Source organism: Vibrio penaeicida (genome assembly GCF_002933855.1).
Lineage (GTDB): Bacteria > Pseudomonadota > Gammaproteobacteria > Enterobacterales > Vibrionaceae > Vibrio > Vibrio penaeicida_A.
Map to the genome: position 1 here is coordinate 171,587 of NZ_BFAQ01000012.1, position 57,671 is coordinate 229,257.

The 57,671-nt window shown below is 44.9% G+C and carries 44 protein-coding genes (2 of these 44 running past the window's edge); 15 read left to right on the forward strand and 29 right to left on the reverse strand.

The genetic code is table 11. The features are described 5' to 3' along the window. The 3 genes from VPNCDNU1_RS06330 to VPNCDNU1_RS06340 form a co-directional block, all read right to left on the reverse strand. Nucleotides 1-1,837, reverse strand: partial view of a condensation domain-containing protein gene (locus tag VPNCDNU1_RS06330; protein WP_104399582.1) — the 5' portion only. Its footprint begins 3,929 nt before the window's first position; only the first 1,837 of its 5,766 coding nucleotides appear in the window; its start codon is at nucleotides 1,835-1,837; its stop codon lies off the left edge, out of view. Continuing rightward, the gene (locus tag VPNCDNU1_RS06335) at nucleotides 1,834-2,670 is read right to left on the reverse strand and encodes an HAD family hydrolase (RefSeq protein WP_104399649.1); all 837 of its coding nucleotides are present in this window, start codon (nucleotides 2,668-2,670) and stop codon (nucleotides 1,834-1,836) included. The genes VPNCDNU1_RS06330 and VPNCDNU1_RS06335 overlap by 4 nt, the downstream gene beginning before the upstream one ends. A 908-nt stretch (nucleotides 2,671-3,578) precedes the next feature. Further along, the gene (locus tag VPNCDNU1_RS06340) at nucleotides 3,579-4,856 is read right to left on the reverse strand and encodes a dicarboxylate/amino acid:cation symporter (protein WP_104399583.1); all 1,278 of its coding nucleotides are present in this window, start codon (nucleotides 4,854-4,856) and stop codon (nucleotides 3,579-3,581) included. 474 nt (nucleotides 4,857-5,330) lie between these two features. On the opposite strand from VPNCDNU1_RS06340, the gene VPNCDNU1_RS06345 reads away from it, so the two are divergent. Next, nucleotides 5,331-5,651 (forward strand): DOPA 4,5-dioxygenase family protein, encoded by a 321-nt coding sequence (locus VPNCDNU1_RS06345; protein ID WP_104399584.1) that lies wholly within the window; start codon nucleotides 5,331-5,333, stop codon nucleotides 5,649-5,651. A gap of 46 nt (nucleotides 5,652-5,697) precedes the next feature. Here VPNCDNU1_RS06345 and VPNCDNU1_RS06350 read toward each other — a convergent pair whose 3' ends face one another. Next, a complete protein-coding gene (locus tag VPNCDNU1_RS06350; RefSeq protein WP_104399585.1) occupies nucleotides 5,698-7,164 on the reverse strand; it encodes a sulfatase family protein in 1,467 nt (488 codons plus the stop codon). Further along, entirely contained in the window at nucleotides 7,157-8,650 is a 1,494-nt protein-coding gene (locus VPNCDNU1_RS06355; RefSeq protein WP_104399650.1) for a sulfatase family protein, read from the reverse strand. Before VPNCDNU1_RS06355 ends, VPNCDNU1_RS06350 begins: the two co-directional genes overlap by 8 nt. A 228-nt stretch (nucleotides 8,651-8,878) precedes the next feature. Between VPNCDNU1_RS06355 and VPNCDNU1_RS06360 the strand changes: the two genes are divergently transcribed. The 4 genes from VPNCDNU1_RS06360 to VPNCDNU1_RS06375 all read left to right on the forward strand — a co-directional run bounded on the left by VPNCDNU1_RS06360 (nucleotide 8,879) and on the right by VPNCDNU1_RS06375 (nucleotide 15,532). Continuing rightward, a complete protein-coding gene (locus tag VPNCDNU1_RS06360; RefSeq protein WP_104399586.1) occupies nucleotides 8,879-10,126 on the forward strand; it encodes an anaerobic sulfatase maturase in 1,248 nt (415 codons plus the stop codon). Nucleotides 10,127-10,311: 185 nt separating this feature from the next. Next, a complete protein-coding gene (locus VPNCDNU1_RS06365; protein ID WP_104399587.1) occupies nucleotides 10,312-12,051 on the forward strand; it encodes a DUF2264 domain-containing protein in 1,740 nt (579 codons plus the stop codon). A 69-nt stretch (nucleotides 12,052-12,120) separates the two neighbouring features. Next, on the forward strand, nucleotides 12,121-14,034 hold the full coding sequence (locus VPNCDNU1_RS06370) for an ABC transporter substrate-binding protein (RefSeq protein WP_104399588.1): 1,914 nt from the start codon (nucleotides 12,121-12,123) through the stop codon (nucleotides 14,032-14,034). 454 nt (nucleotides 14,035-14,488) lie between these two features. Next, a complete protein-coding gene (locus VPNCDNU1_RS06375) occupies nucleotides 14,489-15,532 on the forward strand; it encodes a GGDEF domain-containing protein (RefSeq protein ID WP_104399589.1) in 1,044 nt (347 codons plus the stop codon). Here VPNCDNU1_RS06375 and VPNCDNU1_RS06380 read toward each other — a convergent pair. Both VPNCDNU1_RS06380 and VPNCDNU1_RS06390 read right to left on the reverse strand, forming a co-directional pair. Then, complete coding sequence (locus VPNCDNU1_RS06380) at nucleotides 15,520-16,041, reverse strand: hypothetical protein (RefSeq protein ID WP_104399590.1); 522 nt, start codon at nucleotides 16,039-16,041, stop codon at nucleotides 15,520-15,522. The two genes, VPNCDNU1_RS06375 and VPNCDNU1_RS06380, sit on opposite strands and share 13 nt — an antisense overlap. 499 nt (nucleotides 16,042-16,540) lie before the next feature. After that, a complete protein-coding gene (locus tag VPNCDNU1_RS06390) occupies nucleotides 16,541-18,154 on the reverse strand; it encodes an ATP-binding cassette domain-containing protein (protein ID WP_104399591.1) in 1,614 nt (537 codons plus the stop codon). A 423-nt stretch (nucleotides 18,155-18,577) separates the two neighbouring features. Here VPNCDNU1_RS06390 and VPNCDNU1_RS06395 point away from each other — a divergent pair, with 423 nt between their 5' ends. From VPNCDNU1_RS06395 to VPNCDNU1_RS06410, 4 genes are all read left to right on the forward strand, one after another. After that, a complete protein-coding gene (locus tag VPNCDNU1_RS06395) occupies nucleotides 18,578-18,904 on the forward strand; it encodes a hypothetical protein (protein WP_104399592.1) in 327 nt (108 codons plus the stop codon). Between the two features lie 222 nt (nucleotides 18,905-19,126). Then, on the forward strand, nucleotides 19,127-22,918 hold the full coding sequence (locus tag VPNCDNU1_RS06400) for a DUF6701 domain-containing protein (protein ID WP_104399593.1): 3,792 nt from the start codon (nucleotides 19,127-19,129) through the stop codon (nucleotides 22,916-22,918). Nucleotides 22,919-23,100: 182 nt separating this feature from the next. After that, nucleotides 23,101-23,889, forward strand: a complete 789-nt coding sequence (locus VPNCDNU1_RS06405; protein WP_104399651.1) for a PhzF family phenazine biosynthesis protein — start codon at nucleotides 23,101-23,103, stop codon at nucleotides 23,887-23,889. Between the two features lie 252 nt (nucleotides 23,890-24,141). Next, the gene (locus VPNCDNU1_RS06410) at nucleotides 24,142-25,107 is read left to right on the forward strand and encodes an NAD(P)-dependent alcohol dehydrogenase (RefSeq protein ID WP_167404735.1); all 966 of its coding nucleotides are present in this window, start codon (nucleotides 24,142-24,144) and stop codon (nucleotides 25,105-25,107) included. 35 nt (nucleotides 25,108-25,142) lie between these two features. On the opposite strand, the gene VPNCDNU1_RS06415 is transcribed toward VPNCDNU1_RS06410, so the two are convergent. Together VPNCDNU1_RS06415 and VPNCDNU1_RS06420 are read right to left on the reverse strand one after the other, a co-directional pair. Beyond that, nucleotides 25,143-27,887, reverse strand: a complete 2,745-nt coding sequence (locus tag VPNCDNU1_RS06415) for a zinc dependent phospholipase C family protein (protein ID WP_145959441.1) — start codon at nucleotides 27,885-27,887, stop codon at nucleotides 25,143-25,145. Between the two features lie 14 nt (nucleotides 27,888-27,901). Next, nucleotides 27,902-29,482 carry a lipase family protein gene (locus tag VPNCDNU1_RS06420; protein WP_104399596.1) on the reverse strand — a complete coding sequence of 527 codons (1,581 nt, stop codon included), beginning with the start codon at nucleotides 29,480-29,482 and terminating at the stop codon, nucleotides 27,902-27,904. A 524-nt stretch (nucleotides 29,483-30,006) separates the two neighbouring features. Here VPNCDNU1_RS06420 and VPNCDNU1_RS06425 point away from each other — a divergent pair. From VPNCDNU1_RS06425 to VPNCDNU1_RS06440, 4 genes are all read left to right on the forward strand, one after another. After that, the gene (locus tag VPNCDNU1_RS06425; RefSeq protein ID WP_104399597.1) at nucleotides 30,007-30,543 is read left to right on the forward strand and encodes a hypothetical protein; all 537 of its coding nucleotides are present in this window, start codon (nucleotides 30,007-30,009) and stop codon (nucleotides 30,541-30,543) included. 151 nt (nucleotides 30,544-30,694) lie between these two features. Then, nucleotides 30,695-31,681, forward strand: coding sequence for a hypothetical protein (locus tag VPNCDNU1_RS06430; RefSeq protein WP_104399598.1), 987 nt, complete (start codon nucleotides 30,695-30,697; stop codon nucleotides 31,679-31,681). 79 nt (nucleotides 31,682-31,760) lie between these two features. Beyond that, entirely contained in the window at nucleotides 31,761-32,243 is a 483-nt protein-coding gene (locus VPNCDNU1_RS06435; protein WP_104399599.1) for a hypothetical protein, read from the forward strand. A 361-nt stretch (nucleotides 32,244-32,604) separates the two neighbouring features. Then, entirely contained in the window at nucleotides 32,605-32,967 is a 363-nt protein-coding gene (locus VPNCDNU1_RS06440; RefSeq protein ID WP_104399600.1) for a VOC family protein, read from the forward strand. 78 nt (nucleotides 32,968-33,045) lie between these two features. Here VPNCDNU1_RS06440 and gabT read toward each other — a convergent pair whose 3' ends face one another. Genes gabT through torT form a run of 10 tightly spaced genes read right to left on the reverse strand, consistent with a single transcriptional unit; the run spans nucleotide 33,046 to nucleotide 43,899 of the window. Beyond that, a complete protein-coding gene (gene gabT, locus VPNCDNU1_RS06445) occupies nucleotides 33,046-34,332 on the reverse strand; it encodes a 4-aminobutyrate--2-oxoglutarate transaminase (protein ID WP_104399601.1) in 1,287 nt (428 codons plus the stop codon). Between the two features lie 19 nt (nucleotides 34,333-34,351). After that, entirely contained in the window at nucleotides 34,352-35,794 is a 1,443-nt protein-coding gene (locus tag VPNCDNU1_RS06450; protein ID WP_104399602.1) for an NAD-dependent succinate-semialdehyde dehydrogenase, read from the reverse strand. Beyond that, nucleotides 35,791-36,822, reverse strand: a complete 1,032-nt coding sequence (locus VPNCDNU1_RS06455; protein WP_104399603.1) for a biotin-dependent carboxyltransferase family protein — start codon at nucleotides 36,820-36,822, stop codon at nucleotides 35,791-35,793. The genes VPNCDNU1_RS06450 and VPNCDNU1_RS06455 overlap by 4 nt, the downstream gene beginning before the upstream one ends. After that, nucleotides 36,812-37,687, reverse strand: a complete 876-nt coding sequence (locus tag VPNCDNU1_RS06460) for a 5-oxoprolinase subunit B family protein (RefSeq protein ID WP_104399604.1) — start codon at nucleotides 37,685-37,687, stop codon at nucleotides 36,812-36,814. The genes VPNCDNU1_RS06455 and VPNCDNU1_RS06460 overlap by 11 nt, the downstream gene beginning before the upstream one ends. A gap of 9 nt (nucleotides 37,688-37,696) precedes the next feature. Beyond that, the gene (locus tag VPNCDNU1_RS06465; RefSeq protein ID WP_104399605.1) at nucleotides 37,697-39,088 is read right to left on the reverse strand and encodes an acetyl-CoA carboxylase biotin carboxylase subunit; all 1,392 of its coding nucleotides are present in this window, start codon (nucleotides 39,086-39,088) and stop codon (nucleotides 37,697-37,699) included. A gap of 27 nt (nucleotides 39,089-39,115) precedes the next feature. Further along, nucleotides 39,116-39,355: an acetyl-CoA carboxylase gene (locus tag VPNCDNU1_RS06470; protein ID WP_101109852.1), complete on the reverse strand. Its 240-nt coding sequence runs from the start codon at nucleotides 39,353-39,355 to the stop codon at nucleotides 39,116-39,118. Between the two features lie 3 nt (nucleotides 39,356-39,358). Then, a complete protein-coding gene (pxpA, locus tag VPNCDNU1_RS06475; RefSeq protein WP_237324095.1) occupies nucleotides 39,359-40,165 on the reverse strand; it encodes a 5-oxoprolinase subunit PxpA in 807 nt (268 codons plus the stop codon). A gap of 29 nt (nucleotides 40,166-40,194) precedes the next feature. Then, nucleotides 40,195-41,283, reverse strand: a complete 1,089-nt coding sequence (locus VPNCDNU1_RS06480) for an ABC transporter permease (RefSeq protein ID WP_104399606.1) — start codon at nucleotides 41,281-41,283, stop codon at nucleotides 40,195-40,197. After that, nucleotides 41,273-42,814 carry a sugar ABC transporter ATP-binding protein gene (locus VPNCDNU1_RS06485; protein WP_237324096.1) on the reverse strand — a complete coding sequence of 514 codons (1,542 nt, stop codon included), beginning with the start codon at nucleotides 42,812-42,814 and terminating at the stop codon, nucleotides 41,273-41,275. The genes VPNCDNU1_RS06480 and VPNCDNU1_RS06485 overlap by 11 nt, the downstream gene beginning before the upstream one ends. Beyond that, entirely contained in the window at nucleotides 42,811-43,899 is a 1,089-nt protein-coding gene (gene torT / locus VPNCDNU1_RS06490) for a TMAO reductase system periplasmic protein TorT (protein WP_104399607.1), read from the reverse strand. The genes VPNCDNU1_RS06485 and torT overlap by 4 nt, the downstream gene beginning before the upstream one ends. Before the next feature lie 300 nt (nucleotides 43,900-44,199). Here torT and VPNCDNU1_RS06495 point away from each other — a divergent pair, with 300 nt between their 5' ends. Next, a complete protein-coding gene (locus VPNCDNU1_RS06495; protein WP_104399608.1) occupies nucleotides 44,200-45,123 on the forward strand; it encodes a LysR family transcriptional regulator in 924 nt (307 codons plus the stop codon). 60 nt (nucleotides 45,124-45,183) lie between these two features. On the opposite strand, the gene ppsR is transcribed toward VPNCDNU1_RS06495, so the two are convergent. Then, a complete protein-coding gene (ppsR, locus tag VPNCDNU1_RS06500; protein ID WP_104399609.1) occupies nucleotides 45,184-46,017 on the reverse strand; it encodes a posphoenolpyruvate synthetase regulatory kinase/phosphorylase PpsR in 834 nt (277 codons plus the stop codon). A 191-nt stretch (nucleotides 46,018-46,208) separates the two neighbouring features. On the opposite strand from ppsR, the gene ppsA reads away from it, so the two are divergent. Continuing rightward, the gene (gene ppsA, locus VPNCDNU1_RS06505; protein WP_104399610.1) at nucleotides 46,209-48,569 is read left to right on the forward strand and encodes a phosphoenolpyruvate synthase; all 2,361 of its coding nucleotides are present in this window, start codon (nucleotides 46,209-46,211) and stop codon (nucleotides 48,567-48,569) included. A gap of 64 nt (nucleotides 48,570-48,633) precedes the next feature. Here ppsA and VPNCDNU1_RS06510 read toward each other — a convergent pair whose 3' ends face one another. The 9 genes from VPNCDNU1_RS06510 to VPNCDNU1_RS06550 all read right to left on the reverse strand — a co-directional run. Then, on the reverse strand, nucleotides 48,634-49,665 hold the full coding sequence (locus tag VPNCDNU1_RS06510) for a hypothetical protein (RefSeq protein ID WP_104399611.1): 1,032 nt from the start codon (nucleotides 49,663-49,665) through the stop codon (nucleotides 48,634-48,636). Beyond that, nucleotides 49,662-50,576: an SMP-30/gluconolactonase/LRE family protein gene (locus VPNCDNU1_RS06515; protein WP_104399612.1), complete on the reverse strand. Its 915-nt coding sequence runs from the start codon at nucleotides 50,574-50,576 to the stop codon at nucleotides 49,662-49,664. Before VPNCDNU1_RS06515 ends, VPNCDNU1_RS06510 begins: the two co-directional genes overlap by 4 nt. A gap of 40 nt (nucleotides 50,577-50,616) precedes the next feature. Then, nucleotides 50,617-51,942, reverse strand: coding sequence for a TRAP transporter large permease (locus tag VPNCDNU1_RS06520; RefSeq protein WP_104399613.1), 1,326 nt, complete (start codon nucleotides 51,940-51,942; stop codon nucleotides 50,617-50,619). Next, nucleotides 51,935-52,462 carry a TRAP transporter small permease subunit gene (locus VPNCDNU1_RS06525; protein WP_104399614.1) on the reverse strand — a complete coding sequence of 176 codons (528 nt, stop codon included), beginning with the start codon at nucleotides 52,460-52,462 and terminating at the stop codon, nucleotides 51,935-51,937. The genes VPNCDNU1_RS06520 and VPNCDNU1_RS06525 overlap by 8 nt, the downstream gene beginning before the upstream one ends. A gap of 140 nt (nucleotides 52,463-52,602) precedes the next feature. Beyond that, nucleotides 52,603-53,625, reverse strand: a complete 1,023-nt coding sequence (locus VPNCDNU1_RS06530) for a TRAP transporter substrate-binding protein (protein ID WP_104399615.1) — start codon at nucleotides 53,623-53,625, stop codon at nucleotides 52,603-52,605. 174 nt (nucleotides 53,626-53,799) lie between these two features. Further along, complete coding sequence (locus tag VPNCDNU1_RS06535) at nucleotides 53,800-55,038, reverse strand: CaiB/BaiF CoA transferase family protein (RefSeq protein ID WP_104399616.1); 1,239 nt, start codon at nucleotides 55,036-55,038, stop codon at nucleotides 53,800-53,802. Further along, complete coding sequence (locus VPNCDNU1_RS06540; protein ID WP_104399617.1) at nucleotides 55,039-55,821, reverse strand: enoyl-CoA hydratase/isomerase family protein; 783 nt, start codon at nucleotides 55,819-55,821, stop codon at nucleotides 55,039-55,041. It abuts the gene before it with no gap. A gap of 78 nt (nucleotides 55,822-55,899) precedes the next feature. After that, on the reverse strand, nucleotides 55,900-56,943 hold the full coding sequence (locus VPNCDNU1_RS06545) for an ABC transporter permease (protein ID WP_104399618.1): 1,044 nt from the start codon (nucleotides 56,941-56,943) through the stop codon (nucleotides 55,900-55,902). Between the two features lie 24 nt (nucleotides 56,944-56,967). Then, nucleotides 56,968-57,671, reverse strand: the final stretch of a protein-coding gene (locus VPNCDNU1_RS06550; RefSeq protein ID WP_167404736.1) for a sugar ABC transporter ATP-binding protein. Its footprint extends 802 nt past the window's final position; only the last 704 of its 1,506 coding nucleotides appear in the window; the start codon falls outside the window, past its right edge; its stop codon occupies nucleotides 56,968-56,970.

Below are 57,671 nucleotides of genomic sequence, written 5' to 3' on the forward strand. Positions count from 1 at the left end.
GAGCGATACCTGTTGGTGAATCTATTACGCCAGAAGTAAAAATAAATTGGCTTACATTACTTGTAGGGAATGAATCGGGTAAGGGCAGGATGACCGCCTCTAGATCGTCTTCAATCGGAGAAATCCAAGCTTGAGTTTTGTTGTGCTTATCAAGGTGTACGCTGTTTTTCCCAAGAATCGTCATTGGACATAGCAGCTCGACGATAGCTCGTTTGCGCTCGTCCGACTCTTCCCTATCGAGGCACGTATAAGGTAGCCCGACATATTGAGTGGCGACGATTGCAATCACCGTTTCAGATAAGCTATCTAAGTCAATCGCAACGGGTCTTCCCCAATGGTTGAGCGGTCGAAATTGGTTAAAGTATCGAACATATGCGGCAATACTTTGGTGGAGTTCTCTGTAGGTGTACTTGCGCTGGGAAGTATCATCAATAAGAGCAACATTGTTTGGTGTTTCTGTTATCCACCTGTGTACGTGCTTAGCCAATGAAACGCTAGAAACGGATTGTTCCGTCTTGTTCTGTTGTTTGAAGAATTGATGTTCGTGTTCTAGCAAGATGGATACGCTGCCGACTGATTTGTCCATTGAAATCATGATCTGATGGAGTAGATATTCAAAGCGCTGCAAAAAGTTTTCAAATACCCCACTTTCAAACTGAGCTTTTACGTAGTCGAATCGGAAGCTGAAACGCGAATCGTTGGAATCACAAAAGAGCAATTGAATACTGGTGTTAAGCTCCATTAACTCGTAGTTGAAGGCGAGAGTGACTCTGTCTGCAAGTTCAAAATTATCATTGATGCCCATTGTTGAGCCGAAGGCTACGTTGGTGGGTTCTTTTACATCTGTTTCAGAAGACTCATTCAGCTTATTGATCAGATCTCGGTAGGGGAGCGCTTTATAGGATTGAACTGCTTGGTTAAACGATTTTACATCATCAAAATACGCTTCAAGGGATTGGCTTTCTTCGAGATCATAAATATCGAGACGAGTATTAACAAAACAACCGAGGGTTTGCCTCGATTCTTCGCCTCTCATATCCATAGGTGAAGTCACACCAATGAGGTTCTGATCCGCTAGCCGACCAATTAGCAAGGCGTATGCCGCTTTGAAAAATAGGTGAGGTGTTAAGGCGTTTTCTCTACAAAACGATTTAATTTCGTCGCTGAACTCAGAAGGTAAGGAAAGAATACTGGTTTGAGTTAACCGGCTGGTCGTTCTTGATAAGACAGGGAAATTAGCTGTGAGCGAACGAGAGAGGACTTTTTGCTCCCAAATTTTGCAGGCATCGTCCTTTTTATCTTCTGATAGGTGAAGGTATTGGCATGAGCAGCTAGCGTCTAATTCAACATCGCAGTCGATACAGTTAGTTTTGGTTTGCCTTTGGTACTCGTTTTTAATGATGTCGAGAAACAGCGCGAAACCTGTACCATCTAGCGCTATTTGATGGCACATGGTGATAACTTTGAAAGTCTCATCGGCTAACTTCAGTACACAGGCTTTATATAGCCTTCCTTCACATGGGTCGATTTTATTGAAGTAGTAGTGATCCAATACGATTCGGTATTCTGCATTAGGATCCCGTTTATTGGTGAAGTCGTAAAACTCAATGCTGACTGGTGAAGATATTTGAGTTTTATAGAGCTTGTTGTTTTTGAGCTGATAATGGCAATGGAAGTTTTCAGCTTGGAAAGCCGTACGTATCGATTCAATCAAAGCTTGTTGGTCTACGTCGCCTTGCAAATCGAACGTAACAAACGAATTGGATAGCATGTTGCTTGGTTCGTTTTGTGCCTCAATGAAGACATTCAGCTCGTATGGCGTTGCAATCGATTTCATGCGTAGCTCCCCCTAAGTGACAAATTGAAGAACTTGATGAGAAACTTCGCGACGCCATCGTTTGCGTTGCTTTGCGTAAATAAAGGATTAGGGAGTCGACGAGGCAAATCTGACATGGCATTTTGCATTACAATACCAAGCGCTGCGGTTTTTAATATGGACTCATCACTCATACCGTCACCAAATGCTATCGCTTCTTTTTCTAGGTCGATGCCCTTCAAGGATAAATGCCGATCAGCGGCGGTGGCTTTCGTTACGTATTTTGGGCTGATTTCAAGAGAGTGATCAGCCGAAAGGGTGATTTCACATTCATTTTCGAAAAGGCTTCTTAGTTTTCTTTCTACCTCTATTGAGTCATGAGAGGTGGATACAAGAAGCTTATTTGCTTTTAAAGAAAGAAGATGCTTTGGTCGGTGAAGAAAATAAGGGAATTGAAATTTAGAAGAATAGGCACTGACGTTGTGATTGACTTCACTGACGTGCCAGCCATCAGTATCAAATACACTAACATGAGTATTTGGACCGGACAGAAACCTTAAGAGTTGTTGATATGTCGAATGAGGAAAGGTAATGTTTTGTGCGTAAGCCAATTCATTCGTTTGTGCTTCTAATGCACCATTGCAGCCTAATATTGTTGGTGAAAAATCAAGTGGCTTTAGCGGCTTGAAAGCGTCTCTTGGATGCCTCCCCGTTGTTAATATAACTTCAATACCACTGACGTAAAGCCTAGTTAAAATACAGCTTGTATAGTCTGTAATTTCCCCCGTTGGGTCTAGTAATGTGCCATCTAGATCCGTAACTATCGCTTTAATTGTGTTGCCGTTAACGATCATAATAATAAACCTGTAGATATAGTTATCCTTCGCCAGTTGCAATGTACGCTTAGCGGTGGTGGTCATTGACCTTATAATTTTGCAATCCCAATTAGGATTAAATTAATACGTGGCTTGTTATTTAACTCGTGAACCAAATCGGAAATTATTCGAGCTACAAAATAAATATTTGTAATTATATGATTTAATAAGGTTTTTTATGCACTTAATTTCGTAGCGCTTTTTATTTCAGGAGATAGTAATCATATTTTTTGCTGAAAAAAATCCCTAAATAGCACTCTGTATAACTTGGCTCAATAATGGGAATAATGAACATGTAATTCCAATATTTGAGTATTTAAAATTATTGTCATTAAAGAGATTGTTTATACAGTCTTGCATTCAGCATTTGATAGTGCTCTTATAAAGCTATAATTATTTGACCTATATCTTGAAAGTTATTTCTTATTTAGCTCGATTTCATTCTCTTAATGTTTTCCTACAGTGAACAGCTCATTAATTTTAAATTCGACACCATATAATGAACGATATTATGTAATGCGTTGATTTTTATTTTAATTATCCAATTATACTCGCAAGTTAAATATGAATTAATGCGCTAACTTATTGTGAATAAAGCGTGTGCCGTTTTTTTCTTTGAAAAATCAATAATAATTTATGATATTAGACTCATATTATCTCCTAAATAAAGAAATGCATGGTGGGTTTTAAGAAATTGGAACAGATGCACGTAATGTTTTTTCCCATATTCAATTTGACATTAAATCGGTTGAAGCGAAGTCATAATGATTTTGAGGAAGCAAAAAAAAGACACCTTTTCGGCGTCTTTCGATATTTTTTATAGGTTAAGTAACCTAAAAGCGTAGGAGTTATGCCCAAGCTAGCTGCTTGGACATGTCACTTAAAAGCTAGGCTTGGGAAGCTTCTGAGGAAATATCCGCTTTGGCTGTTTGGTTGTATACCTTTTCATCTAACTCGCCTTCGCTTTTACCGACAAGCGTCGAGACCATTAGGTCACCACACACGTTTACGCTTGTGCGAGCCATATCTAGGATACGGTCGATGCCTGCAACAATGGCTAAGCCTTCAAGCGGTAGACCTACGGTTGTTAGAACGAGTGAAAGCATAATCAATCCAGCACCAGGGACACCTGCCGTACCAATAGATGCCAGAGTTGAGGTTAGGATGATCAACAGGTAATCGGAGGTTTCAAGTGTGACACCAAATGCCTGAGCAATAAATAAAGCACAAACACCTTGGTAGAGTGCTGTACCATCCATGTTGATTGTGGCACCTAAAGGCAATACAAAACTGGATACGCTCTTTGAAATGCCAAGCTCTTCCTGCGCAGACTTAATTGTGGCTGGTAAAGTGCCGGAGCTACTAGTGGTGGTGAATGCCACGGTTGCTGGGTTAACAATGCCTTTCAGGTATTGAATAGGGCTTAATCTGCCTACAACGGTAATCAAACCACTGTAGAACACAACCACGTGAATAATACAGCCGATGTATACGGCCAATATGACTTTTCCTAACGGCAGTAACACATCTAACCCATATTTCCCCGCAACCCATGCCATAAGGCCAAAAATGCCAAAAGGAGCAAGTTTCATAACCAATGAAGTGAGCTTATACATGCCTTCGGCTAAACTTTCGAATACTCGAATGGCAGGCTCACCTTTTTCACCTATCAAAGTAAGAGAGACACCAAGCCCAATGGCAAAGGTAATAATTTGCAGAATATTGCCAGAGGCCAGCGCATCGACTGGGTTTTTGGGAATAATGTTAAGCAGCGTTTGAACCAATGACGGCGAATCTTTTGCCGCACTTACTGCCTCGGTTGCGGTGATATTGATACCAGCACCCGGAGTTAGAAGGGTAGCAAGCGCCAACCCGATCGAGATTGCAATTGCGGTCGTCGAGAGATAGAGGATAACGGCCTTTCCGCCAATTCGACCCATCTTTTTTGTGTCTTTCATTGATGTAATACCTACAATCAATGAACAGAATACAAGTGGCACGATCAGCATTTTGATCAAATTAATGAATAGTGTACCGATAGGCTTTAGAACCTCGGCACTTGGTCCAAAAATTGCGCCAACTGCAACTCCGGCAACCATTCCAATCACAATTTGTTTCCACAGGTTTAATCCTGATGAGCCGTTGTTTGTCGTTGTATTCGACATGTTTATTCCTTGTCCTAAAAAATTTGTTTTATATCGTTATATACCCAAGTATTTTGAGATTACTTAGGTATTTGGGTAGAAACCCATTACTCACAGTGGCGAGCTCAAAGTGTGAGCTCAATAGCATATGAGTAAATCATAATGCAAATGAGATGCAGTGATATCTGTACCATAATTTATAATTCACGTATTTATGTATTTAGTGGAAACATGCTGTGAATCTAATAATTTATAAAGATTCATTGCATTAGAAATAAGTGAAATAAATGGCTTAAAAACAACCAGACTGGGTTTATTAGAAAAATTTGAACATATCCTTCGGAGTGTATGGGTATACATAATAGATAAGGTCAATCAAAATAGTATCAGTGACCTCAAGGTGTAATACTCAATGATTTTGACTAGAGCACGAAGTAGTTAGGTCACTAGGTAATTAAGATGTTGGGTAGTCGGCTAGGTAGTTAGGAGATTCATATGTTTCACGCGCACGTTTATTTTGGTTTGAACAACCTTGCGAAAGCCGACGCTTTACGCAAGAAAATACGAAAGGAACGCCAAGACGTAGTTGCCGTTTTTGAGTTGGTAGAGAAGCTCGTCGGCCCTCATAAGATGCCAATGTTCGAAATCCATTTTAAAGATGATAGCGATGGGATTATCAATTGGCTTGATAAAGAACGCGGAGACATGTCGGTTCTGATTCATCCTGTTAGTAACGAACACTTACTTGACCATACTGAACGAGCCATATGGTTAGGAAGAGAGCTTGGTGTTTTTGAAGAAACACTATCGCATTAGAAGCTCGGCGATTACCGAGCCTACCTTGATACTTTGAGCTATCGATCTATCTTGAGCGGTTTTTTTTGATGACGTTAGCCAATTTCAAAGCCAACTCATCGACTTTGTCAGGCATGCTAGCTGCTAGGTTTTTGAGCTGCCCTATATCATCATGCAAATCGTATAGTTGTGGCTCAGGCGTATTCCCTTTTTCGTTGCCAGTGTATTGGCAAATAAAGTCGTCATCATGCGGGGGAATATAGGCGTATTGTTTGTCTCGGTACACTTTCTTATATTGCATACCTTCTAACACCATATCGTTACGTCCTTCTTGCGTTTTGCCTCTTAGCGCATCAAGTAAGTTATGGCTGTCTGGAGCTTCCGCCTCTGAAAGCGACTGCCCTGTGAGGGCGGCAAAGGTGGCGTATAAGTCGACTTGGTTGATCAGCGCCTCGGAATCACCCTTTTGAATGCCATTTGGCCAGCGAACAATAAAGGGGACTCGTGTACCGCCTTCAAACAAGCTGTACTTCCCGCCACGCAGAGGACCGACCATTTTATGGTGACCATTCAAAGTCACGGCTTCATCCTTGTAACCGTCATTCAATACCGGTCCGTTATCGCTGGAGAAGATAACTATGGTGTCGTCTTTTAAATTCAATTCGTCTAACTTATCTAGAACCTGTCCGATGCACCAATCCATTTCGACTATTACATCACCGCGGACACCATGCGGGGTAGTGCCTCGAAATTGTGGGTTTGGAATGCGTGGAACATGTGGCTGGTGTAGGGCGTAGAACAAGAAAAAAGGCTCATTTTGGTTTTTTTCAATAAAGGAAATGGCTTTGTTTGCGAACACTTCACCCATTGTTTCGTCATTCCAAATGGCAGATTGCCCGCCCTTCATATGACCGATACGGCTGACACCATTGATAATCGTGCCATCGTGTCCGTGATCGTACATCACATCCAAAAGTTCAGGGTTCTCTCTTCCTGTCGGAATACCCTCATACGCTTTATCCCAATCGTAAGTGACTTCAATAGGGTCGTTAGGATCCAAATTTTCGACTTCTCGGTTATCGATATACACGCAGGGTACACGGTCGTTGGTAGCGGCCATAATGTAGGATTCATCAAACCCCACATCGTTTGGCGTGCCCTCAATCGGCTGGTTAAAGTTCAAGTCTCCATTCCCCAAACCTAAATGCCATTTCCCGACGATACCGGTTTGATAACCCGCCTTTTGGAACATTCTTGGCATGGTATCGTCTAGCTTACCAATGATTTGTGGCGCGTCTCCGGGGAGAACGGCCGCATCTGGGTTCCTCCATGGGTAAGATCCGGTAAGCAAACTGTAGCGCGAGGGAGTACAGGTTGCGGCAGTGGCGTAACCTTGATGAAACTTTAAACCTTCTTCAGCCAGCTTATCGAGGTTAGGTGTTGGGATCTCATTTGCGCCGTAGCAACTAATGTCGCCAAATCCGAGGTCGTCGGCGTACATGATAATGACGTTGGGGGTGGCTTTCTCAGTCATGGTTGGTCCTGCAAGTATTAGAGGTAAGGGACGGGTAGTTCAGAAGATCTGGCAAAATACAAAGCTCCGCCCATGGGTCTTGAATGCGCTCAAGCTCAAATGCCATCAGCGTGAGCAGTTTCTTTTCTCTTGTTTCTTCCGGCATAAAAGAAAGGGGGTGAAGTTGATAGGGATCGTTACGGTTATCGAAAAATTGAATGCTCTCTAATTGATGGTTACGGTTAATGGTTAAGGTGACGCTGTAGTAGTCTGTTTTTATGCCACGAGCGATGGGGAAGTAGCTGGTGACATTGCCTTCTGTGTTTGTATCCCCATCGACATTTTTGATGTAGAGAGCGTGGCGATAGGGTTGAGATTCCTGTTGGGTAAGGTACGGAGCGAGGTTATGCCCGTGCAGTAATTTTGGAATGTTGGTTTCAAGCCCTAACAGATCCAGTACTGTTGGCATAATATCGGGGCTACTCAAAAACACATCACTGATTTGAGTGTCTGATTGGAAAGGGCGCTTTATTAAAAAGGGAACATTAAACGCTTCGTTGTAGAGCGTGTTTTTCGCGTCGTTTAACCCATGTGAACAAAGCGTTTCCCCATGATCAGAAGTAAATACGATGAGCGTATTCTCCCACTCTCCGCTGTCTTTTAATGCCGTCAAAATTCGCCCAAATTCTCTATCTACACCCGTTACGTTCGCAAAGTAAAAGGGGGCAGCGGCGGATTTTGGCATTTTATCATCGGCGTTAACTCGCACCAGTAGCGTGTCGTTAGGGCTTGATGCGTAGAGGCTTAAGTCTTCGCTTGTACAATCATCAAGTGAAGAGTAGGGACTATGCGGCGGATTCATTGATACAAATAATGCGAAGGGTTTTTGTTCGTCGCGTTGATTTTCGCTGTTGTTCAAATAAGCGATCGCTTTGTCGGCTTCATGCTTGGCGGACCATTCTTTGGGTTCATGGCGCTTTCCCTGATTATCGTAATAATGAGGGTTTTTGTGCTCATCGAACGTACCATAGCCATACCAATAGTCGATGCCATGTCGTCTTTCCGTTTCAGTGTAAGAGTCCCAAGCAGGGCGGTTCGGGTCTACAAATTGTCCGTTATTCTCTGGATCGTTAGGTGTCGGAAAATCCAAATGCCATTTGCCGATGTACCCCACGTTATATCCAGAGTGAGCCAGCACATCCGTAAAGCAGACTTTATCTTTAGGTAGATCTGAATTTAACCGGCCAGAGTGGCAATTAAGCGGTACGCCACTTTTGTTGGGGTACATACCCGTTAGCAGGCTACCTCGATGCGGGCTGCACAATGGGCAATTACTTACCGCGTTAGAGACTATGGTGGCTTGTTTGACGAAATTGTCGATATTGGGTGTAAATACTGGGTCAGCCACACCGGGTAAAAATGATCGAAAAGGTTCTTGTTGCCAAAACCCCATAGCCATCTGGCGAAATTGATCAGGGAAAACATAAAGAAGATTAGGACGACGCACAATTACCTCGCGGTATACAAATAAATCGGTGCCCAAACATGTCATCACAAACAAGCGAGCACAAAAATTTACCGAGATGATAATTTGAAATGCCGTTTTAAAAATTTACAAAGATCACATTTATTGACAAATCAAAAAGGCGTTTCAAAAAATATATTGTATTTTGTTAGGCAATTAATCGTTGAATAACTGATTTTGGGTATATGCCTAATCAAACCAGAGAAAACAATGAATGCACTGATCACAGCCCTAAAGAGCCCACACCCGCTGCGAATAGAAACACACAAACCTAAAGCAGCCAGGCCTTTTCATGTGCTGAGCAAGCCTATAGGACCGCTGTGCAATCTCGATTGTGAGTACTGCTTCTATTTAGACAAAACGGAATACTATCCAGGTCAAAATCGCTTTGATATGACGGATGCGGCATTAGAAGTACACGTCAGAAATTACATCGACAGCCAGCCTTTAGGCTGTAAAGAAGTGGTGTTCGGCTGGCAAGGTGGAGAACCAACCATGCGAGGCATTGAGTTTTTTGAACGTGCGGTAGCGTTTCAAAAAAAGCATTCGCGCAAGGGAATGATCATCAGTAATACGATACAAACGAATGGTGTGCTTATTGATGAACGCTGGGCGTGTTTCTTAAAAGAAAATGATTTCTTGGTAGGGGTCAGTTTGGATGGCGATGAAGCGCTTCATGACCATTTCAGGAAAACACGCAGTGGCAAAGGATCATATAAACAAGTGGTTTGCGGGTTAAACACCCTTCTTAAATACGGTGTTGAAACCAATGTACTCACCGTTGTTCAAAGCGATAATGCGCAGCACCCACAGCGGGTATACGAACACATAACCAGCCTCGGCGTTCAGTTCATTCAATTCATACCTGTGGTTGAAGCCGAAAAAGGCAAAGGGATTTCTCATCGCAGCGTCAGCGCCGAACAATTTGGACGCTTTATGATTGAAGTGTTTGAAGTTTGGCGAAAGCGGGATTTAGGGCGAGTGTTCATTAGCCACTTCGATAATGCACTCGGAATGGTATTAGGCATGCCGTCCACTAACTGTGTGCATTCCCCTCAATGTGGTGAAAACTTGGTTATGGAGCACAATGGGGATGTTTACAGCTGCGATCATTTTGTCTATCCAGAATTTAAACTCGGGAATTTGAATCGGCGTGATTATCCCGACTTGATTGAAACCCCAGTCCAACAATCATTTGCTAAAAGAAAGCCCGTTGGTGCGGCGCTGCACTGCGTAAACTGTTCCCAAAGAGATTTATGCCATGGTGCATGCCCCGCTCAACGTATTGATGAAGTTGGTGAGCTATCGATTACTGCTAAACATCGATTATGTGAAGGTTACTTCGCGTTTTTTTCCCATGTTCGGCCGTATTTGAAAGCCATGGGAGCGTGCCTAAAGCGCGGTTGGAGCCCAAACCATTACCTAAGATTTTTGCCGTCAGATAAGCACATTGGTTAATGATGCCTCTATCAAAAATGTGAACCTATCCAGCTATCAGATATAAAAATGAAACGTAGTTTTGATCTGAATAGCATAAAAATGAAAAAGCGTTTTAAAAATGATTTTAAATGGGTTTTAATCTGACTTAAAGATGAGATACACCCGTTGCATAGCGCTGTAAATAGTGCAGTAAGAGGATGAACATGAGCATTCAGTTAGCACAATGGCTACCGGAAGATTCGACATTTACTAGCAGAGATAACACATTGAATGTGGTTAAGTTCTTGCTCGGTAAACAGTCTATTCTGAATGCGACAAACAGCGAGTGTAACCCACAACAAGATTGCGCCGCACATTATAACGATGAAGCAGTTTCTGTAGAGCACATTGCCCGATTAATGTGGGGTTCGGTTCCTGCAAACAATGAGCTCAAACACGAAAATGAAGCGCTAAGGCAAGCGCTCTTAAATGGCATTTCAGACAAATATAAAAACGCTTGGTCAAATCTAGTGAACTACGATCAGAAAACTGTCGAGATGAGTTCGTTCGCTGTTGCGATTGTCGACGCACCTGACACGTATTGGAATCCTCTTTCTGATGCAGAAAAGCAAGCGCTAATAGATTGGATGATGCCAGTTCAAGAACTGGATATTCCACCTAACAATTGGCGCTGGTTTCGGGTACTGATTGTGTTTGCGTTAGAGCGAATGGGTGCTGAAATTCAACACGACAAGCTAAAACAAGATTTGGATTTTATTGATAGTCACTATATGGGGCAAGGCTGGTATCAAGATGGTGAAGCCGCCGTCATGGACTATTACAACCCATTTGCATTTCATCTCTATGGTCTTGTGTACGCTCGTTGGATCCGTGATTCCCGCTTAGATGAAAGCGAGAAATACGTCAATAGAGCGGTCGAGTTTGCTCGAAGCTACCAATATTGGTTTGGCGAAAATGGCGCTCAGCTGTGTTACGGGCGCTCACTAAATTATCGATTTGCCGGAGCGGGCTTTTGGTCTGAGTTAGCATGGTTTGAACCTAAAGGGATCGCCATGTCCTCACTTAAATCACACTGGGTGTCCTCTATGCGCTGGTGGGCTGAGCGACCAATATGGGGTCAAGATGGGCATCTATTATCTGGTTTTGGCTACCCAAACTTATTAGCCAGTGAGTTTTACACCAGCCCAGTTTCTCCTTTATTGGCGTTCAAAGCCTTTTCAGCGCTCAGATTAAGTGAAGATCACGCATTTTGGCAGACAGAGAGCCAACCTTTAGAAACGACCCTGAAGCCAACTTGGGTATGTGACCAACATTTTCTTTGGCGTGATAGAGGAAGTTATTTGCTGACGAATGCGCCGCCAAGTGGCGAGTTGAGACATTGCTACGACAAGTATTCAAAATTTGCGTACAGTTCGGATCACGGCTTATGCGTCGAGAGTGAACAATGGATAGAGCAGGGTTTTGCAGGCGACAATATGCTGGCATTTCAGCACCCAGAAACCCAATCGTGGCACGCTAGAACCAAGAACGAAGAAGCGTGGCGCGAAGGCGAAAAGCTAGTGTCTGTCTGGTCGCCTTTTAAAGGTATTCGAGTCATTACGACTCAGTGGTTGAACGAAGCCGGTATTGAAGTTCGTGAGCATGACATTCAGTGCGACTCCGATTTTAACTATTTGATGACTGGGCACGCTATTGATGTTTGGACACCTTGGTTCAGCCACTTAGAACAAAAGCCTGCACGAGTCGAATCCGAACGCTTGTTCAGTGAAATTATTCTGGAATATGGGGCAGGCGAGAGCGCTGTTTACCCCTGTGCTCCAAATACCAACTTGTTGTATGCCCATGCCAGTGTTCCCGCTGTATCCGGGAAAGTAAGAAAAGGCAGCTCCACCCTCAAAGCGCTTATTTTGGCTGGGCGTACAACATCCATCTCTGAATTTTGATGTTCAGGGGCGTGCGTCTTCGGGAAAAGACGACAAATTTAATAAATAGAAAACATCAGGGAGTGACTGATGAAACACAAAATGAACTTACCTCTATTCGGCAAAGTGGCGGTTGCAATTGCAGCAGCGGTATCGATGTCGGCTTACGCAGAATCCTACAACGAAGCGCCAGCACTTGCAGAACTGGTCAAGCAAGGAAAACTACCAGCGGTAGAAGAACGTCTTCCAACCGAACCGTTAGTCGTGACACCATTTGAATCCGTGGGCAAGTACGGCGGGACGTTGAATTTGGTCGGCAAAGTTGTGGATAATGGGCACCGTATTCGTACTATCGCCTACGATAACCTGTTCAATTTTGATGTAACGTATTCGAAAGTCATCCCTAACTTGGCGACTGGCTTTACATCGAACAAAGAAAACACCGAATTTACCATTACCCTGCGTAAAGGGGTGAAATGGTCGGATGGTCATCCTTTCACAGCCGATGACGTTGCGTTTTACATCAACGATGTATTGGGTGACGAAAAACATGCAGGCAACCGCCCATTAATTTTCCCATCGTTTGATTCGGCTAGCGCAGAAGTCCTTAATCCTCATACTGTAAAAATTACGCTGAAACAGCCAAATGGTATGTTTATTCGCCATCTCGCAACGGTGGACAGCGAAAGCTTCACAGCGTACCCCAAGCATTACTGTTCTAAGTTCATGCCTGTGTTTAACGACAAAGCGGAAGCAAACGCGAAAGCAGCGGGCTTTGATTCTTGGCGACAATTCTCAAACACAAAATGTAATGCGCATTACTTTATTGAGCATTACAACAATGTAGATCGCCCAGTACTGACCGCATGGAAAGTGAAGTCAGCTCCTGGCCCTAACGCGAGCTTTGCAGAGTACGTACGTAACCCGTATTACTGGCAAGTGGATACGGAAGGTAACCAATTACCTTATCTAGATAGCGTTCGCTGGCGTTACAGTGAAGATTTGGAAGAGATGGTGTTGCGTGCAGCGAACGGTGAAGCGGACTATCAATACCGCCATATCGGCACTCCTACGCACCGACCTCTTCTTATCGACAACGAAAAGAAAAGTGGCTACACCTATGAATTCCGTCCGAGTACGTTGAGTTCAGAAATGGTGATAGCGCTAAACCAGACAGCAAAAGACCCAGTTAAGCGTGCTCTGTTCGCAAACAAAGACTTCCGTGTTGCTCTTTCTCACGCCATTGATCGCGATGAAATCAGTGAAACGGTTTATTCGGGCGCAGTCGGTCCATACCAAGCTGCACCTTTGGAAATGTCGCCTTTCTATGATGAAGAAATGGCGTATCAATACACAGAATTCGATCAGAAAAAAGCAAATAGCATTTTAGATTCTCTTGGGTTAACCCAGCGAGACAAAGAAGGCTACCGTTTAATGGAAAACGGGAAACGTCTGCGTATTGAAGCGGTATCGAAAGTCAGCGATAAAGGTGTAATTGCGGATTCATTGGAATTAGTGAAAAACCAGTGGAAAGACGTAGGTGTGTTCTTAGATATCCGTGTGATGGAGATTAACCACGTCATCAACCTGCGCCTAACAAACGACTACGATATGATCCCAATTATTGGTGACGGCGGTGTAGGTGTGTTGGATGAAGCGCGCCACTACCTTCCTTTTAGCCCTGAGTCGACATGGGGTTTGGGATACTACAATTGGGCGAAAGGTCGTGACAATGCGGTTGAACCACCAGCGCATGTGAAAAAGCAGGTCGCTCTGTGGAAGCAACTTGAGAAAACATCGTCACAAGATGAGCAAGTAGCCTTGATGCGTCAAATTATGGAAATCGCCAAAGAGAACTTCTATGTGATTGGCACAGTGGAATCTCTCCCAGTGGGAGTTGTGGTTAACAACAAGCTGAGAAATGTACCAGAAAACATGCCTCAATCTTGGACGTTCCCGACCCCAGGGCCAATGCGCATGAGCCAATTATGGAAAGCTCAATAATGCAGGCTTAAGTTTGAAAGACCTTAAAAATAAAGCAGAGCCTTTGGCTCTGCTTTCGTTTTTATGTTTGAAACTGCATCGAGAAAAGCATTTAACCGTACGGTGAACTTTCATAATTTAGATCCTCGTTCCACTGAGTGCAATGAAAAAAACAAAACTTTATCTGTATTAAATTTGAGCTAATTTATATGCGTTTGGGTGAATTTAAAAAATTGCTCCGGATTCGTCAAATCCCAACATATTGTGTTTATTAAGTAATTTAAGCTTTCTATATAGTATTTTTGAGTGATCTATTTATAGCTCTGTTTGTTTTCTTATTGGCTCATTTGAATGTCCGAGATATGTCATTATCAAACCTGGATCAATTTATTGACAGTAAGAAACTGTTTATGGTTGAGTGATAATTGTTAATCCTACAAAATGCCGCTGGGTACACAGTAATTCTTCAGGGATAATGATGGTACAGATGGATGCGGGCATCGAGTGGCTGAACCGATCACAGTCATTTCGAAGCAATATGTTAAAAGGGGTGTCCCTCATAACCCTCGTTGCCGGTCTTATCTATGGATTTCTAAACCTATTCGTATTTGAGCAAAAGTGGTTAGGCGCTGTTGAGCTGTTTTTTGCTATCTATTCTGCTTACCTTTTTTGCTATTCAACCACTCAAAAGTACCTTCTTCTTCAATCTTCCGTTTACGTATCTTCACTTTTTCTCATTGTTTTTATGGGCATCTTTGTAACTAATACCCAAAGTTCGCTATTTGTCTGGTTATTTCTGTGCCCTATCGTAGGTTACCTGTTGCTTGGGAAATCGGCGGGGTTAAAAATCAATCTTGTCTTTGTTCCTATTGGCGCGGTGTTGTATTACTGGAAGTCGACTGTTCCTGAGGCCGGATTGCTCACGCATTCGCTGATCAATGTTTTGGCTTGCTTAGGGGCTATTTGGGGAATGGCGCATGTTTACGAGTACAACCGAGAAAAAACCGAAGAACAACTGACATCACTCGCCTTGCTTGATCCGCTCACAAAAATAGATAACCGTCTGAGTTTGGCTTTCAGTTTCGAAAAAATGGTCACCATGCACCGACGTAAGTCTGATTTATTTAGCATGCTGGTGGTGGATTTGGACTTCTTTAAAGCCATAAATGACCAACATGGGCATGATGTTGGTGACGAAGTACTTAGGCAAGTCGCTAAGCTTGTTAAAGATTCGGTTCGAAGATCGGATACGGTTTATAGGGTAGGGGGAGAAGAGTTTTGTGTTCTTTTACCTTACACAGAAAGAAAAGTGGCTTGTGCTGTCGCGGAACATATACGTAAGGTACTTTGCCGCAATACATTTCGAGTTGAAGACAATCGAGTGAACATCTCCGCCAGTATTGGTGTTTCTGTGTATGGCGAAGATGGTGCACAGTTAGATGACATGTTCAAAGTGGCTGATGATCACCTCTATCATGCGAAAGGTTCCGGCAGAAACCAAGTCGTTTACGGCGTTTGATTTTCGAGTTTGTTTTGAACCAAGATATTCTTAATACGCGCTTTTATTGATGGTGCTTCCTTTCTAAGTGCGATCTTAAAAAGCCTTTTCACATCCGGCAAATATTCTGGGTACTGCTGGCTTAACACAAACAGCGCATTGTACGCCCAAGCTCGAAGAAATTTGTTTCTATCTCCAAGGCAATGACGAACAAACGATTCCACATTAGGCTTATTTTGTTCGGAAATGGGCATGTAAGGCATAGCCTGAAGAAGATGGAGGCGTGCTTCCCAGCCTTCTATATTGTTCAGCTTGCTATAAATAGCGTCTATTTCTGAATCGGTGAGTTGTTCTTCTTGCTCAAAATGGTTCTTAAGCAGCCAAGTCGATCCAGAAGCGAACTCTTCTTCGTCCATTAAATCTATGATTTGAGAGATAAAGTAAGGTTCAAAATGGTGCTCCTGATAAATCAGGGAGATGGCGTCGGTGTCTTTGCCGTCCCATTGTTCGAGCTCTGTCTTCAATTCCACTATGGTGCCCTTAGTTTCCGCATTTCCTCAATTGAGCATAAGTCATTCGGCAAAGTTTTCCATTCGATTTGATTAAGATTTAATCGAATCCATTTGTTTTGGTCAAAGCTCAATGAAAAAGAACGCTATCCCATCGTTTTATCCGGTTACTTTAGATGTTATTGGAGCTCCATTGAGAAAGAAAAACTACCCAAGCCAAGTTATTAGGGTCTGTTGACCTTTCGAGATGATTTTTGCAGCAATTTGTGGGGGATTTATACAAGGCAGAGCTTATTCGGTGTAGTCGCTCTACATCAATGAGCGATAACGCAGTAGAAATAAGCCACAAATGCTGCCCAAAGGGTTCGTTTCTATGCCTTTTACTCATTGTTGCAAGGTATTTACTTAGAATGACTAGGCGTCACACCTTGCGCCGCGATTAAAAGACATAGAACTCGAACAAAATTTAACCGCGAAAGGTCAACAGACCCTAGAATAACGTGGCTTGAGTAGCCTCAAATTATAGGGTCAAGCTGGATTCAACACCGCTTTCTCGCGCGAAGTATGAGTCGTGCGTAACCAAAACAAACCCTGCGGAATAGTCACGTAGAGTGTTCGCGAATATTCTTTTGCTGTTGAGGTCTAGATGGTTATCAGGCTCATCTAACAGCAGTAAGCAGGGTTCTGCTTGATGACTGGCAATAAGCAGTGCCAATTTCATTTTTTCCCCTCCACTGAGTTGGTGGCTAATTCTGAACACAGAGTCGCGTTTGAAGCCAATGGCAGCAAGCAGATTTCGAATTTCACCGTGTTCTAAGTGGGGCAAATGTACGCTAACGAGATCCAGTAAAGGGCGGGCTTCGCCTAGTAATGAAAAGTGTTGGTCTACATATAGGCTTTTCTTAGCGCTGCACTGACCAGAAGTGAACGTTAGCTCGCCAAATATGCACTTAAGCAGCGTTGATTTTCCCTTGCCATTGTCGCCTTCAATCCGCCATTTATCGCCTAGGAACACTTCCAAATTGATTGGTTCGTCAGTGCCATAGGGCAGTGCGCATTGCTGGAGATGCAATAACCTTTGATTTTTCTGTAGGTGCGATTCAAACGATAAGGTGAGAGCATGAGAATTCGATTGCTGTGATTGGAGATGTTTTTTTAACGCGCTCAGTTCAGCCTGCCTCTGTTGGTGCATTTCCCGCTTTGCAGAACTCGACTTCTGTGCGCTGTTTTTTGCAGCATCGAGAATCAGTTTGTTTTGGCTGCCAGACTTTCTTAGCTTGTTGCCTTGCGCCGCACGTTTTTGCGCTTTCTCATGATCCGATTGCGCTTTTTTAGCGGCTATCTTCTGTTGTTTTTCGGTTTCTTCCAGTTTTCGAGCAATTGAGGCTTGTTCTCTATCTCGAATTTGAACATAAGCATCGTAGTTGCCGCTATAAAATTGGATTCCTAATGAAGACAGCTCGAAAACGCCGTCAACCGTATTAAGCAATTCTCGGTCGTGGCTCACAACGAGCGCTTTGCCTTGGTATCGAGTTAACTGATTACAGAGCCAACGTTTTCCGTTGGCATCAAGGTGATTGCTTGGTTCATCCAAAATAAGAATATCCGGGTTTTCGAGGAACAAGACCCACAACCTTAGCCGCGTTAGTTCACCACCGCTCAATGTTTGAATGCTGCTACATGGATCGGGTGGTAACCTAAGTTCGGTCAACTCTTTTGATAGCTCATTTCTCAAATCCCACCGGTCGTTGACGAGATCAAAATCGGTTTGCTCAACACTTCCTTTTTCTATTCGTTCAAGCGCAAGAAGCGCGGATTCCAAACCTAAGTACTGAGCAATAGACTGGTCGATTGTGTTCGAATCGTGTTGTTGATCTAACCAACCGACTCGCCCTTGGATTTCGATGTTTCCCAAAGTAGGGGAGTTTTGCTTTAACAGCAACGAACACAGCAGGCTCTTGCCGCTTCCATTGTCGCCCACTAAACCGTATACGCCTTGCGCAAGAGAGAACTGAAGCGATTTAAACTGCCAGTCCCCATCTGGGTGTTGGTAAGAAAGGCGATTAGCTCTTAAATAAGTGCTGTTTTGATAGCTATTGTTTTTAAAAGAATTATTTTGATGAAATGTGATCATAAAGACTCCGACATAGTCAGGGTCTGAGGCGTGATAAATCTGAATTCATTAGATCGCGAAAAGCGATATGCAAAAAGCGATTAAAGCAAGTTTTGACGAAGACACGCCTACTAACCCTGTATTCCAAAATTAAGGTGTTCAATTGGACATAAGGGATTAGTTGTTCATTTAGGCGTATTCTCCTGCAGAAGTGATGGCGAGATTCTATACGTATTCTCATTCAAGGTGCAATATCGTTTTTATTTTTTATGAGCTTGATCGCGCATGCTTCGTTGGCTTCTTAGTGAACTAATCCTCTTTTAAAGTTCATTGGCTTCTTTTGCAGCTTATCTGCTCACGTTTTTCCCACGTTGTTACATCGCTCTTGTAATAATAGTCGTATAGTTTTTAATAACTGATTGAAAAACATACAAGGTGAATGTTGTGGATGAAGATATCAAAAACGCGTGTATCGCTTTTTCTTGTGGGGATGTAAATGAGATTATCCCGTTCTTAAACGAGAAGACTCGCTGGACGAATGTGGGCAAAGAAGACATTGTTGGGACGGACAATATCCGCTCGATTTGTTTTCAAATGGAATCAGAATCGGTGTCTCTAAATGTAACTCAAGCACTTGAAGCCACGGATCACCTTGTTGTTCAAGGGCACGGTGATGCGCAGCAAACTTTTTATTTCTGTGACATTTTCCAAATTGAGTCAAGCTCCATTAAACAGATAACCTCTTATCTTGTTGCTGGTCAGAAAGAATAACGACGTTTTTGGGTGGGATTGTTTGTGGATGAGAAAGTTTGTGGATGAGAAAGTCTGTGGATATAGCCCAACACACCGAGATTAAGTGTGAGCTGGATTATAAAATAATCACTTAAGAAGTTTTTTTTAGCAAAGTATTAAAAATGAAGCAATTAAAGGTGAAACTTTGTACTAAAGTTTGAACGGGAAAGGTTTTTTGTTCAACCTGATTTGGGCTCAAAAATGAAACTTTTAAGATTTGCTCTAATTCTGATGTTGGTTTTAGTAGGAGCGAGTGCAAAAGCGCTTGAGCTTGAGTACGGCCGTTACAACGTTAATGCCTACGCGCACCCAGACTGTATCGATACGGTCTGCCAAGTTAATTTCGAAAAAACGTATGACACCGTTCCTCTCGTATTCTTCATGAGTACGATTTCATTTCTCAACGAGCAAGACTCTCCTTCTGCAATAAAGGTTCTGGAAGTAACGAAAACATACGTTAAGTTTAAACAGAAAATTGCGCCCGCATATCGTGCACCCGCAGGCATGGAAGATGTACCGATGAAGGTGATCGATTATGTCGTTATGGAGAAAGGGGTTCATGACTTTAATGGCGTGAAGATCATTGTTGACGAAGTTTCGACTCAAAAATACATGTATCGATTGAGCACTCACAGCAGCGGAAACGGCAATCGGAACAAAAAAGAACGGATTTATTTCAATAGCTACAATGGACAAGGCTTTACTTCATTTAGTGGAACTCCCGGAATCATTCACCAAGTACAAAGTATAAATAACGGCGAGGACTTCTGGCTGACCTCAGCAGTGACTGCTGTTAATTCGTCTTATATGGATATCTCTCTGGAGCGGCATGAAATCGACGGATACAAATCAAAAAATTCCCGGCAATTCCCTACGCAGCAAGAGCGAATCGGCTTTATTGCAGCCTACGGCAGCGGTGAACGAGATGACATAAAGTTTGCGGTGAAAAACCAGATGACCATTAACTCGTATGATACTGGTGACCCTGTGTCTACGGGTTGTGAGACCTACGCTGATTACGACGAAAGCTACGATGTCGTACCTATTATTGTGGCGTCAAAAAACACGCGTTACGGTAATAACGGAGGCTGGTTACGCCGATGCCGTTTGGAAACGGGCAAATCCAGCTTTATGGTGGAAGAAGATCAAGACACCGACTCCGAACGTAAGCACATTGTGGAGCGGTTGGGTTACATCATTTTTGAGGTCCCATTCAATGTGGAGCAATGTACTCAGTTTACTGGTCCTGCTCAAACTTGGGATACGTCCGGTAGTATAGAAATTAAAGGCAGCGCCAAAATATCAGGTGCGGTTAGTGGTACTCAACTTGGTTATTTTGGTGTAGATGCCCATACCAATAACAGCTGTACGGTTGGGAATTGTGTCGCTGATAGCAGCCTTTTAGTTCCTCTGTTCAATTTCGCAAGTTTTACTCCAGGGCCTAATGACATCAGCTTTAACAACGGAACTCATACGGTGTCTCCGGGACAATACGACGAAATTAACATCTTTGGCGACGCAGTGGTCACATTCACGGCAGGGGACTACTTTGCGGATGAAGTTAATATCTACGGTGATGCAGAAATTAAGGTCAGTGGGCAGGTTTACATTCACAGTAATGGGACTGAAATAAAAGGCTCAGGTAAGGTTAATTTAACGGGTGTTCCTAATGATGTTTACTTTGTCGTGCATGGAAGCAACGCTGAATTTTCTATAAAAGGGGCTGCACGAGCAACCGCGTTTGTAATCTCAGAAAACAATATCGAGTTAAAAGAGAGTGGTGTTTTAGACGGCGCTATTGCCTCGCTGACTGCTGAAATGAAAGGTGATGCGAGGCTGAATGGCGACATTTCTAGCTGTAATCAACCTGTGTATCAACTGCAAATTACACCATCCTCTGCTACTGAATTGATTGAGCACTCAATCCCCATCACGTTTAATATTATTAATAGTGCAGGCAATGTAGATACTGACTACATCGGTAACTTAAATATTACGCCGTCTGGTAATGCAAACACTTGTTGGAAATCGACAGCAAGCATTAACGCAGATTGTATCAACGATACGAGTACTATGCAGATTCAAGGGGGGACAGCGACCTATTATTTGTACAGTAGTGTAGTAGTAGAAGTTGCGACGGTAACGGCTTACGTTGTAGGTTTCCCTTCCATCAATGCCTCTGCAGGCCCTTATACATTCAATAATTCTGGTTTTGTTTTTGAACCATCTCCACTCAAAATCATCGCGGGTAAGCAAACCGATGTCACTATAAAGGCAACGCGAGAAACTGCGAGTGGAACAGAAGTCATGGATGGCTACGATGGAACCAAAACACTGGCGATCACATTAACCTCTTATATCATCCCAAGTACTGGAACAATTCAGCCTTCGTTGGTGAACAGTAACGTCACGTTTGTGGATGGAGTCGGCACACTGAGTTTGCAATATAACGATGCGGGTCAAATCAATGTAACAGTCAGGGATAATGCGAATGATATTGAAGGAGTCATGGTGGTGGAGGCTCGGCCGGACAAACTCGCACTGTGTGATATTTCGGTTCAAAACTCAGTAAAAGCCCACAATGGCACATCGTCTGGCGGTCCTGCATTCGCTCGATCTGGAGAAACCTTCACTGTACGAATTAAACCCATTATTTATAACATCTCTGAAAGTAATCAATGTAATCGTGCGACCACGCCTAACTTTTATTCAACCACTGGTCATTTCGCTTTAGCCGAGCTCAACTATACGCTTCATTCCCCAAGTGGGGGGAGTTCCGGTACTTTGACACAAGAAGGCAACACTTATACACCTAACAATATTTACAACTTCACGACAACATCGTTAGCCGCGAGCGGCATTGTGGCATCCATGAATTGGAACGAAGTAGGAAGCATTAACTTAACGGCATCTAACAGTAAATATGATTATGGCGAGGCTACTGGGATTGATAGCGACACTGCCACGATAGGGCGTTTTTACCCATATCAATTTGAACTGACAAACAACTACGTTCAAGAAGGGCAGGCTGTGAGCTTTACCTACATGGATCAAAATTTTAAATCTGAATTTGTTGTAACGGCTCAAAGCGTGGACAAGGATAGCACCATCACGACAACAACGAACTACGGAAACTTTGCTGCATCACTGTTAATGCACTTAAATTTAGTTGCTGTGGATGATGACAAGAATCCGGCTACAGAATCAAATGATTTAACGAGCCGTTTGATAACGGGCAATATTGCGAATACAGATTGGTATAGAGAATGGACGGGTGGAACGGCATCATTGCCTTCTACCGTGTTTAGGTTTTCTCGTGTAATTCAGCAAACAACCCCAACCAGAATCACCACTCAAGATGGTCCTTATGAAGTTAGGCTTGGTCTTGAAGTGAACACCAACAGCGTCAATTGCTCGGTTGATGGGTGCACTGATTTTGTAAACGCCATTGCGCTAAGAAATGACGGGTCCAGTACATACAATGGGCGAAAATTTACCGCGGCCCTTGATATGCGTTATGGTCGTTTAACGTTAGATGATGTCGGCACAAACAGTGGTATGGACGTGACGGTTCCAGTAAGAGCAGAATACTGGAATGGCTCGCAGTTTGTGACCAATACCGATGACATTGAAACCGACTTTGATGGTACAAATTATTGTCGTGAACTGATTTGGCCAAGCCCTGGCTCTAGCAGTGCCGATTTAACGGGGTCGCATACCAATATAACTAGTGGTACAAGCAGCAATTTAACCGCAAGGCAAAATAGCTCAACTGCAGGTGCTCAAGAACAAGTCAGGCTGAAGCTTCGAATTGGTGTTCCTCCAGCTGGAGAAACAGGGTTAACGTGCTCAGGCAATACCAGCGGCGGGTTTGAACACCTTCACTACAACTGGTTTGGCAATGGGGATGATAACCCTTCTGCTTTGGTAACATTCGGTGTTTATCGAGGTAATGATCGCGTTATCTTCAGGGGAGAGCCAAGAATTTACTAGAGATTTTTTCTACTGCTGTCTGAAGGCTATTATCAAAAAGCTCTTAATTAACAAAGCTCTCAATTTACATTGAGGGCTTTTTTATTATCCTGAGAATGCTTGGGTATATCTTGCAAGCGCTACAAAACAATGGTGTATTGTTCGAAAGTCGATATTTCCCAAAGGAATGGAGAGAAACAGAAATGAAATTGCATATGCGCGTACTGGATGCATTTACCAGTGAACAATTCAAAGGCAATTCTGCTGCGGTGATCATTACCGATGAATGGCTAAACGACCGTTTGATGCAGAATATCGCGATTGAAAATAACCTGTCTGAAACAGCATTTCTTGTACGAATAAAAGACAATAAATATGCAATTCGTTGGTTTTCCCCTATCACTGAAATCGATTTTTGTGGGCACGCGACATTAGCGTCTGCCAGCGCGTTGTTTTCCGATTTTCCTTCACTGAATGAGCTTGAGCTTTCAACTTTGGAAGTGGGCAATCTCGTCATTAAAAAAAGAAGTAATGGCATGATTGAAATGCAGTTTCCTATTCTTGCTCCCGTTCCCGTTGAAGCTCCGCAGGCGCTCATCGAAGGCTTATCCATTACGCCAAAACTCATTTTACGTAGCCAACAAGCGTACTTTGCTATTTATGAATCTCAAGACGACGTATTTCAGGTGCAACAAAACCAAGAACAACTAAAAACTCTAGCACCATACGATGTGGTCGTCACGGCGAAAGGGGAGCAATTTGATTTTGTTTCTCGTTATTTTTGGCCCGCTAACGGTGGCGACGAAGATCCGGTAACTGGTTCAATTCACGCTGGTTTAGCGCCGTACTGGGCAAGTGAATTAGGGAAGAGTGAATTGTTAGCACTTCAAGCGTCTCAGAGAAGTGGTGAACTGCATTGCAGAGTAACCGATACTCACGTTTTTGTTTCAGGTAAAGCTGTTAAATACCTCGAAGGGGAGATATGGGTGTAACCCCGTTTATCCGTAGCACCACTTTCATATAAATATTGAAAATAATTATATAAGTATCACTATTAATACAAATGTCATTTGCTATGGTCTGTTGCCATTGGTAAGGTGTCCCGATTAAAAGAAGATTCCTCTATATCGTCTTGTTAGCGTTACTAATCGACTAACAAATAGCGGGAATTCTACGTGGCTAGAGAAATAGGATAGGTTTCTTTGTGTGTTATGCACAGCCACCGCTATCGGAGAGCATCAGTCATGAAAGCAATGGTATATACACCCTTCGGGGATAACGATATATTGCATTTTTCAGAAGTTGACAAGCCAGTGCCAGCCGACGATGACGTATTAATTCGAGTGAAAGCCACAACCGTTACGAAAAGTCATTTACGTCACCAATTTCCCAAAATACTTCGGCTCCCTTCCCGTTTAACACTGGGTGCTCTCTTACCAAAAGAAGAAATTCTAGGTACCGAGTTTGCTGGTGTAGTAGAAGCAGTGGGCAAAAATGTTCGACTTTTTAAGCCTAATGACCGAGTTTTCGGGATTGTAGGAGTAGAAAGTGGCACCTACGCAGAATACATCACAGTACAAGACGACAGTGTCTTGAGTCTAATGCCTGAGAACACCAATTTCGAAGAAGCAGCTTCTATTCCATATGGCGCGTTGATCGCTCTGCAAATGTTGCGTGACAAAGCCAAAGTTCAGGTCGGGCAGAAGGTTCTGATCAATGGCGCTTCAGGTCCTGTAGGATCAGCGGCTGTGCAAATTGCTAAATGGCTTGGTGCGAGGGTGACGGGTATTTGTAGTACCGATGAATTGAAGTTTGTGCAGGCTCTTGGCGCTGATCGCGTCGTAGATTATTCAATTCACGATTTCACCGTTGCAGAAAGACAATATGACGTAGTCTTTGATATTGCTAATACAGCGTGCTTCGAGTCTTGTTGTGATGTGCTAAAACCTCAAGGTATATGTTTAAAGCTTGAAGCTGGCCTTGCGGAATACTATCAAATGATGTCTTCAATTTTTGTCGGAAAACATCGTCTTGCGTGTCGATACCATGTAGACACGAGTGTCGATTTGGTTTTACTTAAAGACTTGATTGAATTAGGGTTTTTAAGACCAAGAATTGATCGTCAATACACCTTCACCCAGCTAGAAGAAGCCCATCAATACGCCCACGCAAAGCGCCGAAAGGGCAGCGTCGTTATTCAGGTCAGTTAACCTCAATCCTCCTTTTTAGTTACCTTGAATTGCTCTCAACGTCGGTGGGAGCGACGAATATTATTTTGATGCTTGTGTAATATCGACAATAAATTGGTGTCGACGTAGTTATTTCCCACGCACCCAAGGCCAATATACGTTGTGTAATACGATGGCTGATAAGACTCGGGCTCCGAGCGTTTGTCCTTTAAGTGATGACACATACCTAGCGAGAGCGGTCCCTTAAATATCTTGCTAAACACTTTTTCTCTGGCTAAGCGAGATTGCCAAAGTCGAAAACCACCGGGTGTATATTCCGTATTATTGGCTCGATAGCGAAACAAAGCCGTGTTCTGGCAATCACGATTAAACTCCGAATGAGTTCGGATACGTTCGGGTTTCAAGGGTTTAGTTGGAATGTACTGTGAGTGGATCGGGTAGCCAAAACGTCGACACGCTTCTTCTGTCCCGCGTAGGTCATTCCCAATTTTCGGTTTTCTCGGAAGCGGCGGGGCGACCGCTAACCATTGGTGGTTCCCATCGATACTTCTTAAGGCACCGATCAGAATATCTCCCGCCGGACCATTTGCTCGGTATAGCGGGTTGCTGTCTGGATAGGGAGAGGAAGTCACGCCTTTTTCGCGTACCCAATCGTTCAGTTCATCGTTATTTACTAAAGCGAGCTTAGAGAGCTGCATGGCGTTACGAATTGGGGTAAAACGCATCATGTCATCAAGCTTCAACGTCTTATGGTGCTTCTCGTATTTCTCAATGTCTAAACCATCAGCTTGTAACATCGCAATGATTTCTTGCCCTTGAGCACGAAAGGTTAATAGATTTTGCTCCGAAGAATCAGAAGCATATAAGTCAACAAGATCCTTTTTTGTTACATGATGATCCCATAAGCGAGCAAGAAATTCTGCACTACCTGGTGCCGCGACCGATTGGTCTGTAAACGGAATGGCTTGCCGAATTAGCCGCCCAATTTGGGGGAGCGCCGACACCTTGATTTCAGCGTTGGCTTCATCAAACTCAATGATGGCATCCCTCAAGCGGCGGTCTTGAATCAAGGTATTCAGCTTGAACTGGCGGACGGTTTCATTGAAATCAGTGTAAGACTCAATCCCTACCTGACATGTGCGCGAGAGCATTTGGCTATTCGGCACCGGGGAGCTGAAAATAGGCGCCCAACATATCGCCCAATTCTTTAACGCCTGCACCGCGCTTTTCTGTTCTTCGAATCGGTTGCCGTGCGGTCGGAGCAATTCGCGCCCTGTCTCTTCGTAAGCGTGAATATAGGCATCGACAGACGCTTCAATGTTTCGTGTCCAACCGGAAAGGCTACGTTCAATGGCAGTCAGCCCAACATCGCGCATCGTCGATAACGCTGACAGCACCGATTTTTCCAAATTCATCTTGGTAAGCGCTTCTGCAAGTGCGGTAAGTCTTCTCTCTCGAATCATGAGCTGGTTGTTATAGTGGTTTCTTGCAAACTCCAAATCCAAGCGCACACGAGACAAACGATTCTTAGCGGTGCGATATTGTTGCTGAATCCAACTCGGAAGCAGACTAAGCACGCGCTCAATGACTCGGTCTGCGGTCGAAAATACATTCTTTAAGGCGATATTGGATTCAATATGCTCAATTACGTTGTTGGTCGCGTCTTCCAAGTTTTGTGTGGCAGCAACCAAATTTTCCTCGTGTTCTTTCAGTGTTTCGTAGGCATCGCTAGCCCCTTGAATGGCGATATTTTTGGCGTCTTCTGCTGCTTGCCAAAGTTGCTCTGCGTCGCTGACTTTTTGAATTTGTTCATTCAATACGCGCCGAAGTTCGATTTGGATGGGCTCAAATCTTTGATTGAGTTGTTTGGAAATGTTCCACGATGCCCACATTGCCCAAATATGGACAGCCCCACTTTCTCTGGCGTATTGCCAAGCGGTGGTATCGTTTAAGACTAATGTTCTCCGAACAAACTCGGTCGGTGCTTTGAGCGATTGATAGCTGTCTTGTGCTTGTACTTGAGTTTTTCTTCGCGTACTTACTCTTAGAATGGATAGGGGATCGTCCTCATACGAATCATGGAGCGAATTTATGTACCCTTCTAACGCGGTATGGCGAGCCGGTACGGTTTGGTTTTTCGATAAAGAGAAGAGATCCCCCGTGTACACATTCACATAGCTGTGCGCCCACGTGTCCATTGCCGCATGGAGGAGATAACCGTAAGCAAAAGCCACTTCGCTCGAGCCACGGTTTCCCGATGTTTGTAACGCAGCGTCTCTAACATGCCTCAACCAATCGTCGGTTTGCCAGCCCCAAGAATGACCACTCAGATACAAATTAGCCGCTTTCATTACAGGCAAGATGAGGGGAGAGACGCCATAGTTATCGGGCGAAGCTAAGTCGATATCTTTCGGGTGGCAATATCGGCTATAGGGCTGCAATTGACCTTTTGAGTCGACATTTATTTTCTCGCCACAGCGGTTGAGTGGCTGAAAGGGAAGGCCAGGGTGCGTAGTCATTTGACCAGCCACCAGATCGGGATATATGTCAGCCCCGAGTACACCAAAAAGAAACGCTTTGGGGAATCGCTTAATGGAACGGGCAACAATCGGGTCAACGGTGAGCGTGTCGGTTTGCCCTGATTCATCGAAATAAATCGAGACTTTGTTGTCTTCAACGACGTCTTCTGCCACTTTCGCCGCGAGCCAAACATGGGTGCCAATTTTGAAGGCGTTAGCCGGAGTTGAAAGCAATAAACCAGTACAGATAGCCAAGTGCAACAATTTATAATGGAAGTTCACTCGCGTCGTCTCCGTTAAGGCAGAACACATTCTTGAACAGGGTATCCATTGGTATCCGCTAACAAAGTGCCTTTTATCTCGTCTCCGTACCAATCGATTTGGGTAAGGTTCCGGTGAGGCTGCCCATCCAAACACAGCCACTGCTTTTGATAATCAGGCTGCAAATTCTCGCTATTTCTGTCCAATTGGTTTTGCTGAATTTCATTGTATAAAAACGCGAGATAGAAATTCATGACATGAAAATGCCATTCTTTGAATTTCTGAGTCGCAGAAATAATGAGTGGAGTGGGCGACCCTTGGTCTTCAGAAATACGGGCAAAAATATCACTGTCTCTGGTGGTGTTAGGAAAATCAGTCGGTTGATGGTTTTTATTGAAATAAAGGACATGATCCGCCGCATAATATTGCGGAACAAAGTTCAAAAAATTGCTGATATTAGGAAAGCCCGGTACTGGGTCGCGGTAGTTAATCGTGGCATAGACATTAACGTTCGAGTCGAGATCTTGAGTAAATCGGAGGTCACCGATTTTAGGCGAAGCAAAACTGTACACCGACTGAACCTTATACCCTTCTGCACGTAATTTATAGCCCAGAACCGTCGCAGTCGCGCCCCCTAAGCTGTGACCTGCCAGAAAAATAGGCTTATGCGTGTCGCCCATTTCACGCAGTGCTTGCTCAATAAGCGGAAAGAGGGTTTTAACGACGGCAGCGTATCCGCTGTGGAGTTTTCCTTTCGCATTGGGAATGAGTAAGCTGGCATTTAGCGGAATACTCGGTCCATTGGCGAGAATATCCGTCATGAAGTTATACGCGATTTGTTCGTCGTGTATCGACTGTTCGTCCACCATTTGCGTTCCCCGAACCGCAATCAAAACGAAGTCTCGATTGGATGCAATGATGGCATTACCGCTGGTGATCGAGTTAGCAAACAAGACCTTTTTGAAGCCCCAATGGCGATACTGTTCTTGCGCCGCACAGCGGTAATCGTTTTCTGTTGTGGCATAACCACGTCCATTGGCAAATTGTTGGTAATAGGTACGAATAGAAGCTTGCATCGCAAGGTAATTGTTCATTAGGCGGTAGTCGGGGGTGTTGATAAAGTGCTGGAATTTATTTCTACTGCCAGCGAACGTATTGCCATAGCCTCGCGTTCTGCATTGGCTGGCGGCGCCCAATTCCCCCGCTAAGTTTGGGGCTCCTGATTGAAGAGAATCCCACAGACCATCCACCGTTTCAGTTAATACAGCAAACCCAATAGACAGAGGATCTCGCTTGGGTGACGACGTAGAAAGGCAACGCAATTCCCACAAATCCACCAAACCGATATACGTTTCATCGGGGTTTACTCTATGCCAAGCGGCACTGCCTAACCCTTTTACTCGAACTAAAAAGTCAAAATCCCCAACGTTCTCAATCGTTCGGATGTCTTTAACCATCTCGAATTTTTTCTCTAGCACTGGCACCGCCATGGCATGGAAGATAGATTGTGTCGCTGAAATCTTCTTTTTGATTTTTGCTTGGCAAACATCGGCCGAGAATGCCGAAAGAGAAAAAAACAGACTGATAAAGGCGAAATTCAATATCCAGAGTTTCATAAATCCTCGAGCTCAAATGTTTTAATTTATAAGCAATTGTTAAATTATTGATCGAGCTAATGGAGGTAAAACGTGATTCATACAACAACCACTGGGTCAGGGGTTCTCAAAAATTAGAACAGAGGGTCTTAAACTAAAAAGAGTGAGGGTATTTTTATCTTTGAATAATAAAAACAAAGGAGTAGAAGTTGGGGGGCTGTATTGGGGGTATTTTCCAATTGGAATCAGAGTATTTTGAATCAGGTTTTCGGTGGTCTGTTTTTTTGGCGAGTTTAGTTTTCTACCATTCCATTCTAAATAGAACCTTTGTTAGTGAGAATTTTAGTATTGGATATCCATCTGCTCCTTTGCATCGGATCTACCCATGTCCTTTTTTCTGTTTCTGTTTCTATTTATGCGTGTTATTTCTTATTTTTTGGTATTTTTTGTTAAATATCAGAAAATTGAATGGTAATTTCTCGTTTTATTACGACAGACTGCGTATGAACTATATGGGCAGTTTTCTGCTAAAAATGAGGTGGCTTATGAAGCATGATGTATGGGTTTTAGTGTTAGCCCCCGGTGATAGAGAGTACTCTGATTTTTGTTTTGATGCTGGTATCATTGGAACTGGTTGGGCTAGTGTTGATGGTTACCGTCATGTATTGGCAAAAAATGAAAATGAAATTGGAGTAGGCTACGACCGTGCATACTTAGCTGAGGAGTGGGCGGACGCCGACAACCGAAACAAAGCGATATATGCTTTAAATAAAATTGCCAATGAAATTAAAATTGGTGACAAAATACTCATTAGAAAGAATAATAAAAAACTTTTAGCGGTTGGCGAAGTAACTGGTGACTATAAGTTTAAACAAAGCTGGGTCAACCGAGATTTCAGCCATATCCGAGATGTAAGGTATACAGCAATAGCAAGAGACAAAAACCTATTTGATACAATGGTTAAACATCTTGGAAAGCAGTTTTCAATGGGGCACACAATATACTACTTTGGCGAAATTGATCATGGTGTCTGGGGTGAGTTTATTGAAGATTGTCATGATATTTTGATGGATGCAATATAAATCTAATAAGCGGTTAATGCGGATTCACAACGCTTCGCGATTTCAGTTCAAGTTAATTGTAATGTTTAAGGTGTGGATAGCAGTTGGTGTTATTCACCACTTAATGCAGCACTATATTTTTAATTAGCTAGGTTAGGCTCTAAGGATCAAAATGTATATTGAGTCACAAGAAAAAATTTACTACAGCAATAATGAACCGATTCCGTTGGATGATGTTATCGCATCATTACAAGGGTATTCAGAATTAATAAAAATGCTTCCAACGGTGCTTGAACATCTTGATGACAGCCTTGTCATCGAAAGCGTCAAGGTTTACGTTGATGAAGTCAGTAAAGGTAGCCTTTGGGAAGTTTTACTAATTGGTTTGGCTTTCGGTAGTCAGCAATCGTTAGACTGCCATTTAACTGGTGTAAACGATTGGACTCATGAAAAACTTATGAATGCAGGAATAAATAACAAAAATATTCGTAACGGCTTGATTGTACTTGTAGCAATACTTGCTGTGACAGGGGCTTCAATGGCTCTTGACCATATGAAAAAGTTGCTTGGTGGGCGTGATGAGAGCACAGCTAAAGTCCAAGCCAACAATAACATATTCATTAATATAGGTGCTGAGGCATACGGTACAACGCCAGATGCAATTCAGTCAGCAATTGCCCATGCAATTGAAGTACATGGCCAAACAAAGGTTGCTAAAGAAGCAAGAAAAATTATTGCGCCAGCTAAGTTAGAAGAGGGGGCTGAAGTTAAGTTCTTTTCTGGTGCCAATGCATCTGATACACCAATAGTTACTTTTGATAGCGAGTTGGTAGAGGCTCTTCCAAGTTATGATTTTAATGAAGGCGATGTGTCTATCCCTCAAAATAACGTCGATGTTTATATTACAAGTATGGATCTGGAACGTTATAAAACTGGCTGGGCTGCTCATATCCCCTCAATTTCTGAAAATAAAAGGATTCCAATTAGCTTTAATTCAGGTGAGAACCTTGAACAGATCGCTTTTGAACGAAACTATAAAGCTAATATTACAGTTGTATATGGTCGTGATAAAAAGTCTGGTGACTTAAAGCCAAAGCGCGCGTTGATTAGCTCACTAGGACAGAAACTAGAAAAAAGCCTCAAAGATAAAAAAATATAACAAGCTACTCAAGATTAATTCGTAACACATGGCGTTATCACTATGCAGTGGTTTAAGTTATTAAGGTCGGAGTATAACCATGGAATATATAACATTTTTGCTTGAGATCATTTCAAAGATTACGCCTTTGGCTGCTTTGATTGCGGTAGTAGTTGGTGTATGGAAGTCATTTGTTGTTATCAGACTAAAAATAGAATCAGAAGTTAGATTGAAAGAAATGGCAAGAATAGAATCTCAAATTAAGCTAATGAATATATTTACTAAATTAGTTGAATCAGCTCATGCAAGAAAAGAAGACTTTTTATCTGAAACCATGGTTGAATATTTGATTAAACAAAATAAAAGCGGGAAAATTGATTTGGATAAAGCACTTGTGACCTCTTCTGTCGGCGGCGCTTCGCAAGATGCAGCGATCGAGTCAATAACCCTACTTGCTATTGAGCACAAAATACTTAAAGAACCTGCACTTAAAGCCTTAAATAGCCTTAAAATTATCCCTTCTAAGAAAGAAGTGGTAGTAAAGTCTATAGAACGCATTAAAAACGAAGACAAAAAAGACTAAGACAGGCAACTCAAAAACGTAACCAAACAAACTTAAGCAATCGACATTCATGCCTATATATGTTTCTAATATGATGAAGTCTTGTCGTTTGGGTGCAAGTTTAAGCACTCTTCACTTCCTTTGAGTGTCGGTAAGCACGCCTTATCGACGGCTCTCCACCAATCACATAGCCCTTTTCCAACTCTTTACAAGTGTTAATCCTAAATATAGTCACCTATTACTTCAAAATATCTGTTATTAACACTCGCCCCCCATAAGACTAGAACTCTCAAAGACCTACGTGATATTGTTTCAAAACTATCAGTAAATTATTGGGTGAAGTAGTGGTGCCTGATGATTGTGATGTGTCGAGAGGATTAAAATGAAGATCAATACTATGAGGATTCCTTGCAATAATTTTGAGGAATCTGAGAACTTTTATACTCAAAAACTTGGGTTAACAAAGATATATGGATCCGTATCGGATGGCTTCGTAGGTTACCAGCTAGATAATGCGCAGATGATTATAGAGCCGGAAGAAAAAGGCGAGTTTGAATCTGGAAGGTACCTAGGCTTTAGTCTCGAAGTTGAGGATATCAACGCATTCTACGCTAGGTTGAAGCAAGAAGGTGTCGAGTTTACGGGCGCTCCCGAAAAGCAATTTTGGGGTGGCATCATGACTCATATAGTGGATCCAAATAAGAATACATTTTCAATCGTACAGGTTGAGAATAAAACAGGATGACATGTTTCGAAATGGCCAGAAGATCTCGTAGCCATTTCGTTGTATGAAAAAGCGCCATTGAAGGCGCTTTTTTAGTATTTACTTACTGCGATTGGAGTTGCTACAAGATATAAGCGCGCTTTGGATAATGTCGATCGCTTCCTCTACTATTTCGTCCTCTACGGTGAGTGGAGGCAGCAAGCGAATCGCATTGCCAAATTGACCACATGGCAACACGATCAAACCCTTATTTCGGCATTCGGCAATAAACGGTGCAACGTATTCTGGAGCAGGGGTTTCGCCGTTTACAAAATCAAAGGCAATCATAGCACCAGCATGGCGAATATACGCAATAGGAATGTTGATGTGCGATTCCTTAATATGGCTTATGGCTTTGTGAATTCTCTGACCTATCGCTTGTGCTTTTTGGTTGAGGTTTTGGCTTTGAATTTCATCCAAAACGGCGTGAGCGGCAGCGCATCCGACTGGGCTTCCACCGTACGTTCCTCCTAGACCACCTGGCGCTGGGCTGTCCATCAGTTCACGTTTTCCAATGATCCCTGAAAGGGGATAGCCTCCAGCTAGTGCTTTCGCTACGGTGATCAAATCGGGTTGTATATCAAAATGCTCGCTAGCCAACGTTTTTCCGGTTCGACCGAATCCCGTTTGCACTTCATCAAAGATTAAAACGATACCGTGTTCATCGCATAGGTTTCGCAATTTTGTCATCAATTCGCTAGGTGCGGCGTAAAAACCCCCTTCACCTTGAATAGGCTCGATAACAATGGCAGCAACGGATTCGGGGGAGATGTCTGTCTTGAAAACCTTTTCTAGCGACTTCATGGTGTAGCTTGTATCCATACCTTGATAAGGCACAGGGAAGGGTACGTGGAAAATGTCGGCAGGGAAGGGACCAAAGCCCTCTTTGTATGGTGCGATTTTCCCCGTCATACCCATGGTTAGCATGGTTCTACCGTGAAAGCCGCCATGAAAAGCGATCACACCACGGCGCTTGGTGTAGTGGCGCGCGATCTTCACGGCGTTTTCTAGCGCTTCGGCACCCGTTGTCATTAACAGCGTTTTTGCATCGTCGATGGGGGCTAACTCATTTAAGCGCTCCGCAAGGGAAATATACGTCTCATAGCCTGCAACCTGAAAAGCGGTGTGACTAAAGCGTTCAATTTGGTTGATAACGGCTTGTGTGACAGCTTGGTTGCAATGCCCTGTATTGACAACGGCAATGCCAGCTGCAAAATCGATAAATCGTCGGTTTTCTACGTCCCAAATTTCAGCATTTTGAGCGCGTTTCACAAACAAAGGGGTAGCCGAAGCCACGCCTCTGGGCACCGCCTTGTTTCGGCGATCCATCAGTGACTGATTATTCATTTGAGGTGTCCTGTCCTTTTTAAGAAAGCCCGCCAAAGCAGACGTATTTGGTTTCCAGATATTCTTCGATGCCGGATCGCGATCCTTCACGCCCTAATCCAGAGTGTTTGATGCCGCCAAACGGGGCAACTTCGTTGGAGATGATTCCTTCATTCACGCCTACCATGCCGTACTCTAGCGCTTCACTGACGCGTAAGCAGCGATGAATATTGGTGGAATAGAAATACGCCGCCAAGCCATATTCGGTTTCGTTGGCCATTTCAATCGCTTGCTCCTCCGTGTCAAAACGAAAAATGGGGGCGACGGGGCCAAACGTTTCTTCCGATGCGATGCGCATTGCGGGGGTGACATCGGAAATGACGGTTGGCTGATAAAACAAACCACCCAGAGAGTGGCCAGAGCCGCCGGTGAGCAATTGCGCACCTTGGCTCAAAGCATCTCGGATATGAGCATCGACCTTGTCCATTGCTGGCTCACTAATCAAAGGACCGATCTGATGCTTCGGATTCATACCCGAACCCACTTTGAGCTTGCTGACGGCTCTGGCGAATTTTTCAGAAAATTGTGCGTAGACACCGGATTGCACCAATATTCGATTGGTACATACACACGTTTGACCCGCATTACGAAACTTGGAGGCAAGCGCACCTTCTACGGCTTCATCGAGATCGGCATCATCGAAGACAATGAAAGGCGCATTGCCACCCAGCTCCATGGAAACGCGTTTTACTGTATTAGCGCATTGTGCTAACAGCTTTTTGCCAACCTCAGTAGATCCAGTAAAAGACAGTTTCCGGATTGTTGGGCTGTCGCACAACGCGCCACCAATTTCTGCCCCTTTGGCGGCGGTTACCACGTTGATGACGCCTTCTGGAATACCCGCTTGTTGTGACAGCGAAGCCAGCGCGAGCGCTGAAAATGGCGTCGATTCCGCTGGTTTGATGATCGCGGTGCAACCCGCCGCCAAAGCAGGTGCCAACTTGCGCGTGATCATCGCGACAGGAAAATTCCAAGGCGTTATGGCAGCGCAAACACCAACGGGTTGCTTCAAGGTTTGTAGACGACGGTCTGCTGATGTTGAGGGGATAACATCACCGTAAGTGCGTTTCCCTTCTTCTGCGAACCATTGAATGAATGAAGCCCCGTAGGCCACTTCGCCAAGCGATTCCGATAGCGGCTTTCCTGATTCCAAGGTGATCAGTTCCGCCAAATCGGCTTGGTTTTCTAGAATCAATTGATGCCAATTCATCAAATATTCGGCTCGCTGCTTGGCAGTCAGTTTTCGCCAAGATTGCAGAGCGGTATTTGCGGCATCGATAGCTGAAACGACCTCTTTGCCCGACATATCTGGAACCGTACCAATTTCATTGCCGTTCGCTGGGTCATAAACCGAGAAGCACTGGCCCGTTGCATTTTTCACCCATTGACCATTCACAAAGGCGCGGTGTTGAAGTAACGTCATTGGCTTACTCCACTTTGCTCTATGTGCTGTTTAGCGGCGTCGAGCAGCGCTTGATGATCACGTCTTGCACTCAGGGCATCTTCCATGCTCACCTCCACAAATTGAGTGGTGGCATTCGGCTGCATTTGACCAATTAAATCCATGTCTGTCGAAATGACGGTGCCAATCATGAAATAGCCGCCTCCTGACACCGCGTCACGGTGCAATACGATGGGCTCTTTCCCTGCGGGTACTTGAATGGAACCGTAGGGGTAACAACCATCAACGATGTTGGAAGGATCTGACCCTGCGCCAAAAGGCTGGTCGCGTTCAATGAATTCAAGAGGTGTACCGTTTTTAAAGCGGTAGCCAATGCGATCCGCTTCGGGCGCGACTTGCCATTCTTCTGCAAAAAACTGTTTGCCAGACGCTTCCGTAATGCGATGCCAGTACAATCCCGTTACGACTCGAAGAGCAGTGCTAGAGCTGTTTGAGTTGACTGCGTTACGACGTAACGTCGCTGGTAGATGACGTCGGACAAAGGCAGAGTTTTCTTTGGCATTAGATTGTTTAGGGGCAGATAGATCAGTAACAGGTAGGCTGTCACCTTCTTGAATGGGTCGACCTTCAAAGCCGCCAAGCGCACCGAGTGTGTAGGTCGAACGGCTACCCAATACTTCTGGCACATCAATTCCGCCACTAACGGCAATGTAAATTCTTGCGCCAGCGGTAAGGTGGCTAAACGTGAGGGTTTGACCCGCCTCGACGTGAAAGCTTGTCCAGTTTTCTTGTGCTACACCATCGACCATTGGTGTCATTTCTGCACCCGTCACGGCAACCGTGCAGCCTGTCGAAAATTCCAGTTTGGGTCCCATGAACACCGCTTCCAAGACGGCCGCGTTTCCATCGTTTCCGACCAGCCAATTCGCGCATCGGCACGCAAATCTATCCATGGCGCCTGAAACCGGAATACCCAAATGAAAATACCCTTTACGACCAAGATCTTGCACTGCTGTCGCTAAACCAGGGTGAATAACCTTAATGCTCATACAGTGCCTCCTTTAATTTGGTGTTGTAGCTGCCCATGTTTGCTTCAAATTCAGACAAAGAGAATTGGACTGGTTTAATTACAGGTTGATAGGTGCCTGCTTCTACCTGCTCCACTATTTGGTGATATTCCGCCTCATTGATGGCACGAAACTTAACAATGTCTCCCGGCTGGAAGAAGACGAGAAAGTCTTTAAGGTGAGCCACGCTCTGGCTTGGGTCGTAGATGGGCAGGGGCGTCACACCAAACATTTGGTATCCACCCGCGCCGCGCACCGAATAAATGCACGAGAAACATCCGCCGTAACCAACAGTGAGCTTTGGGGTATCGGTTCTTGGGCGAACGTATTTCGGGACTTGGATTTGCTTTTCTTGCTCCACCATTTGAAACATGAAAGGCAACCCTGAAACGAACCCCACCATGGTCACCATCCAAGGGGAATTGGCGTGCGCTTCAATAAACGCATCAATCGAATCGTACCCGTTGATTCTCGCGGCGTAAGAAAGATCGGTGCCTTCTGGATCTTGGTGCCTTTCCCTAAATCGCATCAGTGTTTCATGTGTCCATGGATCTTGGTAATACACGGGCACTTCAACGATTCGGGTGTCTATTTTCGCTTCGTTTTCTGCCATAGACGCTTCAAGGTCTTGTATGGTTTTCAGCATGTCTGAAGGGGCGCAAATGTCAGGGTTGTATTTCACCTGAAAAGACGCGTTTGCAGGGCAGATTTCTTCTACCCCCTGAATGTTTGCTTGTCGGATAGCTTGCGTCATCGACAAGCTTTTGAAAAAGGCAGCAAGTGACATCTCTTCGCTAACCTCTACAAATATGTGTTCGTCTCCACCATAGGAGTAGCGTGTTTTCATCGTCGTTCCTTAAGATGCTTGAGAGTATGAGCTGTCCTTGCTCGTATCAGACTCGGATTCATTCTCTAACCAACGCTCTAGCCACGCAGTGTTGAACTGCCCGGTGAGTAAATCGTTGTCTTTGCATAGTTTTTGAAATAGAGGCTGGGTGGTTTTTACGCCAGTCACTTCCAATTCGTCGAGGGCTCTTGCCATGCGTTTAATGGCGTTTTCTCGGGTGCTATCCCATACAATAAGTTTTCCTAACAGCGAATCGTAATAAGGGGGAATGGCAAATCCGGAGTAGATTAATCCGTCAAATCGAACCCCAGATCCCATCGGGGGAGTAAATTGGCTGATGATGCCGGGGAAAGGCAAGAACCCATTAAACGGGTCTTCTGCATTTAAACGGATCTCAATCGCATGACCACGCATTTCAATGTCGGATTGCTGAAGCGCCAGCGACTTGCCGGATGCAATCAGAATCATCTCGCGAATCAAATCGACGCCAGTAATGCACTCTGTAATAGGGTGCTCTACCTGTATGCGTGTATTCATTTCGATAAAGTAGAAGGCTTCCGTTTCATTGTCATAGAGGTATTCAATGGTGCCAGCACCCTGATAGTTAACGCTTTCTGCTAACGCCACCGCAGATTGACACATGGCTTCTCTAACGGAGCTCGGGAGAACAAAACAAGGTGCCTCTTCCCATACTTTCTGGCGTCGGCGTTGCAGCGAACATTCACGTTCAAATAGATGAATTGCTTTGGTTCCATCTGCGAGGATTTGAACCTCAACATGCCGAGCCTGATGAATGAACTTTTCTAAGTACAAGGTGCCATCACCAAACGCCGATTGTGCTTCCGCAGAGGCTTGATGATATTGCTCTAGAAAGTTAGCGGCTTGTTCAATCACTCGAATTCCTCGACCACCGCCACCGGCTGATGCCTTTATCATGACAGGAAACCCAATTTCTTTGGCGCGCTGCAGTGCGGCGTCTGGATTGATGGAGGGGGCACTGCCGGGAACGACAGGCACACCCGCGGCCATGGCGGTTTCGCGAGCAACGGCTTTATCCGCCATTTTTCGCATGGTGTCGCCATCGGGACCGATAAAGCGCAATCCGGCTGCGCGTACTTGATCTGAAAACTCGGCGTTTTCTGACAGGAATCCGTAGCCCGGGTGAATCGCGTCCGCGTTGGAAACGATGGCGGCTTTGATGACTTTATCGCCATTCAGGTAGCTTTGATTTGCCATAGGCTGCCCAATACAAATGGCTTCATCTGCTAATTTAACCGCCAACGATTCACTGTCGGCTTCGCTGTAAACTTGAATGGTGCGGAGCCCCATTTCTTTGGCTGCACGGATGATCCGCACCGCTATTTCACCGCGATTAGCGATAAGAATAGATTGAATACTCATAACAATTCCTTGTATACATTCAGTGCGTTATTTAAGCCGGACGATAGGTTGACCAGCGTTAACGGGTGTTTCGTTATCCAGCAAAAAGTCATCAATAACGCCTGACACTTCTGCTTTGATTTCGTGAAACGATTTCATTACCTCAACTAAGCCGATGACATCACCAGGCGATAGGGTATCTCCCGCCTGTTTATAAAAAGGTTGTTCGGGGGCCGATGAACGGTAGAACACGCCCGGTAGTGGGCAGATGATTTCTTTGTCTGACATGGTTCACTCCTTGAAGATTGACGATCCATCAGTGGATAATTCTTTTTGGCTTTTTAAGGTTCGTTCTCGTGAAGGCAGGTGTTGCTGTAGTGTTTTGTTGACTGCCTTGGCGATGTCCAGTGCGTTTGGGGTGTCTGAATGTACACAAACGGTTTGGGCAACCACGGGGATCTCATCTCCATTTGTTGCTGTTACCGCTCCTTGCTCTACGGCTTTTTTCACTCGTGTTGCCGCATAGTTAGGATCGGTTGCTTCGTGAGTTTGAGTGATCACCAAGTGCCCATGTTGATCATAGTCTAGGTCGGTGAAAAACTCGGCGACGAAGCCCACACCCTTGCTTTTGTATACTTTCTCGTGGCAAGTACCGGTTAAACCGAATACGGGTACTTGGTAATGCAACGCAATATTGGCGATGGTTTCCGCGATTTCTGGATCAGACGCGGCCATGCCATACAAAACTCCGTGTGGCTTTAAGTGGTTAAGTGGCATACCCAACATATCCAGAAAGCCTTTCAGTGCCCCAATCTGATAAACGATCATGTTGTGCAGTTCGGCTTGGCTTAGGTGCATTTTTCTGCGTCCAAACCCCTGTAGATCGGGCAGTGAAAAGTGTGCGCCCACCTTTACGCCATAACGTTTGGCAAGCTCTACAGTGTGCTTCATGTGGTTTGGGTCTGATGCGTGGAAGCCACAAGCAACGTTGGCTTCGGTGATGTAGGGCATAAGCGCTTCATCATCACCTAGCTTGTAAATGCCAAACCCTTCTCCCATATCGCTGTTTATGTTGATCATGCTGTTCATGTTGACCATATTGGTACCTGTTTATGATGTTGAAGGGGTTAGTGCGCGCCCAAGCTGGCTCGCATACGAATACGAATTTGGTCGACAATGACCGCGAAAATGAGTAACGCACCAATCACGACGGTCTGTAAGTAAGATTCGACGCGCGTTAAGTTCATGCCGTTTTGAACCAAGCTAATGAAGATGGCCCCTAGAACAACATGTTCGACACGCCCAACGCCGCCTCTCAGGCTAACGCCAGCAATCACACAGGCAGCGATAGACTCCAATGGCATGGCTGCCCCAATATTGGCTTCGCCTGTATCTAGCCTTGCTGTAATTAACATGCCTGCCAATGCCGCAAATAGGGCGCACAATAGGTAAGCCATCATCAAGGTTTTGTGTGTGTTGATACCAGAAAGCTGCGCTGCGTGAATGTTGCCACCGACGGCGTAGAAATAGCGCCCCAGACGGGTTCGATTCACCACGATGATGGCGGCAATGGTCATGATGAATGCCGCTAAAATTGGCGTAGGAATACCTAAAATGCTACCGAACCCGAAGGTGTTACCAAATTCAACGGGCATACCGTAAACAGGAGATCCTCCCGTCATATAAAGGGCGACACCAAAGCCAACAGAGGAAATACCCAGTGTCATCACAAAAGGGGAGACTTGAAAGCGTGCCACGCCTACACCGTTGATAAACCCGACGACCAACCCAACCCCGACGCCCGCAAGAGCACCAAGCAAGATGGCGAGATAAATGGCTTCAGGAAAAGAGGCATACACCGCCGCCATGGTGGTGGCGCCAACCACAGAAGAAAGGGCGATAATGGTGCCCACCGATAAGTCGAAACCTGCCGTCAGCAAGACGAACATTTGCCCAATTGCCACCATAATGAGGTAAGAAGATTGGCGTAAAAGGTTGAGTAAGTTTCGTGCGGTCAGGAAGTTGTCCGATGCCGTCGCGAATATGGTGACTGCAATCACCATTAATATGGGTAATACCCCAATTTTGACAAATAGGCGTTTCATCCAGTTCATTGCATTTCCTTTTGATGGCGAACCCGCTGCTTTGGAAACGCTAGCTTTCGAATCTGCAAGCTCAGAAGCTGCGTGACTGGTCTTGATAGGTTCACTGTTCATTGTTGAGTGCCTCATTTTGGGGTTCCATGGATTCAAAGAAGTGAGCGAGTGCGTTGGGTTCGGTAATGTCGTCACCCTGAAGATGCGCTTCGATTCGTCCGTGTCGCATGATGTATAAACGGTGGGAGAGGTTGACGACTTCCGGTAAATCAGAAGAAATGATCACCACCGCCGCGCCTTGCTCACATAAACTAGCGATGAAGCGATAGATCTCTGCTCGTGTGCCAACATCTACCCCGACGGTGGGCTCATCAAAGACATACAAAGACACATCGCGAGTGAGGCATTTGGCCAACAACACTTTTTGCTGATTCCCCCCACTGAACTGACCAACATCGCGCTCAGTTTGCATTGGGTAGAGCTTTAATTTGTCGGCCAGCTTTGAGGTTTGCTGGCGTTCATGGTTAAGGCTTAATGCGCCCGTCGTACCGGAATAAGAGGGGGTGTTAATCGCCGCCAAGCTTATGTTTTCTCGGCAACTTCGAATCATCACCAAACCTTCGGCTTTTCTGTCTCGGGAGTTGTAAAAGAATCCCCGATCCAGCATTTCACGAGTCGATAAGCTAGTGACATTCTCACCATGAAAAATCACCTTGCCGGATTGAATGGGTTCTAACCCAAAACAGGCTCTTAGCGCTTCCGATTTCCCGCAACCAACCAGCCCAGCAAAGCCGATTATTTCTCCTTCTCTTGCATAGAAAGAAAGGTCTTGTATGGCGTTATCGCGGCTTGATAAGTTCTGTACTTCCAATACGGTATTTTGGGGAGTGAAGGGGATTTCAGGGTAAACCTGATCCATCACGCGCCCCGTCATCATGGAGATCAGCTCTTTTTCATCGACCTGTTCACAAGCCTTAGTACCGATGTAGCGACCATCTCTTAAAACGGTGATGCGATCAGCGATACGTCGTATTTCCGCCATGCGATGCGAAATGTAAATAATGCCGACACCTTGTTGCTTGATCTGCTCTACCAGTTTAAAAAGCTGCTCGGTTTCTTGATGAGTAAGAGAAGCGGTGGGCTCATCGAGAATAAGCACCGCCAGTTCCCCCCGCAGCGCTTTGGCAATCTCGACCATTTGCTTTTCTGCGCGAGACAGCTCACCGACGCTCAAATCGGGGTTGAGCTGAAACCCCATGGTGTCGAGCAATTCTTGCGCTTTGTATTGCAAGGTTTGGTTATCGAGCATGCCCGACTTCATGGGTTCTTCACCGAGGAAAAGGTTCTGTGCCACCGTAAGGGTATCGACCAATGAGAATTCTTGGAAAACGGCGCTGATCCCTTTCTGTCGAGCATCGAACACGTTTTTGAAATGCACGTCTTCATTGTGGAATCGCATTTCGCCAGCCGTGCGTTGGTTTGCTCCGGAGATAATGGAGATCAGCGTGGATTTACCAGCACCATTTTCACCAAACAATACGTGCACTTCACCGGCTTCTAATGTGAAGTCCACATCGTCGAGTGCCTTAACACCGGGATACTGTTTGTGTATCCCGTGCATTGAGAGGATTGGGTTTGAACCGACCATCATTGAGGCTTCACCGAAAACGTTGGCTTAAAGCCGTTTGGTGCCAGGGAGCTGTCGCGATCGAAATGATCAATAATAGCGGCATCAATCACATAGAGTTGCGGACCAACATGCTTGGTGTACGGCTTGCCTTCGAGGATTCGAATTGCTTGGTCAATCGCAACGCGACCTTGAATAACGGCGGAATCGGTTGGTGCAGCGAGGATGAGTTTGCGCTTGATACCTTGGTAAACACCGGGAGTAAAGTAGTAAGAGAGAACCTTGATTTGATTGGTGAGTCCACGCGCTCTCAGTAAGCTGGTGGCTGCTTCAGCAGTGACAGCAGTGCCCACGATGTAATCGAGATCCGGATGGGCTTCTAGCGTGTCTTCAACCAGCTTGAGCTGAACTTCTTTACCTGTGTCACCGTATTTGGTTTCGACGACATCGATGTTGGAATCTTTAATGGCAGACTGAAAGCCCTTGTTTCCAGCTTCTACCCAACCTGCGCCTGGAGGACCAGGAAACCAGCCCACTTTGACTTTGTTTGAACCGTTTTTGTGGATCTCTCTTAAATACTGACCCACTTTAGAGCCCATTTCACCGAACGACACTAAAGACTTAGCGGATAAATCCGGTGAAGACATACCGTTAACGATGTCGATAACAGGAACACCGGATTTAGTAATGTTCTTGACCAGATTATTTAAACCTTCATAAGAGATGGCACCAATCACGACAGCATCTGCCCCAGAAGCAACGCAGTCTTCTATTTGCGATATCTGGGTATTTAAATTGGTGTAACCGCCTGCTTCAACAAGCTGCATTCCAACGCCCGAGCGTTTGGCTTCTGCAACCACACCGTAGTTTACTGCCGTCCAGTAAGCGTCTTTAAGGTGGGGGAAAGACACACAGATGTCCCATGGCTTTTCAGCTTTGCCGACGGGCTGGTAATCCATGACTTCTCGGTTACTTGTCATATCAAAAGGGGTTGTCCAAACATCCACGGTGTACGGATACCAATCTTTGGCGTTGATGTTTGGGCTGTAATACGCAGCAAGTACTGCGGTTAACGTAAGCCATGCTGCATTTGAGGTGTTTCGTTTCATCGTTCTTCTCCCTGTTATTCGAACGTTGTTTAACGAGTGGTGTTTGCCGTGATGAATCCGTTTCGGCTGTTGTCTCATTTGTTAATAACAGGTTAAAATTACAGCTCTGATATGTAAAATATGGATTTCTAAGAAGTGTTATCTAAAATTTAGATACCCAATCTGTGTGTGATTTAAAGGAATGAAATCCATTTAATAATATGAAATATATAAGGTAAGTCGTTGTTGGTTAGTAGGTGAGTAAGGCAGTGAAATGTCTTGATATCTAATTTATTAATACATGAGTTAAGGAAAACAGAAATGCAGCCAACCATGAAGCAGATACGTTACTTCATCGCGACCGCCGATTCGGGGCAGGTATCCCAAGCGGCTAATGCCATGCACGTTTCTCAGTCTGCGATCACCACGGCAATTAAGTCATTGGAAGAAATGCTGAATGTGAATTTATTCATTAGGCAGCCTCATGGCATGCTGTTGACGTATGAAGGCAATCAGTTCTATCAGCATGCGACACACATCGTAAAAGAAATCGAAGAGGCTATGTTGCTTTCGCACCGCAGTTCCAATCAGGTGCAAGGGGTGATCAAGCTCGCGATGTCTTACACCGTGGCTGGGTATTTTGTTCCGCCGTATCTAACTCGATTCTCGCGTAGTTACCCAAAAGTAGAAGTGAAGCTGGTGGAAGCGACTCGGAGCGAAATAGAAGAAGGGGTAGTGTCGGGCGATTTCGACTTGGCGTTCATGCTGACATCCAACCTTATGAATCAAGAAGACATCAGTTTTCAAACGTTGCTCAGTTCGCCCCGACGGCTTTGGGTCAGTTCTAGCCATCCGTTACTGGAAAATAAGCTTGCGACGTTTCACGATGTTGCACAGTACCCCTACATCATGCTGACGGTGGATGAAGCGAGTAACACCGCACAACGTTACTGGAACCAAACGCCTTACCAGCCCAATACCATTTTTCGTACTTCCTCAGTGGAATCGGTGCGCAGCTTAGTCGCAAACGATTATGGTGTAACCATTCTTTCAGACATGGTCTACCGCCCGTGGTCTTTAGAAGGAAGAAGGGTAGAAGTTCGGCCACTAGCGGATCACGTACCCGATATGGAAGTGGGGTTAGTGTGGTCTAGAAAAAGAGAACGCAGCACTGCGGTGGCTGCGTTCTGCGAATTTATGGAAATGTCGGTGTCACCGAATCAGGATTTGATGAATCGGTACTAACGCTATTTTGGTTGCGTTAACACATTAGTCTCCAACAAACCCGCCTGAACACATTTTTCTTTAACACATCTGTCTTTGCAGCCCACTCATATCCAATAGTCGGGTTGCGATTTCTTCAACCGATAACGATGTGGTGTTGAGGTACGGTATCGCTTCTCGGCGAAACAGGGATTCCACTGTATTAAGTTCCTTTTGGCATTGATCGTGGCTGGCGTATTCGCTGTTGGCCATTCTTCCTTCCCGAATGGCGTGCAGCCTTTCAGGTTCGATGGTTAAGCCAAATGTTTTAAATCGAAAAGGTTCAATACCCGGTGGCAGTTTTAGCCTACCCATATCCTCTTCTATGAAAGGATAATTCACGGCGCGAATTCCAAATTGCATGGCTAAATATAGGCTGGTAGGGGTCTTTCCGCAGCGTGATACACCCAGTAAAATGATGTCGGCTTGGTCGAGATTGTTTAGCGAAATGCCGTCATCGTGGGCAAGTGTGTACTCAATTGCAGCAATCCTGTCCATGTAGCTTCCCACGTCTTTACTGATACTGTGAGAGCGCTGCAATTTGGGTTTTGGCTCTAGCCCAAGGTCTTTACTGAGCGGTTCAACCAGCGATTTAAGTACATCATAGAACTGAGCGTTGGCTTGCTCAATAACATGCTTGACCTCTGGTATAACGATAGAGAAGAACACCAAAGGCTTGTTCCCCGCCTCCTCAAAGGCTTTGTTTATCAACCCCTTAACATATTCAGCACGTTCAATATTCTCTACAAAAGGGAGGGTTGTTTGTCGTGTTTCGATGGAAAATTGCCCTAAAACCGCGTGTCCCATGGTCTCCGAGGTGATAGCAGTACCGTCTGAAATATAAAACACATCACGAAAACTAGTTTTGCACTGCATAAAAAGTTGAATCCTTAAAATAAATTTGTAGTGTGGGTTTCATAATAAAAATATACGTTTATTTACATTACAGGGGATCGATACCCGTAAATGTGACGCTGCCGGAAAAATTTTTTAAACCCTAAGCCAATCGTTTGCGTTGATTCAAGCCCCACTAAAACCCTACAGATCCAATAACAAGGAGATTATCCATGCAACAAAATGTTGTTTGGTATGACGCTTTATCAATGAACGACGTTGATAAAGTTGGTGGTAAAAACGCTTCACTCGGTGAAATGGTTGCAAACCTTGCTAACGCTGGCGTGAAAGTCCCTAACGGTTATGCCACTACCTCTTTTGCGTTTAATCAATTCCTCGAATCAGACGGATTGAACGAACGTATTTATGCCCTGCTGGAAAAACTCGATGTTGATGACGTTCAAGCGCTAAAATCAACAGGAGAAACCATTCGAAATTGGGTGCTAGAGCATCCATTTACCCCTGAACTGGAAGCGGATATTCGCCAATGTTATGCGGAACTTGGCGAAGGCGACGACATGTTGTCGGTTGCTGTTCGTTCTTCTGCTACGGCGGAAGATTTGCCAGATGCTTCTTTTGCAGGTCAGCAAGAAACGTTTCTAAACGTACGTGGTATCGATGCTGTTATTGAAGCAACGAAACACGTTTTTGCCTCTTTATTTAATGACCGTGCTATCTCGTATCGTGTTCACCAAGGTTTCGACCACAAAGGTGTGGCGCTTTCCGCGGGTATTCAGCGCATGGTACGTTCCGACAAAGCGTCATCCGGCGTAATGTTTACCTTGGACACTGAATCGGGTTTCGATCAGGTTGTTTTCATCACCTCATCTTGGGGCTTGGGTGAAATGGTCGTTCAGGGCAGTGTTAACCCAGATGAGTTCTACGTGCACAAGCCAAGTTTGCAGGCGGGTAACCACTCAGTTGTTAGGCGCACACTGGGCTCGAAGTTGATCAAAATGGTCTACGCTGAGGGTTCCGAACTGGGCACTCAGGTCGATATCATGGATACGTCTTCGGAAGAGAGAAGCTCGTTCTCACTCACGGATGATGAAATTCAGGCGTTGGCGCAACAAGCTTTGATCATCGAAAAGCACTACGGTCGCCCGATGGATATCGAGTGGGCGAAAGACGGTGTAACAGGCGAACTCTTGATTGTTCAAGCGCGCCCTGAAACTGTGCGTTCACGTGACGATAAAAACGTCATGGAGCGTTTCCACTTAAACCAACAATCAGACGCGTTGATTGAAGGTCGTGCAATTGGTCAGCGAATTGGTTCTGGTGTGGTGCGAGTGGTGGATTCTCTTGATGAGATGGACCAAGTGCAAACGGGTGATGTACTCGTCGCAGACATGACAGACCCAGATTGGGAACCCGTTATGAAAAAAGCGGCGGCGATTGTTACGAATCGTGGTGGACGTACGTGCCATGCAGCCATTATTGCGCGTGAGCTGGGTATTCCTGCTGTTGTGGGTTGTGGTAACGCGACTGAGCGTTTGAATAATGGAACGCAAGTGACGGTATCTTGTTCGCAAGGTGAAACGGGCTATGTGTACGAAGGTGAGTTGGATTTCGAAATCCGCCGCTCATCGGTAGACGATTTACCGGAGCTGCCGCTTAAAGTCATGATGAACGTGGGTAACCCAGATCGTGCGTTTGACTTTGCGACCATTCCAAATGAAGGCGTAGGCCTGGCGCGCTTGGAATTCATCATTAACAAGATGATTGGTATTCACCCGAAAGCGTTACTGAATTACGACGATCAGCCCACCGAAGTGAAAGCTGAAATTGACCGACGCATTGCTGGCTACGCCGATCCGGTCGAGTTTTACATTGAAAAACTCACAGAAGGTATTTCGACACTGGCGGCTGCTTTCTGGCCAAAACGCGTCATTGTTCGTATGTCGGATTTCAAATCGAACGAGTATCGTAACCTTGTTGGTGGCGTTCGCTACGAACCAACCGAAGAAAACCCAATGCTCGGTTTCCGTGGTGCATCACGCTACATCTCAGAACAGTTCGAAGATTGTTTTGCATTGGAATGTGAAGCCATGAAGCGCGTGCGTGGCAAGATGGGCTTGAAGAATGTTGAAATCATGATCCCGTTTGTTCGCACGGTAAGCGAAGCGGCATCGGTGATAGATCTGTTAGCGAAGCACGATTTACGCCGTGGCGACCAAGGTCTAAAAGTCATCATGATGTGTGAATTGCCATCTAACGCAGTATTGGCAGACAGCTTCTTGAAGTATTTCGATGGCTTCTCGATTGGCTCAAACGATATGACGCAGCTAACGCTTGGTTTAGATAGAGATTCCGGAGAGATTGCTCATCTGTTTGATGAACGTAACGAAGCGGTAAAAGCCATGTTGTCGATGGCGATTCAAGCGGCCAACAAAGCAGGTAAATACGTGGGTATTTGTGGTCAAGGACCATCGGATCACGATGACCTAGCTGAGTGGTTAATGGAGCAGGGGATTGATTCTGTTTCACTAAACCCAGATACCGTGCTGGAAACCTGGCTACATTTAGGTAAGTAGCTTTTTAATTGGAAGTTAGCTCTTTCCATCTAAAAAAGTCCCTTGGCTTATGCTAAGGGATTTTTTACGTTGAACTTACCTCAATTCGATAATCAATATGTAATGTAGAATCCGGATCGATGTTCACACAGGTAGGGGAGCCATTTTTCTCATAGGGGTTTGGGTGTTGAGCGGTATTTGGCGACAAACCAAAAGGGGAACAAACAGGCTCTAATCCAAGACACAGATTCCGCCCATTCCAAGGATCTGCTTTAAATCCACGGTTGGAATACCAAAGCAGCAGATCGGGCAATATTTTGTTGTTCCATGTCAGGTTGACCTTCCAGTTTTCATCAAGATAATGCAGCGCCGCTACGCCGTTTGTTTGTTCAAGCTGCATGACTTCTTCTATGTCATGTTGAAATGGAATTCGAGATGCATCAATCACACCGCCGTTTACGTGAGGGACTTGTTCGAGGTTGGTGAAAACTCTATCTGAGTGAAATTGCTCCGAGCCCGGCAACACAACGGAAGGGTGAGTGTGACCTTTCATGAACTCACCGGCAACAATTTTGGCTCGTTTCGTTTGCTCTGGCAATCGCAGGCACGTGTGCAACGAAATGGGTTGGCATGTAGGGCGTCTGGCCTTGATGCTAAGGCGGATATCCAATGCAGGAGCATTCGGATCGGGGCGAATGGTGCGACTTAAACGTGCGATATCATGATCACCTGGGTAGTCGATGTGCATAGATATTTCGTTATCACTCGTTGGATCGAACGTCCAGTGATGGTGTGAACCATAGCCATGAACAAAGTCTATTGTTTCGTTTTCATCCAACACATCTTGCCACTCTGATGGGAAGTGTTCTAAAGGCATGGGGTAACCAAAGGGAACGCATGGCCATTCACCTCTAATGTGCTTGGTGAGGTTATCGACAGCGGCATCAATTTTTTCGTCATACCATGGCGCAATATAAAAAGGGGATACCTGTTTGCCATTTGGCAGTATGAATACGCTCGGTCCAATCATTGCGCCCATGGATTGTACGCTGACCGTACCAAAGCGCCATGTTAGAGTTCTGTTCATCTCGGTATGTGGTTTTGTTAGGTCGGTCATAAGCTTATTTCTTCCAATTCGGACCAATCAGGAATCTTTGCTTGATAGGTAGATAAGCCAGCAATGTCGCTGCGATACAGCTGAATTTCACCTGCTCGTTCGTCGTCTTCCAGCAAGTATGCGGCGGTTGTCACCAGAAGTGTTTTCATATCACGACCGCCAAAACACACATTGGTCGGGCGAGAAGTGTTTACTTGATGAAAACTGTCTAGTTCGCCAGAGTGAGTCAGCCGCACAATGCCAGAACCGTCCCACCTTGCGCTCCAGATATTTCCTTCAATATCCATTGCGGCCCCATCTGGCACACCGTAACGATCTTCTAATTTGGAAAACCGTTCAGGCACACCCATGGTGCTCGATTTCGCATGGAATGGAGCTCGATAAATCTCACATTTCATTGAGTCGGCGAAATACAGCCAATGATCATCGGGCGAAAACACCACCATATTGAATACACCAATACCGGATTGGTGTTTGTGAATGGTTTGTTTTTTGGTGACCGAATAGAAATTTCCGTTTGCGCCAATATCCAGCGGGCTGCCATCGTCGGCGATATTTTTTTGCATAGAACCAAGCCAAATATTGCCATTGCAATCCACTCCACCATCATTCATTCGGTTTAAGGGATCGGAGTCGATTTCTTTCCAAAATACCCACTGATGCAGCTTTAAATCCAATAAATACAGCCCATCGTAAAGCGTGACCAAGAGCCTATCTGGGTGCTCAGTCGGTAACGTGTTTACTGGGGGGGTGGGGGTAGAAAAGGTCGTTAATTCTTCTTCATACAACTTGTATTGAAATAGCAAAGAGCGAGTTACGTCTATCCAAAAAAATGATTCATTTTGCTCACACCAACAGCATCCTTCCGCTAAATCGCTACGATTACCAATGGTTTTTAGAAAGTTCAACATCGTTATTGCCTCTTAGTAATTGAGAGTATCTGTATCAACTTTAATCGCGCCACCAAAGCGCAAGCTCTGGGAACCAAATCAATAAAATCAGCGCGACGATTTGAAGCCCGATAAAAGGAATTACGGCTTTAAAAATCATTCCTAAAGATATTTCAGGTGGTGCTACCGATTTCAAATAGAACGCAGCAGGTCCAAAAGGTGGGGTGAGGAAAGAAAGCTGCATATTGAGTGAAAATACTACGCCGAACCAAATAGGGTCGTAGCCGATCTGATTGATGATCGGAACAAATATTGGCAGCGTCAGCAGAGCTATTCCAACCCAATCGAGAAACATGCCTAGAATGAACAGAATGCCCATCATCAAAAGCAAAATATAAATAGGTTCGCCACCACCAAAAGAGAGAATGAGCGATTCAATGAACCGAACGCCGCCCATTAAGTTGTAAACCCCCACTAATATTGATGCGCCGATCCCTATCCAGATGATCATCCCAACTGTTTCGAGCGTTCGAATGGTACTTTCTTTGATAAGTTTGAAGGTGAGTTCTTTACGGACCCATGTTGAAATCAGAATCCCAATGACACCCAACCCAGACGCTTCGGTAACAGAGGCAATACCAGAATAGATGGAGCCTAGCACCATAAAAGCAACCAGCACTGGAAGAATGACGCCTTTGAAGGCAATCAACTTATCTTTAAGTGGCGCGTTAAGTTCCTCATCAGATGCAATTGGTGCAACCAAAGGGTTTGTGTATGCCCGAACGAGAACATATATGACGTACATGGTCGCGAGCATGAAACCTGGCAAGAATGAAGACGTAAACAGATCGCTGATAGAGACATTCGCGATAAGCCCATAGATAATTAAGACAATGGAAGGTGGAACCATCGAGCCTAGTGCTCCACCGGCGACCACTGTCCCAATCGCTAGATTTGGGTCGTATTTTTGTCGTAGCATTTGAGGGAGAGCGAGCAAACCAAGCAGCACAATCTCGCCACCGATAATGCCAGACATCGCCGCCAAAAGTACGGCCACTAATAAGGTTTGAATGGCGACACCGCCCCTAAGCCGACCCGATACCAACCTCATCGCGTTAAACAAATCGGTAGCAATAGAAGAACGATCGAGAATGGCGGCCATCAAGACAAACATGGGGACGGCAATAAACACGTAGGACGATATAAACGAATATATCCGGCTGGCGAGTAAAGGCGTCGCTTTAGGACCGATCCAAAACAGCAGAAAGAACATGGCAACAAAACTGGTAACAAAGCTCAGAGGCATACCAAGTAACAGAAGTACCAGTAGCATCGACAGCAGTAACAAGCTGCCCCATTCAATACCAATTACAGACAATTCAAACATGCGTCCTCCGAGTCAACAGATTGATGAGACGGACAACGAATTGAACGAACATGAGGCAAAGAATTAGGAATAATGAGATCTTGATGTAAGCAGGAAAAGCAGGGTCCCACGCACTGCCCGTGGTTTCTAGCCGTATTTCTCCCCCTGGGGCAAAAATGGCACGGGTAAGCACCTGCCAAGCAGCCCATGCCAACATACCCGTAGAGACGCAACACATGATGTTGGTAATCACATCAAGCCAATAGCGAACTGCTGGCGATACTGCATCGTAAATAATGACGACGCGAATGTGTTTATCTTTCGCGACACAATGGCTGCCTGCATAAACAAACAGGAAAGCGCCTATCATAACCGTGGTTTCGTGTACCCAAAATGTCGGGCTATCGAAAACATATCGTTGGATTACTTCATAGAAAATAACCAAAGCACTTACTAAAAAAAGAAAACTGATCGCATAGCCGACTTTTACAACGAGCCGATCTAAGTAGCTTAAAGAATCCTGATGCTCATCGGAATTCATATAACCTTCCTTGGTTCAAGGGGCTGCACTCAAAGAAGAGTGCAGCCGTCTATGTTGGTTTAGATACCTACATTGGTTTGAATACCTGCATTGGTTTGAATACCTGCAAAGTAGCCAAGTCATAATGTTTTGAACGCGTATTAAAGCATGCCGTTTTCTGCGAGAAACTGGGTTATAGCCTTATAGACTTTTTGAGCATTAGGTGATTTTTTAGCGTACTTTTCCCATTCGTTTTTCGCGATGGATCTAAACTTGTTGCGCTCTGTAGCAGACCAATCGTGAATTGTAATTTTTCCTCCCGCCAGTACTTCCGCTACCGCTTTTTGGTCGGCTATTTTTAAGCTCGATACCATTTGGCGTGCGAAATCTCGAACAGAGACATCAAGTATGGTTTGAATATCCGAAGGCATGCTGTCCCAAATCTCTTTGTTGATTGAAACTTCTAAGACGGGAAGAGAATGAAACCCAGGGTAAACAGGGTGGGGTGCGATATCATGCATTCCTTGCTGGTGGTTGGTGGAAAACACCGTGTAATCGGCGGCATCAATGACACCTTTATCAAGTGATGTAAACACCTCAGAACCGGGTAGATTGACAGGGATTGCGCCAGCAGCAGAGAAAATGGTTTGCACTAAACCTTCTGGAGCGCGTATTTTCAAGCCTTTAAGATCATCAACAGAATCCAATGGTTTTTTGGAAACGAAAGCTTCTAACCCTGTTGCTGATGCGCCAATAAAGTGGAGCCCATAAGGTGCGAGTAATTCCTGATAAAGCTCTTTACCGCCGCCATGCTCTATGAAAAGAAGCATTTCGCTTGGATCAGACCATGCGCCAACTGGGTTTCCCAGTAACCCAAATGCAGGGTCTTTCCCTGAAAAATAGCCAGTAGCCGTGATATGACCATCGAGCACTCCAGCGCTGATCGCATCTATGGTTTCAGTGTGTTTGACAACAGAGCCAACCGATAGCACTTCAATGTTCACTCGGTTATTGGTCATTTGGGTGACGCGCTCAGCCCACTCTTTTTTAAGAATAAAATTGGGGTTACCTGAATTATCACTGGATTGGAACTTGAGTTTGTACGTCTCTTTTGCTGCGTACGCTGTGGTACCTATAAAGCAAAGTAAAAATATGAGTAATATTCGATGTACTTGTCGTTTCATTGGTCTATCTCCATGTAAGGTAACGCCCCATCCATTTGGGGCGGCAATAGCCTAGCCTTCGGCGTGTTTTTATCTGTCTTTCTGTTATCTCTCAATAAATGTGTTTTCGTAATTGAACGTTACATCTCTACAAATTTCTTAGGTTACGTCCTGAAAATTTAGTCGGTATTCCAGTTATTTACGATCGTTATTCGCGTGAACAATGCCTTTTTCCACCAGTTTTTGTGTCGCCTCGGTTGTGAAACCAAAATCGGCGAGTACCTCAATAGAGTGTTCGCCGTAAAGGGGAGCGGGCGTGATATGAGCGCTAGATACGTCGCTAAATCGTATTGCTGGTGAAACCGCTTGGTATTTTCCTCCAATGGGGTGCTCGACTGTTGTGATATGGGGAACTGTCTGCGGGTGAGAAAGAAACTCTTTGTAGGAGTTCACTACGTTACACCAGACGCCAAGTGGCGTAAGTAACGTGTCCCAATGCTCGGCAGATTCCGCCTTTAGCGAATCAGCGACAACAAAATAAACCTGATCGCGCCAATCACACATATCCTCTAAGCTGCTTTGCGCTGGTCGGTTTGATTTCAGTTCTTCAAGCTTCGGAACCTTAAGTGCGTTAGCGAGTACCGAAAGATCTGCTTGAGCAATGGCAAAGTACCCAGACTGACATTGGTATATGCCGTACGGAGGTTCTTGATAGATTGACACATGTGGGGCTTTGCTACGTTTTGGGGGTGATTCGGAGGCTAGCCAAGTGGTTATTTCTTGGCATTGCATTTCCATAATTGCGCCAAGCATGGTCACAGACACTTCTTGTCCCTTTTGAGTTTTCGCGCGCGAAATAAGGGCAGCAAGTACACCTTCAGACAGCATATGAGAGGCAGTGACATCAACCATGTACAAAGGCGAAGGCAATGGCAGATCGTCTTCACGTCCACCATGCATTGTGAGCCCAGTAAATGCCTGCAGCAGCAAGTCTTGCCCAGGGCGATCTTTCATTGGTCCATCGCTACCATAACCACTGATTGAACCGACAATGAGTGCCGGATTGATTGTGGAAAGGGTTTTGAAGTCGATTCCTAACTTAGCCGCTACACGTGGTCGGAAGTTTTGAACCAATATATCTGCTTGCTTCACGAGTTGATAAAGTGTGTCTTTGCCTTCTTGTGATTTTAGGTCTAACACCAAAGAGCGTTTATTCTGATTTAAGGTGACATAGCATGTCGCATCGCCAAATTTAGTCACGTCAGCCATCGGAGCGTGTCGAGAGAAATCCCCGCCACCGGGCGCTTCAATTTTAATGACGTCTGCCCCCATTTCTCCGAGTCTTTGAGTGCATAATGGTCCTGCCATTGCGATGGTTAAATCTAAGATCGTTATGCCTTGCAATGGGCCTTGTTTTTTCTGAGAGTTGTCCACTTATCGCCCCTTAAATACCGGTTCTCTTTTTTCACCAAATGCGGCAATACCTTCCTCTGCGTCTTCCGTCATCATGCACAAGGTATAGCCATCGTTTTCCCAAGACAGACCTTGTTCAATAGACGCTCCTTGGCTTTGTCGAATCACGTTTTTAGCAGACTGAACTGCAATGGGAGGGTTTTGAGCAATACGCTGAGCCAGCCGCTTTGCTTCGGGCATTAAGTTATCCTCAGAAACCAGCTTCTGAACAAAACCGACACGATGAGATTCTTCTGCACTCATAAGTTCACCAGTAAGAATCCACATTGCCGCGTTTCCAAAACCAACGAGACGAGGAAGAATAGAGGTGTTGCCGCTTCCTGCATGCCACCCTCGTTGAATTTCTGGCGCACCAAAACGCGATCGAGGGGTGGCAATTCGTATATCACAACAAATAGCTACTTCTAGCCCTCCACCTAAACAGTAACCATCAATCGCTGCTATCGCGGGTTTGCGTAATCGCAAAAGTGGGGCAATGTAATCTCGGTCGTAATTTGCACGGTTTCGTCCCTCCCAAGGGGAGCCAAGATCGTCAAGCATATTGACATCGCTACCAGCAGAAAATGAGCGCTCACCTTGCCCTGCAATGATCAGCACTTTAATGCTGTCGTCGGTATCCACTTGCTTTGCTAGCTGCACGATATGCGTTCCCATCGCTGCGGTGATGGCATTAAGTTTTTCGGGGCGATTTAGCGTGAGAATTGCAACGCCATCTTCAACGGTAAATAAAATATGGTCGGACATAATTCCTCTCTTTGAACGTAGTATCAGTCTCTGCAATGTGTGTCTGTGTGACGTTTCGATATGCTCGAATATGTCGCGTTACTTTGATTGCTGCTTCTCAGCTCTGGCGAGACGCCATTGCCCAATTGCGACAGCAAGGACGAGCAACAAACCTTTTGCCACGAGTTGATAAAAAGTTGGAATACCAAGTAAATTCATTCCATTCGATAAGGTTGCAAGCAGCAATACCGCCAACATGGTGCCAACGACAGTGCCTTTACCGCCAGCCAGCAATGCACCACCTAGAAATACGGCGGTTATCGCTTCAAGCTCCAGGCCCTGCGTACCAGATGCTGGCTGACCTGAACTGGTTCTGGCTGTAACGATGACGCCAGCTAAGCCAGAAAGCGCACCAGATATGGCATAAATATAGAAGCGCATCCGGGTAAGGTTTATTCCTGCAAGTCTTGCGGCTGCAGGGTTTCCACCCATGGAGTAAATTGAGCGACCAAAAACCGTATAGCGCATAACAAAGTGGCCCATTAGCGCCACTATGATCAAAATAATGAAGGCGACAGGGATGCCGGGAAAATCGCCAAAAGCCATCACTCGACCTGAACCAAGGTAAGCAAGCCCTTGGTCCAACACACCAACAGGTCGACCCCCTGGGGCAATCAAAAACGCAATTCCGCGAAAAGCAGAAAAGGTAGCGAGCGTTGCCACTACAGGGTTTACTTTTAGATGAGAAATGATGGCAGCGTTCACCAAGCCGAGCACCAAACCAATCGCAATACCGCCCGCAACGCCACCTGCAACCGTATCCATCTGTGTAACGACAATGGCGCACACCACAGAAGCGCAACCTGCAATAGAGCCGACAGAAATATCCAAACCTTGAGATACGATAACCAGAGTCATCCCAACGGCTATAAGGCCAACAACGGCCATGTTTTGCCCAATGTTAAGCAAGTTCCTTGGTGAGAAAAAATACTCGGTTTGGGTGGTGATCAGCCCCACCATAATGACTAAAGCGATGATCAGCGAAAGGTTTTCAATGCCGACTAAGTCGGTGATTCTTTTTAATAAAGATTGTTTAGCTTGTGGTGCTTTAATGGAGACTGAAGCAGCATCATTTGAGGGCATGTTAATCTTCCTTGAACACAAATTCTAATGAATGGGTTTACCACTGATAGCGAAATTAACGATGGTTTCTTCTGTGGCATCTTTGCTGGCTATCGGCGTCGATATTTTTCCTTCATGCATCACAATGATTCGGTCGGACATGGCAAGCAGTTCCGGCATTTCAGAAGAGATCATCATGATGGCCATTCCTTGCTGAGCCAGTTGATCGATCAAACGGTATATTTCCGCTTTTGCACCTACATCTACAGCCCTTGTGGGCTCATCAAGAATCAGTACTTTCGGGTTGGCGGCTAACCACCGAGCAAGAACAACTTTTTGCTGATTACCGCCTGATAGCTTTCCAACTTCTTGATCTAAACTGGGCGTTTTGATGTCCAGCTGGTGGACAAACGGAGAAATGGCACTTTCCATTTTTGCGTAGCGTAAAATGCCAAATCGAGCCAAGTACGAATACACCGCCATAGAGGCGTTTTCTAATACAGAGCGCACCAAAATTAACCCTTCCGCTTTACGATTTTCTGGGGCAAACCCTATGCTGGATTGAATGGCATCGGCGGGAGAAGAAATCGATTTTTCTTGACCCGAAACGAATACTTTTCCGGACGTTTTAGCAAACTCCCCAAATAAAACCTTGGCAAGTTCTGTTCGTCCTGCGCCCACTAAACCCGCGAATCCGACAATTTCTCCAGCCTGAATTTGAAAGCTGATGTCTTCGTGCCAACGGCTAT

Excerpts from the sequence above, each read along its gene's own strand:
- VPNCDNU1_RS06335 (WP_104399649.1), bottom strand. The coding sequence starts at position 2,670 with ATGATCGTTAACGGCAACACAATTAAAGCGATAGTTACGGATCTAGAT.
- VPNCDNU1_RS06340 (WP_104399583.1), bottom strand. The coding sequence starts at position 4,856 with ATGTCGAATACAACGACAAACAACGGCTCATCAGGATTAAACCTGTGG.
- VPNCDNU1_RS06345 (WP_104399584.1), top strand. The coding sequence starts at position 5,331 with ATGTTTCACGCGCACGTTTATTTTGGTTTGAACAACCTTGCGAAAGCC.
- VPNCDNU1_RS06350 (WP_104399585.1), bottom strand. The coding sequence starts at position 7,164 with ATGACTGAGAAAGCCACCCCCAACGTCATTATCATGTACGCCGACGAC.
- VPNCDNU1_RS06360 (WP_104399586.1), top strand. The coding sequence starts at position 8,879 with ATGAATGCACTGATCACAGCCCTAAAGAGCCCACACCCGCTGCGAATA.
- VPNCDNU1_RS06365 (WP_104399587.1), top strand. The coding sequence starts at position 10,312 with ATGAGCATTCAGTTAGCACAATGGCTACCGGAAGATTCGACATTTACT.
- VPNCDNU1_RS06370 (WP_104399588.1), top strand. The coding sequence starts at position 12,121 with ATGAAACACAAAATGAACTTACCTCTATTCGGCAAAGTGGCGGTTGCA.
- VPNCDNU1_RS06375 (WP_104399589.1), top strand. The coding sequence starts at position 14,489 with ATGATGGTACAGATGGATGCGGGCATCGAGTGGCTGAACCGATCACAG.
- VPNCDNU1_RS06390 (WP_104399591.1), bottom strand. The coding sequence starts at position 18,154 with ATGATCACATTTCATCAAAATAATTCTTTTAAAAACAATAGCTATCAA.
- VPNCDNU1_RS06400 (WP_104399593.1), top strand. The coding sequence starts at position 19,127 with ATGAAACTTTTAAGATTTGCTCTAATTCTGATGTTGGTTTTAGTAGGA.
- VPNCDNU1_RS06405 (WP_104399651.1), top strand. The coding sequence starts at position 23,101 with ATGAAATTGCATATGCGCGTACTGGATGCATTTACCAGTGAACAATTC.
- VPNCDNU1_RS06410 (WP_167404735.1), top strand. The coding sequence starts at position 24,142 with ATGAAAGCAATGGTATATACACCCTTCGGGGATAACGATATATTGCAT.
- VPNCDNU1_RS06420 (WP_104399596.1), bottom strand. The coding sequence starts at position 29,482 with ATGAAACTCTGGATATTGAATTTCGCCTTTATCAGTCTGTTTTTTTCT.
- VPNCDNU1_RS06425 (WP_104399597.1), top strand. The coding sequence starts at position 30,007 with ATGAAGCATGATGTATGGGTTTTAGTGTTAGCCCCCGGTGATAGAGAG.
- VPNCDNU1_RS06430 (WP_104399598.1), top strand. The coding sequence starts at position 30,695 with ATGTATATTGAGTCACAAGAAAAAATTTACTACAGCAATAATGAACCG.
- VPNCDNU1_RS06435 (WP_104399599.1), top strand. The coding sequence starts at position 31,761 with ATGGAATATATAACATTTTTGCTTGAGATCATTTCAAAGATTACGCCT.
- VPNCDNU1_RS06440 (WP_104399600.1), top strand. The coding sequence starts at position 32,605 with ATGAAGATCAATACTATGAGGATTCCTTGCAATAATTTTGAGGAATCT.
- gabT (WP_104399601.1), bottom strand. The coding sequence starts at position 34,332 with ATGAATAATCAGTCACTGATGGATCGCCGAAACAAGGCGGTGCCCAGA.
- VPNCDNU1_RS06450 (WP_104399602.1), bottom strand. The coding sequence starts at position 35,794 with ATGACGTTACTTCAACACCGCGCCTTTGTGAATGGTCAATGGGTGAAA.
- VPNCDNU1_RS06455 (WP_104399603.1), bottom strand. The coding sequence starts at position 36,822 with ATGAGCATTAAGGTTATTCACCCTGGTTTAGCGACAGCAGTGCAAGAT.
- VPNCDNU1_RS06460 (WP_104399604.1), bottom strand. The coding sequence starts at position 37,687 with ATGAAAACACGCTACTCCTATGGTGGAGACGAACACATATTTGTAGAG.
- VPNCDNU1_RS06465 (WP_104399605.1), bottom strand. The coding sequence starts at position 39,088 with ATGAGTATTCAATCTATTCTTATCGCTAATCGCGGTGAAATAGCGGTG.
- VPNCDNU1_RS06470 (WP_101109852.1), bottom strand. The coding sequence starts at position 39,355 with ATGTCAGACAAAGAAATCATCTGCCCACTACCGGGCGTGTTCTACCGT.
- pxpA (WP_237324095.1), bottom strand. The coding sequence starts at position 40,165 with ATGGTCAACATGAACAGCATGATCAACATAAACAGCGATATGGGAGAA.
- VPNCDNU1_RS06480 (WP_104399606.1), bottom strand. The coding sequence starts at position 41,283 with ATGAACAGTGAACCTATCAAGACCAGTCACGCAGCTTCTGAGCTTGCA.
- VPNCDNU1_RS06485 (WP_237324096.1), bottom strand. The coding sequence starts at position 42,814 with ATGATGGTCGGTTCAAACCCAATCCTCTCAATGCACGGGATACACAAA.
- torT (WP_104399607.1), bottom strand. The coding sequence starts at position 43,899 with ATGAAACGAAACACCTCAAATGCAGCATGGCTTACGTTAACCGCAGTA.
- VPNCDNU1_RS06495 (WP_104399608.1), top strand. The coding sequence starts at position 44,200 with ATGCAGCCAACCATGAAGCAGATACGTTACTTCATCGCGACCGCCGAT.
- ppsR (WP_104399609.1), bottom strand. The coding sequence starts at position 46,017 with ATGCAGTGCAAAACTAGTTTTCGTGATGTGTTTTATATTTCAGACGGT.
- ppsA (WP_104399610.1), top strand. The coding sequence starts at position 46,209 with ATGCAACAAAATGTTGTTTGGTATGACGCTTTATCAATGAACGACGTT.
- VPNCDNU1_RS06510 (WP_104399611.1), bottom strand. The coding sequence starts at position 49,665 with ATGACCGACCTAACAAAACCACATACCGAGATGAACAGAACTCTAACA.
- VPNCDNU1_RS06515 (WP_104399612.1), bottom strand. The coding sequence starts at position 50,576 with ATGTTGAACTTTCTAAAAACCATTGGTAATCGTAGCGATTTAGCGGAA.
- VPNCDNU1_RS06520 (WP_104399613.1), bottom strand. The coding sequence starts at position 51,942 with ATGTTTGAATTGTCTGTAATTGGTATTGAATGGGGCAGCTTGTTACTG.
- VPNCDNU1_RS06525 (WP_104399614.1), bottom strand. The coding sequence starts at position 52,462 with ATGAATTCCGATGAGCATCAGGATTCTTTAAGCTACTTAGATCGGCTC.
- VPNCDNU1_RS06530 (WP_104399615.1), bottom strand. The coding sequence starts at position 53,625 with ATGAAACGACAAGTACATCGAATATTACTCATATTTTTACTTTGCTTT.
- VPNCDNU1_RS06540 (WP_104399617.1), bottom strand. The coding sequence starts at position 55,821 with ATGTCCGACCATATTTTATTTACCGTTGAAGATGGCGTTGCAATTCTC.
- VPNCDNU1_RS06545 (WP_104399618.1), bottom strand. The coding sequence starts at position 56,943 with ATGCCCTCAAATGATGCTGCTTCAGTCTCCATTAAAGCACCACAAGCT.